We start from the raw sequence: 55,894 nt of genomic DNA on the forward strand, positions 1-55,894 counted from the left end.
TGGAAGAAGCATTCCTCACCGATGCGCCCGGGCAGCGCAACACCGAAAGCGGGCGGTCGCGCACCTCCGGCAGGATCCAGTCCATCGCCGTCCGGTAGAACGCCGCCACGTCGGCCTTGGTCCAGCCGTCGTCGGGATACAGCACCCGGTCGGGATTGGAAACGGCCACCCTGCTTCCGCCCGCCTTGCCTCCGGCCTTCCGCTTCGTGGCGCGCTTGCCGGCCGGGGTGGGCGGCACCGCGTCGGTCGGCATCGGCTTGCCTCCGGCCAGGTCGGCCGCGGATTTGTCCAGTCGCAAGGCCTTCAACGAAGGTTGTCGCAGCAGGCCGCTGGAACTGATGCCGCGCGAGAACACCTCGATCACGAACGCAGGCGGCACCCATCGGGCCCGGGACAGTTCGGGCTGGTGGCCGGGCACATGCACGGTCGGCTCCCCTACCTGCTTGGCCGCGAGCCTGGTGGCCAGCGTGGCCAACTGCGCATCGGTGAACCCGCTGCCGACGCGTCCGGCATAGCGCCAACCGTGCGTGGGATCGGGCGCGGCCAGCAGCAGGGATCCGATCCGGCCGTCGCTGCCGCGCACCGGCAGCTGGCCGACGACGGCGAATTCCTCGCTGGCGACGGCCTTGAGCTTGATCCAGTCGTCCCCACGGCCAGGCCGGTAGGGCTGGTCCGCGCGCTTGGACACGATGCCCTCGAACGATTCCTTGACCGCCAGTTCGAACGCCTCGCACGCCTTTCCCTCGATGTGCGCGCTGAAGGAAACCCCTGCCGGCGCACGGTCGAGCACGCTCTGGAGAAGGGCCTTGCGCTGGCGCAGCGGTGCGGCGGTGATGTCGACATGGTCGATGCGCAGCAGGTCGAAGGCGACATAGGCCAGAGGTGCACTGGCTTCCCCGGACAGCACCTTCTGCAGGAGGTTGAAGTCCTCGATGCGGCCGCCGCCCACGATCACTTCCCCGTCCAGCAGCGCGTCCTCCATTCCGACCGCCTCGATGGCGGACACCACGGACGCCATCCTCGAGGTCCATTCCTGTCCGGTGCGCGACCAGATGCGCACTTCGCCGCCATCGACCGCCACCAGCATCCGGTAGCCGTCCCATTTGATCTCGTGCACCCAGTCGCCACGCATCGGCGCACGCCGCCGCAGCGCCGCCAGCTGTGGCTCGACCGGCCCCGGGGGATCGTCGACCACGACGGCGCCGGACAGTTGCAGGGCCGCCTTGCGCCAGTGCGTGCATCGCCGGCCGCGTGCCACCATCGACGGCCGGCGCGCTGGCGCCTCGTCGAGCAGGTCGTCGGCCTCCACCGGACCGGCATGGCGGTCGTCGTCCTTGAACAGCAGCCAGCGCGACTTGCGGCCCGCTGGCCCGGTGCGGACCAGGTGCCATCCGCCCCGCAACCGGTCTCCGGCCAGATCGAAGCGCAGGTGGCCCTCTGCCAGCTGCTCGACCGCATCGCCATCGGTGCTCCAGGTGCCGCGATCGAAGATCGCGACCTTTCCGGCCCCGTACTCGCCCCGCGGGATCTCGCCCTCGAAGTCGGCGTAGTCGAGCGGATGGTCCTCGACCTCGACCGCCATGCGCCTGACCCTGGGATCCAGGCTGGGCCCCTTGGGCACCGCCCAGCTGCGCAGCAGCCCGTCGACCTCGAGCCGGAAGTCGTAATGGCGGCGACTGGCGTGGTGAAGCTGCACGACGAAGACGCTGCGACCGGTGCGCATTCCCGGGGCCCGCGGCGCAGGCTCGCGCGTCCGGGAGAAATCACGCTTTCTCGAATAGACCTCGAGGCTCATGGCCGTCCCTCTTCCCTGGCGACAGACCGTGCGCAGACCGCCAGCGCAAGACTCCAAGCGCGACGGATTCCCTGCGTCGGAATTCCATCCTACGACCACGAACGTGAATTTTTCCGATGCGCCGCGGGCAGGGCCCGGCTCAGGTGCCTGAACCGTTCCGTGGTGTGTTCACACCCGCCACCGCAGCGGTTCCTAGAATCGGAACTGCAGGGGGCTGCACACATGGAGAGGTCCCGTATGGACACTGCGCCAAGGACATGGCAGCAAAGGCCACCCGCCCTGCAGATGGAGTGGCCTGGCAAAGCCGAGCTGGACACCGCCCACTGGCAGCTGCTGCTGGGCGACGGACCGGTGCTGACCGCCGCCATCCATGACGGGCACGCGATGCGCCCCGGGCTGCGCCGACACCTCGCCGTGCCCGCCGAGGAGCGCCTGCGCGAGGAGGATCCACTCACCGGCCTGCTGGCGGCCACCGGTGACTCGCAGTTGCACGTGCGGACCTCGCGCTTCGAGGTCGATCTCAACCGTCCACGCGAGCGCGCATTCCCCCGCGGGCCCGAGGACACGTGGGGACTGCGGATCTGGCGCGAGTTCCGCCCGAGCAGGAAATCGAAGCCTCGCTGGTGGTTCATGACCGCTTCTACCGGATGATCGAGCAGGTGGTCGCCCGCCAGATCGAAACCTTCGGCATCGCCGTGGTCATCGACATCCACAGCTACAACCACCGTCGTGACGGGGCCGGACAGGCGCCGGCGGATCCCTCCGGCAATCCCGACATCGACGTGGGACTCACCGAACTCGACCGGGTCAGGTTCCGCCCGCTGGCCCAGGCGCTGATGCACCGGCTGCGCGAGGTTCCGGTGCGCGGCAACGCGCCCGATGTACGTGCCAACGTGCGCTATCCCGATGGCGGGCACTTCCCGAAATGGCTGCACGCGCGTTTCGGTTCGCAGGTGTGTGCGATCACTCTGGAGTACAAGAAGATGTTCATGGACGAATGGAGCGCCACCGCGGACATCGTCGCGCTCGAGGCGCTGCGCGCGGGGCTGCTGCATGCGCTTGACGGCATCCGGGAGCACCTCAAGTGAGTCCTCGCGAATCGGCCGTGTCCCGGGTCCTTCCCCCGGTCGCCCGTCACATCGACGCCGAGCTCGCGCGCCTGGAGGATCGGATCGACTGGCTGTGGTCGCTCTCGCCGATCCACAACGATGCGATGTGGCAGGAATTTCGCGACAGCGGCTTCCGTACGCTGCCACCCATGCGGTACGGGGAGAAGCGGACGCGCAGCCTGCCCGGGCTTCGCGAGGAATTGCTGGCCCTGCCCATCGCGGACATCGAGGAGCCGTTGTTCGAAAGCCTGCTCGGTGAAAAGCAGCGCGAGCTCGATCGGCAGATGGAGCTGGTCCGCCTGCGCGACAAGCCGGGCTTCCACCAGGCCAGCATCGACCTGTTCGGTGATGTGCCCGCCCGCCTCAGGCGTGCCGCGCGCGAGGTCATGGCCGCCGCTGCTCCCGGAGGCGCGCTTCCCCGCGATGCCGGTCTCGACGAGGTCGTCGCGGCCGCCGAGGAGGAACTTGACTGGTACCGCGAGCGGTGGAGGGCTTCACATCGGACGTGGTCGTCGCCGACGACCTCAACTCGCTGCTGATGGTTTCGCGTGGCCGCCTGTACATCGCCGAGGACATCCGCGTTGCGCGCAGCCGGGTGGATCCCCTGATCCAGCACGAGATCGGTACCCACGTCGTCACCCACCACAACGGCTCGCAGCAGCCCCTGACCCAGCTGGCCAGCGGACTGGCCCACTACGACGCCCTGCAGGAAGGGCTGGGCGTGCTGGCCGAATACCTGGCCGGCTACCTGCCGGCCGAGCGCATGCGCGTGATCGCCGGACGCGTGATCGCCGCCGACATGATGCTGCACGGTACGACGTTCGCCGATGTCTTCGCCTGCCTGGACGACGAGTACCAGCTCGACACCCACGACGCGTTCGACGTGACGGTGCGCGCGTTCCGTGGCGGGGGACTGACCAAGGATGCCGTGTACCTCGCCGGACTGTCGGACATCCTCGACTACCTCTCCGAGGGCGAGCCGTTCGAGGACCTGTTCATCGGCAAGTTCGCGTTGTCCCAGATGGACACATTGCGGGAACTGGCCGGGCAAGGCTGGGTGCACCCACCGGACGTCATGCCGCGCTACCTGGAGAATCCTGCCGCGATCAAGCGGCTGGAACGCTGCAGGCAGATGCCACTCGACCAGCTGTTCCACCGGGAGCCACACGCATGAAGCTCGGGTTCGTCATCAACGACATCTCCACGGAGAAGGACAACTACACCACCCTGCGCCTCGCCCGCAGGGCGATTCGGGATGGCCACGAGGTGGCGATGATCGGCCTGGACGGTTTCATCTACACCTCCGACGAGTCGATGTGCGGCCTGGCGCACCGACCCAGCCGCGACGAGTACGCCGACGACGCGGAGTTGCTGGCCGACCTCGCCCGTCCCGGCGTGGAGCGCGAGAGCATCGCGGTCGCCGAGCTCGACGTGCTGCTGCTGCGCAGCGACCCGGCCGACGAGATCGGCAAGCGGCCATGGGCGCCGACCAGCGCCCTGCTGTTCGCGCAGCTGGCCGCGCAGCGGCGGGTCATCGTGCTCAACGATCCCATCCATCTCGCGGATGCGTCGAACAAGACCTACTTCCAGGGCTTTCCGGCCGAGGTCCGGCCAGTCACCTGTATTTCCTACGACCCCAAGGCGATCCGCGATTTCGTCGATGCGCATGACGGCAGCTGCGTGATCAAGCCGCTGCAGGGCTCGGGCGGGCGCAACGTGTTCGTCGTTTCACCGGGCGATGCAGCCAACATCAACCAGATCATCGAGGCGGTGACGCGCGACGGCTATGCGATCGCGCAGGAATACCTGCCCGAGGCCCGCGAGGGCGACGTGCGCATGATCACGCTCAACGGCCGGCCGCTGCAGGTCGATGGACGCTATGCATGCTTCCGCCGCCGCGGCAACGGCGGCGATGCCCGCAGCAACATCAGCGCCGGTGGCAGCGTCGAGGTGGCCGAGCCCGACGAGCGCGCGCTGTGGCTGGCCGAGATGGTGGCGCCCAAGCTGATCCGCGACGGCATGTACCTGGCCGGGCTGGACATCGTCGGCGACAAGATGATCGAGATCAACGTCGACACCCCGGGCGGCATCAACATGGCCGAGGACCTGACCGGCATCGACTTCAGCGGCGCCATCATCGCCGACCTGGTGCGCAAGGTGCAGATGCGCGACCACTACAAGGGCACGCTCTCCAACGTCGAACTGGCGTGCCTGTAGTCGCGCTCAGCGCGCGATGAACTGCGTGCGCACCGCCTCGGCCAGCAGCTCCGGTGGCAGCATGCCCTGGTCGAGCAGGAAGTTGTTGTAGGCGCGCCGGTCGAAGTCGTCGCCCAGCGCGAACTCGGCCTCGGTGCGCAGCTCGAGGATGCGCTGGTAGCCATAGAAGTAGCTGCCGGCCTGGCCGGGAGCCCGGAACTGGTAGCGGTCGAGTTCCTGCCGCGCCATGGCCGGGGACAGCACGACCTCCTCGAGCAGGATCCGCTCGGCGGCGTCGCGCTCGATCAGCCCCAGGTTGAGCATCGGATCGAGGATCGCGCGTGCGGCCCGCATCAGCCGGAACTGCAGAGCGATCAACTGTCCCGCCGGCGGCTCGTACGGCACCATCTCGGCTTCGGCGTACAGGGCCCAGCCCTCGACATTGACGCTGTTGCGCGCGAACAGGCTGCGCGCCAGGCTGACGCCGCGCTCGATCATCGAGGTGAACTGAAGTTCGTGGCCGGGCCGCGCCTCGTGTGCCGACAGGGTCCAGGCCGCCGCACGGAAGGTGAAGTCGTCGTAGCTGTCTCCAGGGCCGGCGTCGGCCGACGGATTGCCGAGCGGGAGCACGAACTGTCCCTGCTCGCCGGTGTTGCCGATCAACGGGGCCGGGCGGAAGTGCGGGGCCGGGCTGGCGGCGCTTTCCGCTGCCGTACCCAGGCGCATGACCACCGGGCGTTGCGGGATGTCGACGATGCCTTCGCGCGCATGATGACGTCGATCTCCTCGATGACGCCACGGTAGTAGTCCTCGATCTCGTCCTCGGCCAGCTGTTCGCGCTTGAGTGCACGAATCACGTCGCGATAGTCGCTGGCGTCGAGTCCCTCGGCCTCGGCCACCTGCGGTGCGAGGCGCTGCATCTGCTCGCGGATTTCGAAGAACGACGTTCGCGCGGCAGCCATGAGCTGCTCCGGGGCGATGTCGATGCCGAACTGGCGAAGGTTGTAGGCGTAGAGCTCCTCGGGCAGGCGCCCGTCCTCGCGCGTGCGCGGCAACACCGTCGCGCGCACCCAGTCCAGGTGCTCGGCGACCTGACGGTCGAGTTCGTCGAGCGCATCGGAGGCATCGACGCCTTCGGCTTCGAACAGCTGCCGCAGGCCGGCCACGAAGGTCGGTGCGTTGGCGATGCCCTGCTCGACCTCGCTGCGTGGCGGTCCGATCAGGTTCGACTCGTCCATGCGCGCCTCGAAGCGCGCGCGCGCCTGGGCGAAAATCGACTCGCTCTCTTCGTCGGCCTCGTCGTGCAGCCCGAGGTAGCGCTCCAGCCGTTCCGGCGCAGCAGCGCGGCGCGCTTCCGACAGCCGCCCTGCAACAGCGCCTGCACGCCGCGAAAAACCAACGCCGGCGCATCGACAAAGGGCAGCAGGTGGCGGCCATGGATGTCGATGCCTTCGATCTGGCGCCGCGTGGCGTCGATCATCAGCATCAGGTCCTGGCGCACGTTGGGGTCGCGCTCGTTGAGCAGTTCCGCCTGCAGTTGGCGCATGGCCTCGTTGAGCGCGTCACGCCGGCGCTCGTCGAGCTCCGGACCGAGGTCGGCCACTTCGCGATCGAAACGTGCCATGCCGAGGCTGGTGGCCATTTCCGGCGAGAAGCGCGCCTGCACCTCGATCAACGCGCGGGCATGCTCGTCGCTGCGCTCGACCCATTCGGCGGCGGCAAGCGCACCCGGCGCGAACCAGGCCGCGGCCAGCACGACCCACAAGACCCGCGAGATCATGACGCCCATGTGCGCTCCCCAGAATCCGGTTGGACCCTGAAGCTAACCCCGGGGGCGGGCCGGGACAAGGGCAGGCGCCGTGCCGCTCACGCCGTCGACACGACCAAATGTGAATTGTGGCGTCCCCTTCGATCTTCTACAGTGGAACACTGCCCAGGGATGGGCCGTCTCCGTCCAGACCCAGGTGACCACGTCCACGTGACTGCTCAGGTGATCCTCGCCGACACGCTCAACCGGCCGCTGCGCGACCTGCGCATCTCGGTGATCGACACCTGCAATTTCCGTTGCCCGTACTGCATGCCGGAGTCGGAGTACGCCGACTACAGCTTCCTGCGCTGCGAGGAGCGGCTGTCCTACGATGAAATCGAGCGGCTGGCGCGGGTGTTCGCCCGCCTGGGCGTGAACAAGCTGCGCCTGACCGGAGGCGAGCCGCTGCTGCGCAAGCGGCTGCATGAACTGGTCTCGCGGCTCTCGGCGATCGACGGCATCGAGGACATCGCGCTGACCACCAATGCGATGCTGCTGGCGCCGCAGGCCGAGGACCTGGCCCGGGCCGGCCTGGGTCGCGTCACGGTCAGCCTCGACAGCGTCGATCCCGATGTGTTCCGCGCGATGAGTGGCGGTCGCGGTGACCTCGACCGGGTACTGGCCGGCATCGAGGCCGCGCGAGCCGCCGGCCTGGCGCCGATCAAGCTCAACGTGGTCGTGCAACGCGGGATCAACGACGACGGCGTGGTCGCCCTGCTGGAACGCTTCCGCGGCACCGGCACGATCGTGCGCTTCATCGAGTTCATGGACGTGGGAACGCGCAACGCGTGGAACCGGGAACAGGTGGTGTCCTCGGCCGAGCTGCGCGAGCGCATCGCCCGCCACTGGCCCCTGCGGGCGCTGGACGAAAGCTACCGTGGCGAAACCGCCGAGCGCTACGCCTTCACCGACGGCGCCGGCGAAGTCGGCTTCATCTCCTCGGTGAGCCAGCCCTTCTGCGGGGACTGCACGCGCGCGCGCCTGTCGACCGACGGCCAGCTGTTCACCTGTTTGTTCGCCTCACAGGGCACCGATCTTCGCGGCCCGCTGCGCGATGGTGCCGGCGAAGACGAACTGCTGGAGCTGGTGACCCGCATCTGGCGTGGGCGAAGCGACCGCTACAGCGAGGTCCGCGCCGAGGTCGACGGCCGGCGCGCCCGCAAGCGCATCGAGATGTACCAGATCGGCGGCTGAGCGACCGCTCGCGTGATCAGAGCCCCACGAGCGAACGCCGCAGGCCCCAGGATGTTGTAGAGTGCCGCGCATTCCGGCTGACCCGGAATTCCAAAGGGGAACACACATGCGCATCCTGCACGCCCTGGTGCTGGCCGTGGCCACCACCTTGCCGGGCTCGCTCTGGGCCGGCGACACCCTGCTGATGGCGGACAACTCCATCGATACCGTGGCAGGCGCCCGGATCCACGGCGGCCGCGGCCCCGAGCTTCGCGGCGGCGAGTCCGGCCAATGGAAGCCCAGCGCGGGCACGCGTGGCGGCGCGCTTGCGGCCGGCGTCATTGGTGGATTCCTTGGTGGTGGCATAAGCGATCGCGTGATGCAGCAGGCCCGTGACGCCTCGGTCGCCGATCTGGCCGAGCCGGCCCAGGAGGACAACCGACTGCAGGAGCTCCTGCTTGCCCGCATTTCGAATGCCCTGGAGGCACAGGGTTCCACCGTGTCACAGACGATCACGGCACGCCGGCTCGAGCGGGGCTTCCTGAGCCGGGTATCCCCGAACGAGGACGTGACCCAGGCGCTCCTGGTGATGCAGCGGCACGCGCGACCGCCGGTGGAGATGAGCTGGGATGACCGGCATGTCCTGGTAGGCGCCAACGTCGAGCTGTCTGAGCGCCGGGGCCAGCGCTTCAGCCGCGTCCACTCCGTGCAGGTGCAGTACGTGAGCCCGCCGATGCCGGGCGATGATCCGTTGGCCGCTTGGGCCGCGGACGGACAGCAGGCGTTCTTCGCCACGGTCGAGCGCGGCATCGATGCGGTCATGGCCCTGGCCCTCGACCGCGAACTCGAGGTGCCGCGTGTTGCCAGGAACGAGCGCGCCGAGTTCGAGTTCGCCGGTACGTCGCGCAGTTTCCGCGGCCGCCTTCTGCACCGGGACGGCGCGCTCGCCGTTCTGGCCACGCGCGACGGCCTGATGGTGATCGACACCGGCTCCTACTGAGCCGGACCCACAGGTCCGGCGCATGGGGCGCGCCTAGTCGCGCTCGATGCGCGCGAGGTAGCGGCGGATGCGTTCGGCGTTCGCGCGACATCGCTGCCGCCCAGACGTGACATCGAACGCACGTCGATGCGGCTGCCGGCTCCGTCGGCCCTGACGCGAACCACCACGTCGTCCTTGAAGCCGTACCAGAACGTGGTGTCCGTGGCCTCGATGCGGCCGTCTGCCGCGTTGGCATCGGCGATATCCCAGCCCATCGATCTGGCGGCGGCCAGCGCGCGCTCGAAGGCGTGCGGCGGCGGCGCGTCGAGACGCATCGGCTGCACGTCGGGATAGGCCTCGCGCTGCTGCCGGGCGATGTCCTCGCCGGCGTACTCGGCACCGTTCGGCGCTTCCAGGCGGGCCGGCAGCAGGGCAACGACGCCGGCGGTTCGGTGGTGTCGGTGGTGATGTCGTGGATCGGCGGCACGGAACGCGCCTTCTGCAGCCCCGCCCAAGGCACGTAGGCCACGGACAGGCCCAGCACCAGGGCGACCACGGCTGGCCAGGTGCCCGCGCGGCGCAGCACGGGCACCAGCAACGACAACAGCCCGAGCGTTGCGCCCGCCAGACCGATGAACGCCGCCCAGCGCATCAACGAGAAGCCGGTGCGGAAGCCCCAGAGGTCCAGCCGGGCGCCGGGGCCGGAGACCAGCAACAGCACCAGGGCCACGACGGCCAGTGACAATGCGAGAAACGGGAGGATCCTGGCTTTGCGTCGCATGGGGTTCTCCTGAGGGTGGGCGCATTGAAGCGGCCGCCGGGTGTGTTCGGAGTGAAGCGGGCCTGCGCCTGCGCCATGACCGATGGCAGTGTCGCTCAGTCGCCCCCCTCGGCAAACTCCCGGTGTCGATGGGCACACGCAGGAGGCCGCCCTTGCAAGCCTACCCCGAGCACGACCGCCATCCCTGGCTGAAGCGCTTCATCGAACGCGCCGGCCACCCGCTGTTCCTGCTCGGCGCCCTGGCGCTGTGGTGGGCCATGGGCCGGAGCGAAGTCGCGGCGCTGGTGGCCTCGGCGATCATCCTGGCGCTGATGGAATGGCTGGAACGGGTGGTGCCTGCCAAGCCTTCCTGGCGGCTGTCGGCGCGCCAGCGCCTGGCGCTGGTGGGGTGGTACCTGGCGATCCTGCTGGTGACCGGCGTGGTGCTGGCGAGCTACGGACTGCTGGTCACCCCAGCGCTGGCGGGCCTGCGCGAAGGGCTTGGGGTGACGCTGTGGCCGGCCAGCTGGCCCGTGCTGGTGCAGGTGCTCGCGCTGTATTTCGCCGCGGACTTCATCTACTACTGGATCCATCGCGCGATCCACCGCTTCGGCTGGTTCTGGCGCCTGAGCGGGCATGGCGTGCACCATGCCTTCCACAACCTGCATGCGTTGAACGTCGGCGCGGCCCATCCGCTGGAGACGCTGTTCCTGGCGCTGCCGACGGTGCTGCTGGCCGGACTGTTCGGTGCGCCGGGCGAGGCGGTCGCCGGCGCCGTGGTTCTGCTGGTGGTCAATGGCACGCTCGCGCATGCCAACCTGCGCATGGACACGCCGGTGCTCAACTGGTTCTTCACCTCCAGCAACCAGCACCGTCGCCACCACTCGCAGGTGTACGCACACAGCAACACCAACTTCGCCTGCAACGCGATCGTGTGGGATCGCCTGTTCGGCACCTACAGCGATGGCGATGTCGAGCAGACCGGCATCGGGCCGCGCCAGCCCGGGCTGTGGGAGTTGCTGCGCCTGCCCTGGCGCGAACCCGACGACGCCGACACCGCGGCGTCGCGTCGGCGTCAGCGCAACCCGGCCAGCTGAACGACGGGCCGGGGTTCGGCGGTGTCGGCCGCGCCGCCATACCCGCTCATTTGCAGCCTGACGAGGCCATGGGACCCGGGATGGCGACGTCGAGGTCCACCCGGACCTGCTCCTCCCCACGGCTCCACACCTGTCGCACCCGGTCACCGTCGTCCTGGAGGGCATCCAGGCGGTAGCCGAGGGCCGGCAGGGTCGCGTGGAAATGCGCCAGGGCCGCATCCAGCCCGCCGTGCAGGACGGCCACCGTGCGGTCGGCCGGGCCATCCCGGGATGCGGTGGCCGAGGACGGCAGCGGCACTTCGACCAGCAGCTCCGGAGCCTCACGGGCTGGAAGGACCTGGACGCCGACTCCGAGGCTGGCCGAAGCGCCATGGGCCGGCGCGACGCTCATCAGCACGACGGCGAGGCTGAAGGTGGAAACGAGCATGGACCGGCACATGGGGGGCATCCGGCAGCGGGGAAGGGGGTGCTGCAGCGTCATTGGGCGCCTGGCAGTCACGTAAATCCCTGACGCACCTCATGCTTTTTCTCTTCCCTGTCGACCCATGACAGGAACTGTGACCGGTCGCAGATGGCTTTCGTGACGCACCACGCGTTCAACGCCCGGGTTCCAGCGGCGCGCCAGGTGCCGCGCGTTGTCAGTGGGCATGGCAGCAAGGGACCAAATGCGACACCACCGGAAATGTGCGGCGTGTCACAGAAACGGCCACGACTGCGACGAATTCCCACAGCAAAACGAGAACGGCTTGACAGTTTGGCGGCGCTCGCCAAAGTGGCAATCCGCGACGGCGGGCAACCGCCTTTTGCTCCCGCGCAGTCCACGTGGACCGCACGCCAGCCGTCGGTCCCATTCGATTTTTCAGGAGAATCCACGCAATGAACGCACTTCCCCGCCTCGCCGTGCTGGCCTCGTCCCTGCTCGTCGCGCAGGCCTTCGCCGCCGGTTCGCCGCAGTCCTCGAACTTCGACGTCACCGCCACGGTGCTCGGCAGCTGCGTCATCACCGACACCCAGAACATCGATTTCGGCCAATACGACCCGGCTGACGCCAACCTCACTGCCCACCGAGATGCGGAAGGCAGCGTCACCGTGCGGTGCGTGCGCGGCACGGCGGTAACGGTGTCGCTCGGCCAGGGCAACAACCAGGCCGACGGTTCGAGCTGCGCCACGCCGCTGCGCCAGATGGCCGCCGGGACCGAGCGGCTGGGCTACGGCCTTTACCAGGACGCGACCCGCAACACGCCGTGGGGCTGCGACGCTGCCAACCAGCAGGAATTCACCGCTGCTTCGCCGAGCACGCCGACCGTGTTGACCACCTTCGGCCGCATTCCGGGTGGACAGGACGTTGCCGCCGGCAGCTACACCGACCGCGTGACGGTCGACGTGACGTTCTGAAGCCGATTCCCGGGGCGGCCCCGTGCCGCCCCGGCTCGCGGGAGATGACCGATGACGCGCCGTGCATCCACGCAGGCCCGGCCCGCCACCTTGCTCAACGCCGGCCTGATCGGCAGCCTGGCGCTGCTGCTGGCCGGTGCACCGAGCGTGGAGGCCGCTGAATTCACCGTCAGCCCGACCCGTGTCGACCTCGACGCGGGGCGTCCGACGCAGACCCTGGTGTTCGGCAACCAGAGCGAGGGCACGCTGAGTTTCGAGGTGTCGGTACGCTCCTGGCGCCAGGACGAGACCGGCCAGTGGATCCTGGAGGACAGCGACGAGCTGGTCGTGCATCCGCGGATGCTGCACATCGAACCGGGCCAGCGCGGCAACCTGCGGGTGGGTTTCCTCGACGAGATGCCGCAGAACGAGCGTGCCTACCGCATCGAGGTCAACCAGTTGCCCGACGCCGCGGCGCCGCGCGCCGGTGCGGTGCAGATGCTGACCCGCGTGAGCCTGCCGGTGTTCACCCAATACACGCCCGGCCACCCCGGGCTGCACCTGGTGCAGGCGCGCTGGCAACAGGGCCGCCTGTGGCTGCAGGCCCGAAACGAGGGCTCACGGCACGTCTCGCCGATGCCGGGCACGCTGCGCGTGTTCGACGCGCAGCAGCAGGAGATCGCCCGGACGGACATGACCCTGGGCTATGTGCTGGCGGGGGCGACGATCGAGCTCGAACGCCCGGGGCTGGGTCACGCCTGCCGCGCCGCAGCCCGGATCGAGTTCACCGCCGAAGGTCTTTCCGAACCCCTGCTGGCCGACATCGACGCCACCGCGCGGACATGCGCGGACTGACAACACGTAGCACCCGCAGCCCGGCCTCGACCCGAACCCGCCTGCGTGGCGCGGCGCTGGCGCTTGGCCTGGCGCTGGCCGGACTGTCCCCGGTGCTGGCCCAGCCACCGGAGCTGATGCTGCTGGACCTGTGCATTGACGACCGGTGCCACGGCGTGGCCGCGGTACTTCGCCTCGACGACGGAATCTGGATCGAACGCGGCGCGATGGAACGCGCCGGTCTGGATCAGCCTGCCCTGCGCGAGCGGCTCGTCGACGGACGCACGTATCTGGACCCGGCGAGCCTGCCGGGCGTCCACGTGCGGCTCGACCTGTCGGCGCTGCGGGTGGATCTGGACATCCCACCCGAAGCACGGCCTGGCCAGGCGCTCTCCGCTGCGCGCCCGGAAGCCTCCCCGGACATCACCCACCCCTGGGCGGCCTACCTCAACTACAGCCTTGGGATCGAGGACGGCGGCCGCAGCGACCTGTTCGCCGACGCCAGCCTGGGCCGCGGACCCGTGGCACTGCGCACTACCGCGCTGTGGAACTCCTCGACCGGGTTCAACCGCGGCCTGACCCGGCTGGAGCTGGACCAGCCCACGGCGCTGCGCCGCTGGATCATCGGCGACCAGTTCGCGGGCAGCAGCGATGCACTCGGCGGCGGGGCCCTTGTCGGCGGCGTGGGCGTGCAGCGTGCGTTCGAGCAGGACCCGTTCCTGAACACGTTCCCGCAACCGTTCGTGGCCGGCGTCGTCGACGCGCCCGGCATCGTCGAGATCTATGCCAATGGCCAGTTGCTGGCGCGCCGGGAGATCCAGCCCGGCCCGTTCACGTTCGAGGGGCTGGGCGTACCGCCAGGACGCAGCGACGTGCAGGTGGTGCTGCGCGATCCGTTCGGCGGGCGGCGCGAGATCGGCGGAATGACCTATTACGGCAGCTCCACGCTGTTGCGCGAGGGTCTGAGCGACTACGCGATCAGGGCGGGCCTGCCGCGCGACGCGAGCCTCGGCGGCAGCTACGGCTCCGACCCACTGATGCAGGCCTATTACCGGCGCGGGCTCAGCGACCATTTCACCCTCGGCGGACGCGTCGAGGCCGACGCACTGGTGGCCAACGCAGGCCTGGATGCCGGCCTGCGCACGGGTCTGGGGGAGTTCGGCCTGACCCTTGCCTCGAGCCGCCACGACGAGGCCGGCACTGGGCAGGCCTTCGCTCTGCGCCACGTCTGGAGCACCCGCACCTGGAGCCTGTCGAGCGGTTGGCGGCGCTTCGACCCGACCTACCGCACCGTGGGCGCCCCGGGTTTCGACGGGGTGGCACGCGTACTCGAGGACAGCTTCGTCACCGGCTCCTGGTCGCCGGAGGGCCGCTGGTCGCTTCGCGCCAACATGGGGACGCGGCGCCTGGAGCAGCATCGCGAGCGCAACGCCGGAATCGGCCTGGGATTGCAGTTGCCGGCCCGGGCCCGCCTGCTGGCGAACATCGAGCGTCGCCTCGGGCCCGGCGGCCACGACACCGTGGGCTTCCTGAGCGTGATCGTCGCCCTCGACACCCCGCGCGAGTCGGGCTGGGCTCCGCACAGTGCCTCGGCCGGCCTGGGCTGGAGCGACAACGGCGATTCGGTCGACCTGCGCACGGGCGTGCGCGCTCGCGCCCGCCGGCCACCGGCTGGGGGTACGACGTCGACCTGGGCCACGGCGAGGAGGGCACGCGGGGTTTCGGCCAGCTCGAATACCAGGGCCGGCATGCCCGCTATGCCCTGCAGGCCCAGCGCGTGGGTGGGTTCGAGCGCGTGCGCGCACAGGCGAGTGGCTCGGTGGTGGGCATCGGCGGCCGCGTCTTCGTCGCGCCGCCGCTGGATGCCGGCTTCGCCCTGGTGCGCCTGCCCGGCGTCGAGGGCGTCCCCGTGGAGCGCGAGGGTCTGGAGGTCGTGCGCACCGATGCGCGGGGCGACGCGCTGGTGCGCGGCCTGTTGCCCTGGTATCCGGTCCGCGTAGGCTTCGACGCGACCCGCCTGCCGATCGGCTACCGCTACGACACGGCGCTCAAGCGGGTGGTCGTCGCGCCGGGCACCGGTGCCATCGCCACGTTCGACGTGACCGCCCTGCAATCGCTTCGCGGACGCGTGCTGCTGGGGCACGGCCGGGAGCCGGCGGGCCTCGGCACGCTGGTGGTGCTCGACGATTCCGGCGCCGAGCTGGCCCGCTCGTCGCTGGGCAGCCACGGCGACTTCTGGTTCGACCACCTCGCCCCGGGCGCCTATGATGGCGTCGTACTGCACGACGGGCGCGAGTACCGTTGCCGTCTCGCCTTGCAGGGCCCGGCACGCGCCGGCATCGCCCATGCGGGCGAGGTCCATTGTCCGGGGGATTCCGATGGAAACTAGGTGGATGCGCTCGCTGGCCAGCGTGGCCTGTGCCGCCGGCCTGCTCGGCGCCAGCGGGTCGGCTTGGGCCCAATGCACCGTCTCCTCGCAACCGATCGCGTTCGGTGTCTACGATCCGCTGCAGGCCGCCCCCGCGATCGCCATGGGCAGTGTCTCCGTGGACTGTGGCTCCGGCGGCGGTCGGCCGTGGCTGCGCGTCGAACTCGACACGGGCAGTTCCGGCACCTATGCCTCGCGCACGCTGCGCAACGGCGGCGACGTGCTGCTGTACAACCTGTTCATCGATCCCACCCACACCATGGTCTGGGGCAATGGCAGCGGCGGCAGCCAGGCGGTGGAGTTCCAGCGCGGACCACCGGGGCAGGGACCGGACTTCCGCCCCATTTACGCGCGCCTGCCGGCCGGACAAAACGCCGCCGCAGGCACCTATTCCGACACGATCGTCGTCACGCTGATCTTCTGACGCGCCTGCCGGATTCGCCCTACCGGTTGTAGACCACCTCGCCGAGGCCATCGAGCCGGTAGCCGCCGAGGTGACGGGCCTGGGCCGCAAAATCCTCGTGGCGGAAAAAGTCGAGCAGCGTGCGCAACGGGGCCTCGAACGCATCACGCCGCGACAGCGCCAGGTCCAGGCGTTCCTCGTGCAGGGGCACGAAGCCCAGCCCGAAACGCCGCGCCACCGCCTCAATGCCCAATCCGGCGTCGGCGGCACCTTGCAACACGGCCAGCGCGAGGTCTTCTTCGCTGCGCGCGGGTTCGGGCAGGGCCTTGAGCGCACGCGTGTCCATGTCGGCCTCGGCCAGCAGGTGCTCCAGCAGTGCACGCGATCCGGCATCGGCCTGGCGCAGCACCACGCGCAGGCCGGGACGGGCGAGGTCGGTGATGCCGCCGAGGCGTTCCGGGTTCCCGGGGGCGGTGACCAACCCCTGGCGGCGCTGCACGAAGCGCAGCAACAGCAGGTCGGGCGGCCCGGGCAGTCCGCGCACCGCCTCGCGGTTGTGGCGGCTTCCGTCGGGATCGGGCAGGTGCAGCGCGGCCAGCATCGCGCGGCCGTCGGCCAGCCGGCGCAGGCCGTCGAAGCTGCCGCCGGCATCGACGGACAGACCACAGCCCGAGGCCGTGACAGCCCACGACAACAACGGATCGTGGCTGCCGGCCAGCACCGCCGGCACCGCCGACGGCGCCTGGAACTCGCCCTCGATGCCAGCCAGCACCCAAGCGTCCACCAGCCGGCGCGGGAACAGCCACTTGCCGGCCACCCGTGAGCACGGGATCCGCCGCGTGCGCACCAGCTCGTAGACGCTGCGCTCCTTCAGGCGCAGGCGTTCCGCAATCTCGGCGGTAGTGAAGTACTCCGGCTCCATGCGCGAATTCCTGCATATCCATGCAATTTTCGCAATACCAAACGACCAGGGGCGAAGCGGGCCGGGCCACCGATACTGGCTTCCTTGCCCACGGGTTGCCGATGAACGATTTCTCCGAGGCCTTTTCCGTCGCGCTGGCGCTGCTGTTCGGACTCGACCCGGTGCTGTGGCAGATCGTGTCGATGTCCCTTCGTGTGGCCGGCACTGCGGTCGTCGTGGCCGCGGTGATCGGTTTGCCGCTGGGCGCGGTGCTGGCGCGCTACCCCTTCCCCGGTCGCGGAGTGATCGTCAGCGGCTGCAATGCGCTGATGGGCCTGCCTCCGGTGGTGGCCGGCCTGGTGGTGTACCTGCTGCTGTCGCGCTCCGGGCCGCTGGGCCAGTACGGGCTGCTGTTCACGCCGACCGCAATGGTGGTCGTGCAGACGCTGCTGGTGCTGCCGATCGTCGTGGCCCTGTCGCGTCAGGTGATCGCTGGGCTGTGGCAGGAGTACGCCGAGCTGCTGACCTCGCTGGGTGCGGGCCCGTGGCGCAGCCTGTGGGCGCTGATCGTCGACGCGCGCCTGGGCCTGGTGACGGTGCTGCTGGCCGGTTTCGGACGGGCCATGGCCGAGGTCGGGGCGGTGATGATCGTCGGCGGCAACATCGCCGGCCACACGCGCACGATGACCACGGCGATCGCGCTGGAGACCAGCCGTGGCGACCTGCCCCTGGCGCTGGGCCTGGGCATCGTTCTGTTGCTGCTGGTGTTGCTGGTGAACCTGGCCGCAACCTGGCTGGGCGAGCGTAGCCGCCGAGCGCTGGGAGAACGTGCATGAGTGCCCCGCTACTGCTGGATGGTGTCGGGTTCGCGGCCGAGGGCCAGCGGTTGCTGGGGCCCCTCGACCTGAAGATGGAGGCGGGGACGCGGCTGGTCGTGCTGGGGCCCAACGGCGCCGGCAAGAGCCTGATGCTGCGCATCGCCCACGGGCTCCTGCGTCCCACGCAGGGACAGGTACGAAGCGCCGGCCAGCAACGCCAGGCGATGGTGTTCCAGAACGCTATGCCGATGCGTCGCCAGGCAGTCGCCGACATCGAATTCGCTCTGGCCTGCCGTGGCGTGCCCCGGACGCATCGTCGCGGGCTGGCGATGGCGGCGCTGGCCACCTTCGGGCTGACGGACCTAGCCGCACGGCCGGCGCGGGTGCTGTCGGGTGGCGAACGCCAGCGTCTGGCCCTGGCCCGGGCCTGGGCGCTGGAACCCGCGCTGGTGTTCCTCGACGAGCCAACCGCGGCACTCGATCCGCGCGCCACGCGCGAGGTCGAAGACGCGATTGAGCGCTTCCACGCCGCCGGTACGGCAATCGTCATGAGCACCCACGACCTGGGGCAAGCGCGACGACTGGCCGACGAGGTGGTGTTCCTGCATCGCGGGCGGCTGTGCGAGCACACGCCAGCATCCACTTTCTTCGACACCCCCCGGAGCGTCGAGGCCGGCGCCTTCCTGAAAGGAGAACTGCTGTGGTGACCCAGCTCTTGAAGTGCGTGACGCTGTCATTGGTGCTGGTGGCCGGCATCGTGTCGGCACAGGAGCGTACGATCACGCTCGCCTCGACCACCTCCACAGAGCAGTCCGGTTTCTTCGCGCAGGTGCTGCCGAAGTTCAAGGCCCAAACCGGCATCGAGGTGCGGGTGATCGCAGTGGGCACCGGCCAGGCCTTCGACATCGCCCGGCGTGGCGACGCCGATGCGCTGCTGGTGCACGACCGCCGCGGCGAGGACGCGTTCGTCGAGGAAGGCTTCGGGCTGGAGCGGCGCGACGTCATGTACAACGACTTCGTCATCGTCGGACCGTCCACCGACCCGGCGGGCGTGGCCGCTACCGGCACGGTGGTCGAAGCGTTCGCGCGCATTGCCCGGAGCGAGTCGATCTTCACCTCGCGCGGCGACGACAGCGGCACGCATCGCGCCGAACTTCGGCACTGGCGCGAGGCCGGCGTCGAAGTGGGCCGTACAAGGTGGTACCGCGAACTGGGTGCCGGCATGGGTCCCACGCTAAACACCAGCGCCGACCTGGGCGCCTACACGCTCAGCGACCGCGCCAGCTGGGCCAGCTTCCGCAACCGCCGCGGCCTCGTCGTGCTGCTGCAGGGCGACCCCGCCCTGCTCAACCCGTATGGCTCGCTGCTGGTCGATCCCGCGCGCCACCCGCACCTCAAGCACCGACTCGCACGGACCTGGCACGATTGGCTCGTGTCGGAGGCCGGCCAACGGGCGATCGCCGCGTTCAGGATCGACGACGAGCGGGTTTTCCTTCCGGCTGCCGCAGTGGCCACGCACGACTGAGCCGGGCCGGTGCCCGCGCGCTTCATGCCATCATCGCCCCGGACAAGGCAGCGAGGACACATCGCAATGCACCGAGCTCACCGATTCGCCGCCCTGCTGGTGGTCGCGTCCATCCTGGCGCCGGCACCGTTGCAGGCCGCGCGTGACGTGCCGGTGGTCGCAGCAGCCTCGGACCTCCAGTTCGCGCTCGAGGTGGTGGCAGAGGCGTTCACCGCCGAAACCGGCCAGCAGGTTCGGCTGAGCTTCGGGTCGACCGGCAACCTGGCCCGACAGATCCGTGCAGGTGCGCCCTTCGAGGTGTTCCTCTCGGCCGACGAGCAGTTCGTGCTCGACCTGCATCGCGACGGACACACCCTCGACGCGGGTCGGCTGTATGCCGTCGGCCGGCTGGTGATCGTGCGCAGCGGAGACTCGAAACTGATCGCAGATGGCAGTCTGGCGGACCTGGCCGAAGCGCTGGCGGATGGCCGGGTGTCGCGCTTCGCAATCGCCAATCCCGAGCACGCACCGTATGGAATGCGCGCTCGCGAGGCCTTGCAGCAGGCGGGACTATGGGAGGCCATCCAGCCGAGGCTGGTGCTGGGGGAAAACGTCAGCCAGGCGGCGCAGTTCGCGGTTTCCGGCAACGCCGATGGCGGCCTGGTGGCGTGGTCGCTGACCTTTGCGCCCGGCTTCATGGATCGAGCCGACGTGGCGCTGGTGCCGGAGTCGATGCATGCCCCGCTTCGCCAGCGCATGGTGCGCGTCAAGCATGCCGGCGCCGTGGCCGACGCGTTCTATGAGTTCGTCGCAGGCGCTGCGGCGCGCGACATCTTGGCGCGCTACGGTTTCGTGGTGCCAGGGGACGAGTGAGGTGGACTGGCAGGCGCTGTGGTTGTCGCTGCGGCTGGCCGGATGGACCGTGGTGCTCCTGTTGCCCGTGTCGGTGCTGTTCGGACGATTCTTGGCCTGGCACGAATTCCGTGGCAAGGGCCTGGTCGAGGCGCTGGTCATGCTGCCGCTGGTGCTGCCGCCGACCGTGATCGGCTTCTACCTGCTGGGCGGATTCGGGGCCGGTTCGCTGTTGGGCGACCTGTGGCAGGCGTGGTTCGGCCACGGCCTGGTCTTCAGCTTCCATGGCCTGCTGATCGCCTCGGTGCTGGTCAACCTGCCTTTCGCGGTGCAGCCAGCGCAGCGCGCGTTCGAAGCAATCCCGCGTCAGGTGCGCGAGGCTTCGCGCTGCTGCGGCATGGGGCCCTGGCAGGCGCTGTGGCGGGTCGACCTGCCGCTGGCTTGGCCGGGGGTGCTGACCGCAATGGTGCTGAGCTTCGCGCACACGCTGGGCGAGTTCGGCGTGGTGTTGATGGTGGGCGGCTCGATACCGGGCGAGACGCGCACGATCGCGATCGCCATCTACGACCGGGTGCAGGCGTTCGACACTGCATCGGCCGGCACGATGTCGGCGGTGCTGTTGATGATCTCGCTGGTGGCGATCGCGCTGACGTTCGCGATGTCGCGCCGGCTCGGCAGGCGGCTGGACTGATGCTGCGCGTGCACCTGCAATCGCGCGGGCCGATCCCGCTGGCGGTCGGGTTCGACGTGGCGCCGGGGGAGTTGCTGGCACTGGTCGGACCGTCGGGCTCGGGCAAGTCGACGATCCTGCGCTGCATCGCCGGCCTGTGGGCTGCGGCCTCGGGGCGCATCGAGGTAGGCGGTGAGTGCTGGCTCGACAGTGCCCGGGGCATCGGCGTGGTCGCGCACCAGCGCCGTGTGGGCATGGTGTTCCAGTCCTATGCCCTGTTCCCGCACCTGAGTGCCACCGGCAACGTGCGCGCGGCGATGACGCACGTGCCGCGCGCAGACCGCGCCGCGCGCGCCGAGGCGTTGCTGTCGATGGTGAACCTCTCGGGCCTGGGCGGGCGCCGCCCGGCTGAGCTTTCAGGAGGCCAGCAGCAGCGGGTGGCGCTGGCCCGGGCGCTGGCGCGTGAACCCCGGGCCCTGCTGCTCGACGAGCCGTTCTCGGCGGTCGACCGCGCCACGCGCGAGCGCCTGTACCGCGAGATCGCCGAATTGCGCCGCCGCCTGACGATGCCGGCGGTGTTGGTGACCCACGACATGGACGAAGCCGCACGGCTGGCCGACCGCATGCTGGTGGTGCACCACGGCGAGGGCCTCCAGCTGGGGACACCGCTTGAGGTGACGACTCGGCCCGATTCGCCGGTGGTCGCGCGTCTGGTGGGGCTGCGCAACGTGTTCGAGGGTCGTGTCGCGCAAGCCGGGGTACTCGACTGGCAGGGCCTGCGGCTGGAGGCGGACACCACCGGGTTCGCGTCCGGTGACGGGGTGCATTGGGTGCTGCCCGACGGCTTCGCGGTACTGCACCGGCGCGACCGGCCCTCGCGCGGGGAGCATGAGAACCCATTGCCCGGCCGCATCGGCGAATGCCTGGTCATGGGACAGACCGCGCACCTGACGCTGCGTCCTGACCACGCGCCCGGACAGTCTCTGCACTTCTCGCTGCCGCTGCATGTCGTGCAGCGCAACGGCATTGAGGTCGGCGCGCAGGTGAGCGTCTCGATGCTGGTGGAAGGCATCCACTGCATGCGCGGGTCGCGTTCGCAGTGACGACCCGGATGCGGCGAAAGTCGGCTTGCCCGCGCGCGCGGCGGATGGAAGCATGGCGTGATGACTCCTGACTCAGCATCCCTCACCGGCCTGATCCTGGCCGGCGGCCGTGGCAGCCGCATGGGCGGTGTCGACAAGGGCCTGGTCGAGTTCCAGGGCGAGCCGCTGGTGGTGCAGATAGCACGCAGGCTTGCGCCCCAGGTGGGTACGCTGAAGATCAACGCGAACCGCAACCTCGAGCGCTATGCGGCGCTCGGGTTCGAGGTGGTGGCGGATCGTTTCCCCGACTTCGCCGGGCCGCTGGCGGGCATGGCGTCGGGACTGCATGGCCTGCAGACGCCGTGGTTGTTGAGCGTGCCCTGCGACTCCCCCTTCGTGCCGCCCGATTACGCCGCACGGATGCTGGCCGCCGTTAACGCGGCAGATGCGGAGGTCGGCATGGCGGTGTGCGACGGCCGCCAGCCGGTGTTCGCGCTGGTCTCACGCCACCTGGGCGAAGACCTCGAACGGGCCCTGGCCGATGGCGAACGCAAGATCGACCGCTGGTTCGCCCGCCACCGGCTCGTCGAGGTCGATTTCAGCGACCGGCCCGACGCCTTCCTCAACCTCAACCGCCCCGAGGACCATGCGGCGCTGGCCGCCGCCGGAGCACAGGACCGATGAGCGAGCCCATCGACGCGATCGAACGCGACCCCCGCGCGCCCTGGCTGCTGTCGGGGCCGGGTGCGGTCGATGCGCTGGCCGGCCACATCGCCTCGAGTACGGCGCAGTCCCCCGACACTGCGGTGTTCGCGTTCCGGATCGGCCGCCATGCCCGTGGAACCGACCCGGACCGCCTCGCTTACCGCCTGCTGGCCTGGTTGCGCGAGGTGGCGGGACACCGCGAGCCCCTGCCGACCGCGCCCGAGGCGATCGCCGAACGCCTGCCGAACTGGCTGGCGCGGGCCGCCTCGGCACGCCCACTGCTGGTGGCGGTCGCCGACGTGGGGCGCCTGGGCCGGCGCGGGGACACGCGCTTCCCGCGCTGGATGCTGGACTGGCGGCCACCACGCGCCAGCATCGTCCTGGCCGATGCGGCGGCGGACGTGGCCGGAGACTGGGCAGCGGCCTCGGGACGGGTGCTGGATGCCGGACCGGCTGCGGCCTGCGCGTGGCCCGAGCCGCCTGCGACCTTGGACGCCGAGGCACAGTCGATCCTGGACGAGGCCTGGCGCCGCGCCGACGCCGGCGAGCGCGAGGGCCTGCGCGACTGGCTGTGCCAGCCGCGGCACGTGGCGGCACTCAATGAACCCGCCGCGCGCTACGACCTGCACCGCTGGCTCAGGGAGCTGGCACCCGCGCTGGGCGGCGGAGCCGGCGTCCTGGCCCCGCTGCGCGAACGCATCGCGGCGATTGATGGTGTCCAGGCTCGCACCGCGGCATTGCTGGAGATGGCGAACCTTCTCGGCGCGGTCGACGGCGAGGCCGACCCGGAGCCGTTGCTGCGCGAAGCAGTGGCCCTGGACGCGGGAGCGCCGGCCGCCGTGCTTGCGCTGGCCACCCGCCTCAATGCCGTCGGCCGCCACGACGAGGCGATCGAGCTCGGCGAGCCCGCGCTGCAGGCATGGCCGGCGGATGCCGACGCCAGCGCGCAGGCCCGTCACCAGCGCGCGATCGCGGCGGAATCGCTGGGCGACCTGGCCACGGCCGAACGCCTGTACCAGCAGTCGCTGAAGCTTCTCGAGGATGCCGCCGGGCCGCAGGCCGCCGGGCTCCTGCCGCACCTGGCCAATCTGGCCGGCGTGCTCCAGGCACGGCAGGACCCGCAGGCCGCCCGACCCTGGCGCGAACGTGCCGCCGACATCGCCCGGCGCGTGCATGGCGATGCCGATCCGCGAACCGCTTCGGCGCTTGATGCGCTGGCCGGACTGCATTACGCGCTTGGCGATCCGGCCGCAGCGGCGAAACATTACCGCGAAGCCTTGCGCGTGGTCGAAGCGGCCTTCGGCCCGCAGCATCCGGCCACGGCCGCGGCCTTGCACAACCTCGGCACCACGCTGGATGCGCTCTCGGACTACAGCGAAGCCGAGGCGATGCACCGCCGGGCGCTGGCGATCCGCGAGGCGCGCCTGGGCCGGATCCACGAGGACACCGCCGCCAGCCGCCACAACCTGGCCTCGGTGCTGGACGAGCGGGGCCGCAAGGACGAGGCCGAGACGATGTACCGCGAGGCGATCGAGGACTGGCGCCAGCTGGTCGGTGACGACCACCCGGCCACCGCGACGAGCCGCAACAACCTGGCCGACCTGCTGGCCGAGCGCGGCGACCCCGCGGCAGCGGAGCCGCTGTACCGGGCCAACCTGCGCAGCTTCAGCCAGCGCTATGGCGACGAGCACCCGCACACCCTGATCACTTGCACCGAGCTCGGCGCGACCCTGTGCATGATCGGCCAGGCCACCGAGGGCGAGGCGCTGCTGCGTGGCGCGATCGACGCCAGTGCGCGGATCCTGGGCGAGACCAGCCTCGGCCACGTCGATGCCCTGTGCAAGCTGGCCGTGGCCCTACACCGGCGCGGGCGCACCGGCGAGGCCCGTGCCCTGCTGGATGCCGCGATCAGCCGCCTGGAGCCGAAGCTGGGGGTCATCTCGCCCCGCATGCTGCGCCTGCAGCGGCACCGCGAAGCGCTCGACCGCGAATCCGACCCGCAGGTGCACTGAGGCGACGTCCCGCGTCATCGCTACGGCGCGCGCGCTCCCACCAACACACCCCTGCAAGCGAACCGCCGCCGGATTTTCGGGATGCGGCTGACGCTTTTATGCGGTTTCCGGGAAATAAGCTGAATGCTTGCTGACTGAAAAGCCGGATTTACAGGCGGCATGCTTGCGTTCTTGCTCTGGTGTTGTAGTCTACCAGCACACCACCTCACGGAGACACACATGAACACCTTCCTCGCCAACCGCACCGCCACCCCGAACAACCAGACCCTGAACAGCCTGGTCCTGGCTTCCCTCTCCACCCAGCGCTATCGCAACCGCGAGTTCGGCATCGGCTACGGCCGCAGCCAGGGTTACGCCCGCAGCCACAGCCTGTGGTCGACCAGCGCCAAGCGCAGCCGCTACTGCTGAAGATGATGCTCCGGGGGTGTGTGACCGGGCCCGAGCGGCCCGGTCGCCTCCAGGCCCCGGTCAGCGCCCGCAGACCCAGACCCGCGGATCAGCCGGGTCCCTGAGCCGGGCCAGAACCACCCGATCGAACCGATCGCTCCGCGACAGCGCTTCCTGCGCAATCGCCATCGCCGACCCCAGGGTCGCCTCGTCGTCGACCATGTTCAGCAGCGGCACCACGCGCAGTCCCGCCGTTCCGTGCAGGCTGCCCTCGTCGTGTGCGAGCAGCGCCGAGAACGCCTGTTCGGTGATCGCCTCGTCCAGCCCGAGCCCGGTCAGGGCCGCAACCCGCTCCGGTCGGTGCGCGGACTTGTCGTCCAGCGGCCGCCCCAGCGCCCGCAGCGACAGCACCGGCACCACCAGGTCGCAGTCCGGCACCAGCGCGGGCTCGCCTTCCGCCGGCGCCTTGATCCAGCGCATCCGCGCACCATCGGCCTTCACCAGGGTCAGCGCGAAGCCATGCTGCTCGTGCAGCCCGGGCACGCTGCGCGGGTCGATGCCCTCGTGCCTGCCGGGTTTGTGCTGCGGGCCGGCATAGAACACGCGCGCGCCGCGGCCGTGCGCCAGGGCCTGGCGCAACGCGTCGCCCTCGGCGGCGAGAGTGTCATCGAACAGCCCCTGCGGTGGCGGCGTGCATCGTGCCGTGGCGGTCATCGCCAGCCGGCCGCGGGCCGGGTCATGGGTCGCCGCCAGCGCATGCAGCAGCGACTTCTTGCCGCCGGCGCCGACCGCGCAGACGATCCCGCCCTCGATGCCCAGGGCCTGGAACAGCTTCATCGCGCCGCCTCCCCGACAGGGCAGGCCGACACCGCGAGCACCCGCGGCAGGAACAAGGCCAGCGCCTGCCAGTGGTCGCCGGCGTCGCGGCTGGCATAGAGCTGGCCACCGGAAGTGCCGAGGTAGAAGCCCGGGGCCTCGCCGATGCCGTCGCAGGCCAGCGCTTCGCGCAACACGGTGACGTGGCAAAGGGCCTGGGGCAGCCCCTCGCCGAGGGCTTCCCAGTGTCCACCGGCATCGCGGCTGCGGTACACGCGAAGGCGACCATCGCAGACCGTGCGCAAATCCTGGCTTTCGATCGGCACCACGTAGACGCTGTCGGGGTCGGCCGGTTCGCCGCTGAGCGCGTAACCGAAGCCACTGGGCAGGCCGGCGCTGATGTCGGTCCAGTGCGCTCCGCCGTCGTCGCTGCGGTACACGCCGGAATAGCACTGCCGGTAGAGCCTGTCGGGCCGCGCCGGATGGCGCCACAACCGGTGGATGTTGTGGCCGGCGACGTGCTCGCCCGGCGGCCGGTTCGGTGCGGCCACGCCCTGGTTCAAGGGCCACCACTGCGTGCCGTCGTCGTCGCTGGCGTAGGCGCCGCCGGCCGACACCGCCGCGTACAGGCGGCCGGGAAGGTCGGGGTCGCACTGCACGCTGTGCACCGAGAAACCGCCGCGGGCCGGTTCCCACAGGCTTCGTGTCGGATGCTCGTTCAGGCCTTCCACGGCCTGCCAGCTGCGGCCCAGGTCGTCGCTGACGAACAGTCCGGCCGGATCGACGCCGGCGTAGAGGCGGTCGGGCTTCGATGCCGGGCCCGGGGCGATCGACCAGACGCGTTTGAGGCGCCGGCCATGGCGGGTGTCGGCGTGCCGTGGCACGTCCGGCAACGGCGACCAGCTGCGCCCGGCGTCGGTGCTCGCATGCACGTGGCTTCCCCAGACCGGGTGGTCGGTCACGGCGAAGCCGCGCGCCGGGTCGCGGGGGTCGAGCCATGCCTGCAGCACTTCGTGGCCCTGCAGGGCGAAGCCGGTGTGCTCCCAGTGCCGGCGGTCGTCGCGGCTCTCGAAGCGGAACAGGCCCTTGGCGGTGGCGGCCAGCAGGACGGTGGTGGGAGGACTCATGGCACCCGGCGTGGGAGGGACCGCCTGAGCGTAGTGCATCCGTCGCGAGAGGTGTCTTCACACGGTCACGCGGGGGCCACCGATTCGACGAAAGGATGAGCCCCGGCGGGATGATCACACCGGGGCAACGGGTGCCCTGCGATATCATCAGGACATGTCCACGCCACGCCTCGACGTCCACCACACCGCGTGTTCCGGGACCGCCCGGGAGGCCCCTCGATGCCGTCGGTGAACGTGCGCATCCCGCCGGCCCTGCGTGCCTTCACTGGGGGCCTGGACGAGCTGTCGGTGCAGGCTGACACGGTGACCGAACTGGTGGGCGCACTGGACCGGCGCCACCCCGGCCTGGCCGCACGCCTGCTGAGTCCGGAGGGTGGCCTGAGGCCCTACGTGAACGTTTTCATCGACCAGGACAACGTGCGCCAGCGCGAGGGTCTGTCCGCGCGCCTGCACGAAGGCGCCGTGGTTTCGATCCTGCCGGCCGTGGCGGGCGGCTGACGTGGCCGCTCCCGTGGACATTCCCGAGATCACGCCTGCGCAGGCGCTGGAGCGCGTGCGCGCCGGCGCCGTGCTGGTGGACGTGCGCGAGGACGGCGAGCGCGCCGGCGGCATGGCCGAGGGCGCACTGGGCGTGGCCCGCGCTGCGTTGGAGGCGCAGCCCGTCCAGTGGTTACCCGATCGCGATGCCGAGGTGTTGCTGCTGTGCGCGGCGGGCCGGCGCTCGATGCTGGCCGCCCAGGCGCTGGCGGCACAGGGCTATTCACGACTGGCCTCGGTGGCCGGCGGCACCAGCCGCTGGCGCGAGGAGGGCCTGCCGATGTCCGCGCCGACGGAGGGCCCGGACTTCCTGGAACGCTATTCGCGCCACCTGCTGCTGCCGGAGGTGGGCCTGGAGGGCCAGCGCCGGCTGGCGCGGGCGCGGGTGCTCATGGTCGGTGCCGGCGGCCTCGGCTCGCCGATCGCGCTGTATCTCGCCGCAGCCGGCGTGGGCCACATCCGCCTGGTCGACGACGACGTGGTCGACCGCAGCAACCTGCAGCGCCAGGTGCTGCACCGCGAGGCCGGGATCGGACGGCCGAAGGTGGCGTCCGGTGCCGAGGCGATGTCCGCCCTGAACCCGAACGTCACCGTCGAACCGGTCCGTGCGCGCTTGTCGGCGGCCAACGTCGAGGACCTGCTGCGCGGGCACGACCTGGTCATCGACGGCTCGGACAATTTCGCCACCCGCTACCTGGTCAACGACGCCTGCGTGAACCTGGGACTGCCGATGGTCTATGGCGCGGTGCACCGTTTCGAGGGCCAGGCCAGCGTGTTCTGGCCGGCCCAGCCCGGCGGCGGTGGATGCTGCTATCGCTGCCTGTTCCCGGAGCCACCGCCCCCGGAGTTCGCACCGAACTGTTCCGAGGCCGGGGTGATCGGCGTGCTGCCGGGCGTGGTCGGCCTGCTGCAGGCCACCGAGGCGGTGAAGCTGATCCTGGGCGTGGGCCAGAGCCTGTCGGGGCGGCTGCTGCAATTCGATGCCTTGCGCATGCGCTTCGACGAACTGCGCCTGGTGCGCGACCCGGATTGCCCGGCCTGCGGCGAGCGTCCGCGCCTGAAGGGTTACGAGGACCTGCCTGCCGGTTGCGCGCTGGGCTGACCGGCGCGAGCCGACGGCTGCCGGGGCCGCCGCCGGGGGCTGAACCAAGACGAGGAGCCTGCCGATGCGCCGCCGTCAATTCGTCACCGCCTGCTCCGTCGGCGCCTGCGCGCTGGGACTGGGGCTGCCGGGCTGCCGGCATGACGCCGGACCATTGCAGCCGCAGCGCTTCGCGCGCGCCCGGCTGGTCGACCCGGAAGGCGAGCCCCTGCGTGCCGGCACGCTGGAGGTCGGCGTGAACTACGTCTTCCACTACCCCTACGTGTCCACACCGGCGTTCCTGTTCCGGCTGGCCGGCCCGGTGGCGCCCAACGGCGGGCTCAGCGATCGCGAGGGTCGCAGCTATAGCGGCGTCCCCGGAGTCGGCCCCGACGGCAGCGTCGTCGCCTACTGCGCGATCTGCGTGCACAAGCTGTCCCATCCCAGCCCGCAGCTCACCTACATCAGCCTGCGCGAACGGCTGCCGGGCGAACACGGCGTATCGCCCCACGTGATCAGCTGCTGTGCCCAGAACAGCCGATTCGACCCCTACGACGGGGCGCGGGTCATCGACGGACCGGCCGACCAGCCACTCGCCTCGATCCTGGTCGAGCACGATCCCGCCAGCGACCAGCTGCATGCCACCGGCCTGGTCGGTGGCGTGGTGTTCAAGCGCTACTTCGAGACCTTTGCGCGCCGCCTGCAGGTCGAGCATGGCGATGACGAGAGGGCGCTGGCGGAGGCCGGCGGCGACGTGGTGGCACACCGGCTCGAGGCATTTTCGGGGAACGTGCTGCGCTGCTGAGCGCGCGGCGCTCAGCCGGCACAGGCGGCGGCATGCGCGCGCACGCCGCTGGCGGCCTCCCCGAGGTGGGCGGGCAATCGATCGTCGAGGAAACCGGACCACGAGGTGGCGACCCGGCACAGCCCCTCGTGCCCGGCGCGTGCGTCGATGCCGCGCCACAGCGACAGGAACAGCGGACTGAGCGGGGAGGCGGTGCGCATGACGTCCATCGCCTCGGCGAGCATGTCCTGGTCCTCCCAGTTGATCGCGACCATGGCCTTGATCCAGTTGGCGTCCATGTCGCGCGGTGCCGCCTCCAGCACGCCCTGCGCGCGCACCATGGCCTGGTAGGGATCGGCCTGAAGCACCGCATCCCAGGCGAGCAGGGTCTGGTAGCCGACGAGCGCGTCGAGCTCGCGCTGGCTGGCCGGTGCGGCGGCCAGTGCCCGGTTGGCGTAACCGCCCTCGCGCAGGAACGCGAACGAGCGGGCCACGCCCAGGGCCCGCTGCAGGTCCCAGTTGCGTGCTTCGAGCAGGCGCAGGAGTTCGTCGCAGGCGGCGCTGCAACTGCCATCGTATTCGCGCCCGATACGGTTGCTGATCACCGCATGGCGTACGTTGACGTCATCGGGCTGCTCGCGGCCCCCGACGCGGAAGTCGGCCAGCGCCATCTCCTCGCCACGAAGCTGGGCCAGCTCCCAGTGGGCAAGCAGGTAGCTGCCGGAGCCGAGCACCCCCTCGTCGCGGGTAAGCGCCAACATCGCTTCGAGCTCGTCGCCGTGTCCCAGTTCGCCGGTGGCGCGGGCGTAGGCCGACAGCCAGGCGCGGTCGTTGGCGATACGCTCCTCGCCCAGCGGCTCGATGAGCGCAAGCAGTTCCGGCCACTGTGCGCTGCGGGCCGCCAGGGCCGCCCGGTAGGCCAGCAGCAGGCCCTCGGGCGGGCGCCGGGCCGGGGGCAGGCCGGCCATCTCCTCCAGCAGCGCCCGGCCACGCACCAGGTTGCCCGAGCCCAGCTCCGTCTCCAGCGTCAGCACGGCGATGACCAACGGCGATGCCGCATCGCGATGCAGCCCATCGATCATCTCGCGCGCGTCCGGGATCCGCCCGGTCCAGGCCAGGTGCAGGCCGCGGCCGAGCAGGTCCGGCGGGGTGCTGGCATCGACCTCGATGCTGCACTCCTCGGGCAGGGTATCGACCCAGTAGCGCTCGGCGCACTCGAGCATCGCCAGGCGGATCGACTCCCATGGCCGTTGGGTGGGGTCGGCCCGACCCGCCGGCTCGACCGGCGACGGCCGTGTCGCGCAGGCGGCCAGCAGCACGGCGGCCAGCACGAGGGCAAGTGGTGCTTTGAAGTCAGGCATCGGGCATCCCGGCAGGCAGGTGGGCGTTCACCGCTCGCCTGATTCAAGCAGGTCGGGAACGGCATGTGAACCCGTCCGGGCGTCGTCGTCCGCCCCTGACTCGACCGCGCGGGCGATGTCCGCAGCCGTCAGGCCCTGGTCGTTGTGGCGGCCCGGGTCGCGCCCAGCGCCAGCAGCAGGGATTGCGTGTCGGTGTCGCCGTTGTCGGCCGCGCGCATCATCGGCGTCCAGCCGTAGACATCGGCCAGGTCGGGATCGGCGCCGGCTGCCATCAGGCGCCCGATCACCTGCCGGTGGCCCTTCGCGGTGGCCAGCATCAAGGCGGTCCAGCCATTGCCGGCCTGGCGGTCGACGTCCGCGCCCGCATCCAGCAGCACCGCCACCACGCCGTCGTGCCCGCCGGTCGCGGCATACATCAGCGCAGTGCCGCCGCGGCCGTTGTCCTGGTCCACCCCGGCACCCTCGCGCAGCAGCCGCTCGACCAGCGCCGGGTCGCCGGATTGTGCCGCCAGCATCAGCGCGGTCTTGCCACGGTGCTCGCCCGCGTCGACCCGCGCGTGCACCGAGGCGCCACGATCCAGCAGCGCGTGCGCCTGGACCGAGTCGCCGGCAAGCAGCGCGCGAAGCAGGTTCTCGTCCGCCGGTCGGGCGGCAAGCCAGGAGATCGCGGCCAGCCCGAGCACGATGCCCAGCACGCCGAGCAGGGCGCCGGGATGGAACCGCCCCGGGCGCGGGCGGGGGCTCATCGTTCCCCGAGGCGCGGCAACAGGCTGACGAAATTGCACGGCTTGTGGCGCAGGTCCAGCTGTGGGCGCAGGATCTGGTCCCAACCCAGCTTGCAGGCGCCGGGCGACCCCGGCAGCGCGAACAGCAGGGTGCGGTTGGCCAGGCCGGCGATCGCCCGCGACTGGATGGTCGAGCTCTTGATGTCGGCGAACGAGAGCATGCGGAACAGCTCGCCGAAGCCCTCGATGGTCGTGTCGAACAGCGGCCGCAGCGCCTCGGGCGTGGTGTCGCGACCGGTGATGCCGGTACCACCCGTGGTCAGCACCACCTGCACCGCCTCGTCGGCGATCCACTGCGAGACCACCGCACGCACGGCGTAGATGTCGTCGGGCACGATCGCCTTGGCCGCCAACCGGTGCCCGTCCTCCTGCAGCCGCGACACCAGCAGCTGGCCGGACTTGTCGTCGGCCTCGGTGCGCGTGTCCGAGACGGTCAGCACCGCGATGTCGAGTGACTTGAAGGTGGCCTCAGTCATGGGTTGGATCCTCCGCGTTGGCATCATCGGCAACGATACGGAAAACCGGCGTGGAATCGTGCTGCCAGGCCTGGCCCGGGTCGATGCTGCGGTAGGACTCGCTGATCTCGCCCAGCACGACCTCGCGCTCGAGCGCGATGAAGTGCCCCGGGTCGCGGTCGCACAAGCCGGCGGCGAACTCGGCCTCGGCACGCGCGGTGGGCAACGCAGCCACCAGGCTGGGGGCCCCGTAGTGGTCGACCATGTACTGGGCGAGGCGCTCGATGAGCTGCTTGTACTCCAGGTCGGTGATGTCGCCGACCGCCGCCAGCGTGCAATGCCCGAAGTCCACCGTGCCGAGGAAACCGGAGCGGAACGCATTGAGGCGCCTGCCGCGGAAGCCGGCCGGGTCCTCGTCGCTGAAGGCCCACAGGAAACTCCCCGCCACCACCGGCTCGCCGGCCTTCGCACTGGCCAGGAACACCTGGTCGTCGCTGTCGTCGAGGCGCACCGCGCGCAGGAACTTCATCGTGTCCGGAATCCTTGGAAAGTTCGACGCCCCGTTGCGGGCCGTCGGGTTGCACTCGGGGTAGCCGCCTCAGCGGATGTCGGGTTCGGGCTGCCCCGGGGGTGGCGTCGGTGCGCGCGGCGGTGGCGGCACGCTGCCCTCGCGCTGCAGGTCTTCCAGCCACAGGTCATGGTGCTGGCGCGCCCAGTTCACATCGACCTCGCCGGTGGTCATGCCCTCCAGCGCGCCCTCGGTGCCCAAGGTGCCGATGTAGATATGGCCCATCGCGAAGCAGATCCACGCCACCGCGGCGACTGCGTGGAACAGGTGGGCGGCGGACATGGTCGAGCGCGACTGCCCGAACTGCGGGAAGTCGAGCACGAAGCCGCTGACGATGACGACCAGGCCGAGGAAGAAGACGCCGCCCCAGAACCAGATCTTCTCGCCGCCATTGAGGAAGCCGGCAGGCGGATGGTCGTCGCCGACGATGCCGCCGCCCCGCTTGAACCACTCCAGGTCGTGGCGGCGCGGAATGTTGAGCGCCATGAACTTCACGATCATCACCAGCACGCCGATCGAGAACACCGGGCCGACGTAGTTGTGCACGTTCATCGCGATGTTGGCCCAGGCCGCGTTTCCGGCGAGGCCGAACAGCGGGATGAGGACGGTGCGGCCGAACAACAGCGACAGGCCGGTGATGGCCAGGATGATGAACGTGATCGCGGTGAACCAATGCAGCGTGCGGTCGAACAGGCTCCAGCGCTTGATCGTCACGCCGGCACGCCCACCCTCGATGGGCACGCGGCCCTTGATCAGGAAGAAGGCGAGGATGGCCAGCGGCACCAGCACGAGGAACCAGCCCCCGATGTTGTGCACCGGGCCCATGCGCAGCTGCCGCCAGTTCTGGCCGGAATTGTTGATCAGCGTGTTGACCGTGTACGGACCACTGGCCGCGACGTAGCCCGCGCCATCGGCGCGCGCGTGGCGCCAGGTTTCCGAGCGCGGGTTCGGCCCGGCCGGGTCCCAGGCGCGCGGCGCCGGCTCGGCTTCGACCGGCGGCGCGGCCGGATCGATCGGCGGAGGCGCCTCGGCCGGCGGCGCGGGCTGCTGGACCGGCTGCTGGGCGTGGGCGGCACCGGTGGTGAAGTGCACGACATAGGCCGTGGCCGGCAACAGCATCGCCAGCGCCAGCACCAGCACGATCGACCAGCCCATCGACCGGCGCCGGCGCATCAGCCGGGTGGCGGCATCATTTCCGGTGTCCATCGGAACTCCCCCTATCGGTCGCTATGGGCCAGGATCGCCCGCTCACGCAGCTTCTCCGCGCGCGCATTGGCCGCTTCCTCCCCGGCTTCCGGGTCGCTGGGACCCTTGTAGACCCCGGGCTCGTGCAACGTGGTGTCGCCGCAGGCCGCCAGGCCGAGGACGGCAAGGACGGTGGCCACGGCCAGCACATGGCGGATCTTCATGTTCGACTCCTCCCGTGTTCGAAACCGGGACCCGCCGGACGGCGGGCCCCGCCGTGGATCAACCGACGCCGGCGCCGTAGGCCGACTCCCATCCCCAGGTCTGCGGCCGGCCACCGCGGCGCAACAGGCGCTTGCGGTAGATGTCGGCGATGACGTCGCCGTCGCCGGCCACCAGCGCCTTGGTCGAGCACATCTCCGCACACAGCGGCAACTTGCCGTCGGCGATGCGGTTGGTGCCGTACTTGGTCAGTTCGGCCTCGGAATGCGTCGCCTCCGGGCCGCCGGCGCAGTAGGTGCACTTGTCCATCTTGCCGCGCACCCCGAAGGCCGCCTGCTTCGGGTACTGCGGTGCACCGAACGGACAGGCGTAGAAGCAGTAGCCGCAACCGATGCACAGGTCCTTGTCGTGCAGCACGATGCCGTCGGCGGTGGTGTAGAAGCAGTCCACCGGGCACACCGCCGCGCAGGGCGCGTCGGTGCAATGCATGCAGGCCACCGAGATCGACTTCTCGCCCGGGACACCGTCGTCGAGCACGATGACCCGGCGGCGGTTCACGCCCCAGGGCACCTCGTGCTCGTTCTTGCAGGCGGTGACGCAGGCGTTGCACTCGATGCAGCGTTCGGCGTCACAAAGGAATTTCATGCGTGCCATGGTCTATCTCCTCGTGAGCCTCAGGCCGCCACCACGCGGCAAAGCGTGGTCTTGGTTTCCTGCATCATCGTGACCGCGTCGTAGCCGTAGGTGGTCGCGGTATTGGTCGATTCGCCCCGGGTGTACGGTGCGGAGCCTTCGGGGTACTTCGGCAGCAGGTCCTCGCCCTGGAAGTGGCCGCCGAAGTGGAACGGCGTGAACACCGTGCCCGCGGCAACGCGCTGGGTGACCTGCGCCTTGATGCGGATGCGGCCGCCCTCGGGGCCCTCCAGCCACACGTCCTGGCCGTCGCGGATGCCGGCATTGTTCGCATCCGTCGGGTTGATCTCGACGAACATGTGCTGCTGCAGCTCGGCCAGCCACGGATTGGAACGCGTCTCCTCGCCGGCACCTTCGTACTCGACCAGGCGCCCGGAGGTGTGCACCAGCGGGAAGTCGCCCGAGTAGTCGGTGGCCTGCACCGACGCCCAGCGCGTGGGCAGCCGGAAGAACGCCTTGCGGTCCTCGTAGGTCGGGTAGTCGCCGACCAGGTCGTAGCGCGGCGTGTACAGCGGCTCGCGGTGCAGCGGCACCGGATCCGGGAAGTTCCACACGAACGCGCGCGCCTTGGCATTGCCGAAGGGCATGCAGCCGTGCGCCATCGCGACGCGGATGATGCCGCCGGAATTGTCGGTAGTCCACGCCTTGCCCTCGGCCGCGGACTGCTCCTCCGCGGTCAGCTCGTCCCACCAGCCCAGCTGCTTGAGCAGTTCGGAATTGAACTGCGGATAGCCGTCCTCGATTTCGGAGCCGAGCGGGTAGGAGCCCTCGGCGAGGATGTTCTCGCCCTCGTACTCGGTGCCGAAGTTCGCGCGGAAGCAACCACCGCCTTCCAGGACGTGCTTGGAGGTGTCGTAGAGCACGTGGGTGCCGGGATGCTTCATTTCCGGCGTGCCGTAGCATGGCCACGGCAGGCCGTAGGTCTCGCCGTCGAGCGGCCCGCCGGATGCCTTGAGCGTGCGCACGTCGAAGTGGCCCTGGTGGGCCATGTGTTCCTTCAGGCGCTCCGGCGACTGGCCGGTGTAGCCGATCGACCAGGCACCGCGGTTGATCTCGCGCAGCACGTCCTCGACCACCGGCTCGGTGCCACGCACCTCGATGTTCTTGAACATCTCATCGGCGAAACCGAGCTTGCGCGCAAGCAGGTAGGCGATCTCGTGGTCGGGCTTGTGCTCGAACAGCGGCTCGATCACCTTCTCGCGCCATTGCAGCGAGCGGTTCGACGCCGTGGCCGAGCCCGAGGTCTCGAACTGCGTGGCCGCCGGCAACAGGTAGGTGTTGTCGGGGCGGTCGTGCAGCACCGCGGACACGGTCGGGTAGGGGTCGATGACGACCAGCAGGTCGAGTTTCTCGAACGCGGCCTTCATCTCCGGGCCGCGGGTCTGGCTGTTCGGGCCATGGCCCCAGAACATCACCGCACGCAGCGGGCTGGACTGGGTGATGTTGGCGCCGTCCTCGAGCACGCCGTCGATCCAGCGCGACACGGTGATGCCGGGCATGTTCATCGGCTTGATCATCGTGCCGCGGCCATCGTCGTACTCGCGCTGGTCGAAGCGTGCCGCCAGCCAGTCGTAGTCGACGTCCCAGACACTGGTCCAGTGGCGCCAACCGGCTTCGGCGATCGGGTAGTAGCCGGGCAGGTTGTCCGGGTTCGGGCCCACGTCGGTGGCGCCCTGCACGTTGTCGTGGCCGCGGAAGATGTTGGCGCCACCGCCGCTCACGCCGATGTTGCCCAGCGCCAGCTGCAGGATGTTGTAGGCACGCACGTAGTTCGAGCCGATCGTGTGCTGGGTGCCGCCCATGCACCACACGAAGGTGCCGGGCCGGTTCTCGGCCATGATCCGCGCCACCTCTAGCAGCTGCCCGCCGGGCACGCCGGTCACGCGCTCGACCTCGTCGGGCGTCCACTTCGCCACTTCCGGGCGAACGCGGTCGAAACCGAACACGCGCTGGGCCAGGTACTCGCGGTCTTCCCAGCCGTTCTCGAGCACGTGCCACAGGATGCCGAAGATCAGCGCGACGTCGGTGCCCGAGCGCATGCGCACGTAATAGTCGGCGTGCGCGGCGGTGCGCGTGAAGCGCGGGTCCATGACCACCATCTTCGCGCCCTGCTCCTTGGAGCGCAGGATCATCTGCATCGCCACCGGGTGCGCCTCGGCGGCGTTGGAGCCGCACATGATGATGCACTTGGAGTTGAGGATGTCGTTGTAGGAGTTCGTCTGCGCGCCGTAGCCCCAGGTGTTGGCGACGCCGGCCACCGTGGTGGAGTGGCAGATGCGCGCCTGGTGGTCGCAGTTGTTCGAGCCCCAGAAGGCGGCGAACTTGCGCTGCAGGTAGGCGCCCTCGTTGCTGGCCTTGGACGATCCGGCGAACCAGACCGCGTCCTGGCCGGACTCGCCGCGGATGCGCAGCAGCTGGTCGCCGATCTCGTCGATCGCCTGCTCCCAGCTGATGCGCTGCCACTCCCCGGCAACCTTCTTGAGCGGGTACTTGGTGCGCTTGGTGCTCATGCCGTGGTTGCGCAGCGCGGCGCCCTTTGCGCAATGCGAGCCGAGGTTGATCGGGCTGTCGAAGTTCGGCTCCTGGCCGACCCAGACACCGTTCTGCACCTCGGCGATGACGCCGCAGCCGACCGAGCAGTGGGTGCAGACCGTCTTGACCCGGGTGATCTCGCTGTTGCGATCGATCGGGGTGCGCGTGTCGGCCGCGTTCGCGCGCCGCACCAGCGTCGTGGGCAGCAGGCCCAGCGCAACCGCGCCGCCGGCCGCCAGGCCCGATCCCTGCAGGAAGCGTCGCCGGCTGATGCTGCGCCCGAGCAAGCCTCCCGCCACCGCCGCATCGACGGCACCATTCTTCTTGACCAGTTTCATTGCTGTCCCTCCTCAGCCGCTGCTCACCGGACTGCCCCGGACATCCAGGGGTGCAGGGCCGGAACCCTTCGAACCTTCGACGGCCGCCATCCCGCGGCCGGTCGGTCTCACGCGTCGCCTAGAAGTCGGCCATGCGGTAATAGTGTTTGACGTGCTCGCTTTCCCGGTACCCCGCCTCACCCTCCGGCATCGCCGGGGCAGGCGCCACCGGATCGCCGGCGGCATGGGCGGAGGCGACCACCAGGCCCGCACCGGCCGCGCCGACGAGGCTGACGCTGCGGCGCAGGAACTCGCGCCTCGGCAGGCCATCGGGGTTGTGCTCTTGCTTGCTCATGTCGTCCACCTCCGGTGTTGTCTCGTCGCTGCTCACGCGAGCATCGACAGGTACTGCCCGTCCAAGGCGATGAAGGCCGCCCCGACCGCCGCCACCGAGCGGTAGGCATTGGCGGATTTGGCCTTGTCCAGGTCCTCGAAGAATCTCGGCAGCCATCCCTGCACGTGCGCGGCGAAGAACTCGCGCTGTCCCTCGATGCTCATCCGCGGGTCCTCGGCCAACAGCGCCATGACCTCGCAGATCGCGGCAACGTGGTCCTCCGGCTCGCCGGCACCGGGCTGGCGCTCGATGCCCAGCATCTTCAGCGCGCCGCGCAGCTTCGCCAGCGGCTTGTCCATGACCCGTCCGGCCAGGTACCACGAGCCGTACGGCATCAACTCACCCTCGCCCACGCCGATGAACAGCGCGTTGTATTCGCGCTCCCACTGGCGCGCCGGATGCTCGCCGGCGGCATCGCGCAGCTGTGCCCAGGCGCGCTCGATCGCTCGGCCCTGGTCGCCCGGCTGCACCTGGGTCGCGAGCTGGTTCAACAATTCCTGCGGCGGGGGACCCGACAGCAGGAAACCCAGCAGCCGGTAGGTCGACGCTCGCAGCTGGTCGGGTTCATGCACCGGGGCCACGCCCGGCGCTTCGGCGTTGGCGGCCTGGTTGCTCATGTCGTCCCCGTGTCGCGGAATTTCGCGATGTCCGCACGCATCATGTCCTTTACCCGGCAGTCGCCACACATCTGCATGCGGGCCCGGGTGGCCTCGTCGGCCCACAGCGGATGGCCCTGCAGGCGCTGCGCCATCTTCTCCATGACGCTGGGCGTGGCGAAGGGCTCGCCGCAGGCCACGCAGCAGAACGGCTCTTCCTCGTTCAGCACGCGCGGCTGGCGCCGCACCTCGAAGTCGTAGACGAAGCGCGGTGCCAGCGTGATGGCCTGCTCGGGGCAGGCCCGCTCGCACAGGCCGCACTGCAGGCAGAGGTCTTCGGTGAAGTCCAGCCGCGGCGTCTCGCCGCCGTCGGTCAGCGCGTGGCTGGGACACACCGACACGCAGCCCATGCACAGCGTGCAGGCCGCGGTGTCGACCCGCACTTCGCCGAACGGTGCGCCAGCCGGCAGCGCGACGGCCGCCTGCGGCGCCGGCGCGGTGCGGTGGAGGTGGGCCAGGGCCAGGCGCAGCGTCGCGCGCTTGTCATTGTGGGTATCGAAACCGGCGGGCGGCGCATGGCCGACCTGCGCGGGCTCCGGCGTGCACCAGTCCGCCAAGGAGGCCGCGTCGACGGTGCCGATGCGTCCCGGCGCGTGGCCCATGCCGGTCATCAGCGACTCGGCGATGCGCAGTTGCAGCGCCAGCGTGGACGCCTCGTGATCGGCCCGCGCCGTGCCGAGCAGCAGCCCGACGCGGTCGGCCCCATAGGCCATCGCGCTCAGCCACACATCCAGCCCTGCCGCGGTGATCTCCTCGACCTGCAGGGGCAGCACATCGCCTGGCAGCTGCGCTGCGTGTGCGCGCAGCAGGTCGTGTCCGCCTTCGGCGTCGTGCAACAGGACCCGGGGCGCCTGTCCCCCTGCTTCGCGGTAGGCCACCAGCATCGCCTTGAGCGCCTGCAGAAGGTCGCGCGGGGGCGGATAGGCATAGCTGATCGCGCCGGACGGACATACCGTGGTGCAGCCGCCATCGCCCTGGCACAGGTAGGGGTCGACCTCGATCAGGTCGCCCAGCGATCGGATCGCGCCGGTCGAACAGGCATCCAGGCAGCGGGTGCAGCCGCGTAGCCCGCTGCGTCCATGGGCACAGATGGCGGGGTCGTAGTTGAAGAACCGCGGCTTCTCGAACTCGCCGACCAGGTCGGGGATCTCCGCCAGTGCCGAGCGAAGCGCATCGGTGTCGCGCCCGACCCGGAAATAGCCCAGAGGCGGTCGCACCTGGGCCAGGGCAGGCGTGCGCCCGAGGTCGAGGACCAGGTCGAAGCGGGGCTTGGGCGAGACATACAGCGCGGCGAGGTCGATCGTTTCCCCGCCGGCCCCCTTCGCCTCGGCGATGAACTCGCCAAGGTGTCCGCGCAGGCCGGCCAGGGGTGCGCGGACAAGCACCGGGTCCTCGCTTTCGCGCGCACCGTCAGGCAGGGGCTCCTCGCCGGGTTCGGCCAGGACGACGCGGCGCATCGAGGCAGGCAGTTGCAGCGCCGCCGACCAGGCCGCATCGAGCGGGCCGATCACCAGCACGCAGCCGCGCGACTGGTAGGACACCAGCGAGGTCGGCTCGGACTGCATCGTGGACAGCGCCGCCAAGGCCGCGGCACGCGCGCCCGACTGCCCGGCTGCGACGGTGTCGTCGGACCAGGCCCAGTCGCTGTAGACCGGTGCATCGATGTCGGTGGCTGGCGTGCTCATTGCTACCGTTTCTGGCGTGTCTCCCGATTACAGTCCCGGGGCATGACACTTGCAAGCCGAGGGTGGCCCGGCCCCCGTGATCGACATGCAAAGGCCACGCCCGCAGCGATGTGAAGGGCCTGCGCTCAGCCGCGCTGCGGCTTGTCCACAGCGGGCCGTGGCGCATCGGATGGCGCCGCTCCGGCGTCGCTTAATACTTTGGTCGAAGGCTCTCCGCCTTCACGCTGCACCGTGCCTTCGACGCGCGGTTCCGGCGCCCCGGGTGCCGCCGCGGCGGCTGCCCCGGTGCCGCTCGCCGCGCCGGATCCGGCCTCGGCTTCCAGCGCCTTGCGCGCCAGCCGCTCGGCCTGCACCGCGATCTGCCGCTTCATGTCGTGCGGCACGATCGCGCCCATCGGCGTGAAGTTGTTGTAGTTCTCGGCGTACTCCGCGCACAGGCACACGACGTTGAACTTGGGTTGGTGGAAGAGTTTGCGCAGGGCCTGGCGGCGCAGCTCGGGCGAGATGTTGCGGCCCAGGAACGCACGCACGTCGCTGTCCGGGCCGATGCTGTCGATCGCGGGCAGGTCGGCATCGACCAGTTCGTCGATCGGTCGGCCGCTGTTGGGATCGATGCGCGACGGCGGGGGCGCTTCTTCTGCCGCCGGGGCCGCCGATGCCGCGCTTTGGGTGGAGTTCGCGGCGCCGGATGCAGCTGCCGCACTTGCATCGGCTTCCTCGGATTCACGACCGGCGGACTCGGGCCCGTCCGGCTGATCGACCCGCCGACGCAGCAGGCGCGTCAACAGGGGCTCGCCCCCGGGCAACGTGGGATCGGACTCACGCGCCATCGCGTGGCCCCCGGCGTCGGCGACCCTTGCGCTCGGGTGGCCGGTAGTGTTCCTGGGTGAAGGCGGCCACGCGCATGCCGATGTCGGGAGGCATCGGCAGCTGCAGCACGTGTTCGTCGGCACCGCGCAGGTCGGTGGAGTCCAGCGCCTGCGCCTCGTCCAGGCTGGCCGTCACCTGCAGCGGCTCCAGGCCGGTGTCGGCGTGGTAGCGCGCGACGACGAACAGCAGCGGTTGGGCGTTGTTGAGGTTGAGCACGTAGTCGGGGCTGCGCAGCGGGTCCAGGCGCAGAACGAAGCCGCGCCACAGCACGTGGCGCCCGGCGGAATCCTCGCGCAGCACCTGCATCGAGCGTTTCGCCGCCGCGAACGCCGCACCGGCAAGCACGCCATCCACGCGCCAGTGTTCGAAACGATCGCCGGGCGCGCGGACATGCATCGCCAGCGCGACCGGCAGGCCGTCGCCACCGCGGTTGATGCGACCGGGAAAGGCGGTGCTCACCGGCTCACTCGATCCGCAGCTCGCCGTCGACGCGGTGCGTCAGGTCGAGGCCCTCGACCTGCAGCGTCATGCGCGCCTTGAGCACGCTGCCGGGGGCGATCGTGCCCGCCGCCTCCGCTGCCTGCACCGCCTGCTCGATCTCGCGCTGGGAGGTGACGCCCACCTGCTTGAGGAACTTGCGGATCTGCATGTTCAGTGCATCGGCATCCATCGTCGACTCCCTGCTGGCTGACGGGGCACGGGCGCGACGCGGTACTCGCGTTCACCCGGGTGTTGCTTCATCTTAACCCCCACATCAATGGCACCGGAGTGAAGGACGTGGCACGACAGACCCCCGCGCCGGAAGGCGTGTCCGGCATGGACGACTGCAGCGACGGGCACGCCGGACAGGCGCTTCCCGTGGCGGCAGCGCGTGAACGCCTGTCGGCGCTGGTGGCGCCGGTAACCGACACCGAGGTGGTTGCGCTGGCGCAGCTTCCCGGCCGGGTGCTGGCGGAGGCGGTGAGCTCGCCGATCGCCGTGCCTGGCGCGGACAACTCGGCGATGGACGGCTACGCATTGCGTGCCGACGACCTGGCCGAGGACGTCCGGCTGGAGGTCATCGCGACGATCTATGCCGGCCATCCTTTCCAGGGCCAGGTGGGCCCACGGCAGGCGGTGCGCATCTTCACCGGCGCTCCGGTGCCCGAGGGTGCCGACACCGTGGTGATGCAGGAGCACGTGGCCGTCGACCCGGATGGCCGGATCGGCTTCACCCGCCTGCCGCGCCCGGGCGACAACATCCGGCCGGCCGGCGAGGACATCCCGCTGGGTGCCGAGGTGATGGGGCCGGGCACCTTGCTGCGGGCCGCGGAGATCGGCGTTCTGGCCTCGATCGGCCATGACCGCGCGCTCGTGTACCGCCGCCCGCGCGTGGCGGTGCTGGCCACCGGGGACGAGCTGGTCCCGCCTGGCCAGCCGCTGGCGCCGGGCCAGATCCATGACTCCAACTCCGCCACGCTGGGCGCGATGCTGTGGCGGCTCGGCGTGGAGGTGGTCGACCTCGGGCGTGCCGGCGATGACCCGCAGACGCTGGAGCGGCTGTTCCGCGACGCCGCCGCGCGCTGCGATGCGATCGTCACGTCCGGTGGCGTGTCGGTCGGCGACGCCGACCATGTCATGCCGACGCTCAAGCGGATCGGTGAACTGCACCTGTGGAAGATCGCGATGCGCCCGGGCCGTCCACTGGCGTTCGGCCGCATCGACCGATGCTGGTTCTTCGGCCTGCCCGGCAATCCGGTCTCCGTCATGGCGACCTTCCACCAGATCGTGCAGCCGGCGCTGCAGCGGATGATGGGCATGGCGCCGCGCCCTCCGCTGACCCTGCGCGCCACGTTGCAGGGCGGCCTGCGCAAGAAGCCGGGGCGCACCGAGTTCTCGCGCGGCATCCTCGGGCACGGCGAGGATGGCCGGCTGGTGGTCGCCAGCGCCGGCCGCCAGGGTTCGGGAATACTCAGTTCAATGATCCGCGCCAACTGCTTCATCGTCGTGCCGCAGGATTCGGGATCCCTCGAGGACGGCGCGGAGGTCGACGTGCAGCCGTTCGACGGTTTCGTCTGGTAGCTGCCGGACCGGGTCAGCGCGTGGACGACCCGGCGCAGCCGAACTCGATCTCGTGGCGGGTGCCGTCGGCACCGGTTCGAAAGGTGTAGGCGCCGCCCAGTGCCAGCACGCGGGTGCGGATCCCGCCCAGCCCCAGGCCTTCGCCTGCGCCCTGCGCCGGGATTCCGACGCCGTCGTCGCTGAGCACCAGCAGCACCTTGAAGTTGCCCCGCACCTCGCTGCGCCCGACCCACAGGCGCAATTCGAAGGCCCTGGCATTGGCATGGCGGACACAGTTGGTGACCGCCTCCTGGGCGATGCGGTAGATCGCCGTCGTCGCGTCCTCGTCGAGCGCATCGACATCGCCGATCAACGAGGTCTCCAGGCGCACGCCGGCATCGGCCAGCAGGTCGCGCAGCGGGCCCTCGGACAAGGCGCGTTGCAGGCCATAGGCGTCCAGCACCGCCGGTCGCAGCTGGCGCAGGACCCGGCGCAGGCTTTCATGGATCTGCTGCGCCTGCAGCCGAAGCGAGCCCAGCAGCGCCTCGACCTCGGGCTCGCGGCCACGCCGCTGCGCCAGGCTCAGCCGCGTCGCCAGCGCGGTGACCGCCTGGCCCAGCTCGTCGTGCAGTTCGGCCGCCAGCTCGCGCTGCCCCTGCTCCTGCAGGCGGCTGAGCCGCCGCGCCATGTCGCGCATCTCGCTGGTCATCGCGCCAAGCGCCTGGTTGGAGTCGACCAGCGCGCGATTGCGCTCGGCCAGCAGCGCATGGCTCTGGCGAAGTGCCGTGATCGCCGCCCCCAGCACCAGCGCACACACCGCCGTGGCCGCCAGGCCGATCTGCAGCGGCGTCTGGATCACGGCGCTGGGATGCAGGTGGAACGCGAACTCCAGCAGCACGCCCATGCCGGCCACGCCGCAGGCGGCACCCACCCAGCCGTGGCGGAAGGCCAGGAACAGTAGCGGGGCGAAGCTGAGCAGGTAGCCGAAGACCACGTCGTCCTCGTGGCTGAGCAGCAGCACCGCGGCCAGGATGGCGGTCGGCACCAGGCTCAGCACCGCATCGCGGCCCAGCAGTTTCCAGCGGATGCGCTCCAACGTGCCCAGCGCCGCGAGCACTATCAGCGGCGCCAGCATCAGCTGGCCGGCGAAATCGCCGAACAGGTGGCCCAGCGCGCTCGCCAGGCCCGGGTTCTGGTAGGCGACCGGGCCGTGGAAGGTGGAGATCAGCGGCGCCACCAGGATCGCACCGACCAGGCCGGCTCCCAGCAGGCGCGCCATCGCCAGCGGCGAGTCCGGCGGGCCCGGCGGGTTGCCCGGGCGCAGCAGCAGGACCGCCGCGGCGTACAGCGGCCAGGGCAGGAACACCAGGGCGACCATCGTCCAGGCGTCGACCACTTCCAGGGTCAGCAGGTTGATGATCGCGATCGCGGCGAAGTCGCCCAGCGCCAGCCACACCCAGTGCCGCCGCGGCGTGATCCAGAGTGCGGCCAGGCGCAGCCCGGCGGGCAGGAACCAGACCTCGCGCGCGAACTGGAACAGGGCCACCCAGGCCAGCACGTAGGCGACGACCCACAACGCGAACTTGACCTTTTGCCCGCGTGCCGTCATTGCTGTGCCCCCATGAGCCCCCACCCGACCCCGCCCGGTATCCATGTCGCGATCTGCGACGACCATCCCATCGTACGTGAAGGCTTCCGCCAGCTGATCGAGTCCGACGGCACGATGATCGTGGACCGCGAGTTCGGCACCGCGGCCGAAACCCTGGCCGAGGGGGCGCTCAACGGGATCGATGTGCTGGTGCTGGACCTGTCGCTGCCCGACGGCGAGGGCCTGGAGGTGCTCGACGCGGTGGTGCGCTCCCACACCGCGCTCAAGGTCGTGGTGCTGAGCATGCATGACGGCCCGTCCTTCGCCCGCGATGCACTGGCACGCGGTGCCAGTGGTTTCGTCTCCAAGGGGGCCGGGGCCGAGGAACTGCCGGCGGCACTGGCCGCGGCCTGCCGCTGGGAGGTCTACCTCAGCGCCGGCCTGGCCGAGCGCCTCGAGGACGACGCGGTCGACGACTCGGCCTTGCCGGGGCTGACCGCCCGCGAACACACGGTGTTCGTACGCCTCGCCCATGGCGACACGCCGGCCGACATCGCCCGTGCGCTGGGCATCACGACGAAGACCGTCTACGTGCACCGCCTGAGCGTGATGCAGAAGCTGGGCGCGCGTGGCCCGCTGGACCTGCACCAGATCGCCCGCCGTCACGGCCTGATCGGCTGAGCCCACGGGCGCAGGCACGCGGGCAGCCCCACCGGGGGCGGCGGCGTGTCATCGCGTGTCGTGCGGGGTTGATCGGAGGAGGGCGTGGCGGAGGAGGGCGTGGGTGCCAGCCGTCCCTGGCGGGCAAAGAAAAGCGCCATCCTTGGCGCGTGGGGCCTGAGCCCTGATCCTTGCGACGCTGGCGGGGTCCACGCTCCCTTCCACCGTCGAAGCGAAGTCTAGGGAGTCCATCCGGGCATTGGTATTGGACAAATTCCTAGATCAACCTGAACGAACCGGCGACCCCGCCGATCGACCGCCAGCGGGCGCGTGTGTTCACTCGACCGGCCCGGGGTGGCTATAATCGCGCTCTTTGATCAATGTCCGGGCCGTGCGCCCGGCCCAAGGTGGCTTCCGTGCGCAACACCGACATGCACTTCCTGAAGAATTTCACGATGGTCATCATCGCGCTGGCCATCGTGGCCGCGCTGCTGATCGTCACCGCGCTGATCATCCACGCCAACCGCGCCACCGAGCCCAGTCCGGTGGCCGAACAGCGCGTGATCGAGCGCATCCGCCCGGTGGGCGGCGTGTACGCCGGCGAGACCGGCGCCGCGGCGATGGCGGCGGCAGCCGACGAGGCGCGTGCGGCCGCCGCCACCCAGGTGGCCTACGGCGGCACCACCGACGGCGAAGTGATCTACCAGCAGCTGTGCGGCGCCTGCCACACCTCCGGCGCCGGTGGCGCCCCGCGGATGGTGCGCGCGGAGTGGACCGCCCGGATCGCCCAGGGCATGGAGACGCTGGTACGTCATTCCATCGAGGGCTTCCAGGGCGAGCAGGGCATCATGCCGCCGCGCGGCGGGAACCCGTCGCTCACCGACGAGCAGGTGGAAGTCACCGTGGTCTGGATGGTCGACAACCTGCAGTAAGCTGCGGGCTTCCCCGGCCTGTTTGCGACGCCGCCCTTCGGGGCGGCGTCTTCGTTTCCGGAGCATTAAATGACGCTTCCACCGCGCGTGGCCCTGGCTGCTTCCCTCGCGTCGACGCTGGTGCTCGCACTGGCGGCGTGCACGGCCCCCGAGCGCGAGGCACGGGTGCTGCTCATCGGCGAGGTGCAGGGCAGCGCTGAAACCAGCCCCCACCTGGGCGCGGAAGTGCGCGTCGAGGGTGTGGTGACCGCGACCTTCCTGGAGGGGCTGGACGGCTTCTTCATGCAGTCCGCGCCGGACGAGGACGACGGCGACCCGGCGACGTCCAACGGCCTGTTCGTCGTCCGGGGCCTCGCCGACCTGTCGCACGTGCAGCCGGGCCAACGGGTGCAGGTGCAGGGCGAGGTGCTCGAACTGGGCCGCGACGGCGAGACCCTCACCGCGATCCGTGCCGATGGGCTGGGCGACCTCGGTCGGGCGAGCGTGGTCCCGGCCCTTGTCCAGGCACCGCCGACGGATCCGGGCGACTGGGCCCGGCTGGAAGGCATGCTGGTGCGCATCGAAGCACCCCTGACGGTCAGCGGGAACGGCGGCCTGTTGCGCTTCGGGGAACTGGTCGCCAGCTTCGACGGCCGCCTTTACCAGCCGACCGAACTGCATCCACCCGGCCCCGCGGCCGAGGAGGAAGCACGACGCAATGCCAGGGTGCGACTGCTGCTCGACGACGGCAGCGATGCCGAGTGGCCGGGCGCGATCGCCTACCTGCCGGACCCGCCGGATCACTCCGCGCCGCTGCGCGTGGGTTCGATGCTGGGGCCGGTGACCGGCGTGGTGGACCGGCGTCGCGGGCACTACCGCCTGATCCCGACGCAGCCGCTGGAGATCGCCGAACAGGCCGGGCGGCCGGTCCCGCCCCGGATCGAGGGGGGCCTGCAGCTGGCCGCGCTGAACCTGGAGAACCTGTTCAATGGCGACGGCCGTGGGGGTGGCTTCCCGACCGAACGCGGCGCCCCCACGCCGGAGCTGTTCGCGATCCAGCAGGCGAAGCTCGTGGCGACGCTGCAGGCACTGGACGTGGACATCGTCGCGCTCAGCGAGATCGAGAACGACGGCCGCGGGGACGACACCGCACTGGCGGGCTTCGTGGACGCGCTCAATGCGGCCGGCCCGGTGCGCGACTGGTCCCACGTCGACTACGGTCCGGGCCCCGGCAACGATGCCATCCGGGTGGGACTCATCTACCGCAGCTCACGGGTGCGTCCGCACGGCGCACCGCTCAGCAGTGCCGCGCCGGTCTTCGCCTGGGGCAGCCGGCCACCGCTGGGCCAGGCCTTCCAGACCAGCGAGGGGAGCAGCTGGCTGGTCATCTCCAACCATTTCAAGTCCAAGGGCGGATGCCCCGACGCAGCCCACCCCCAGGCCCGTCCGGGAGACGCCGACCAGGCCGATGGCCAGGCCTGCTGGAACGCGCACCGGGTCGCAGCAGCGGAGGCGCTGGCGGACTGGATCGACAGCGATCCTGCAGGTATCGGTAGCGAAAATACGATCATCCTCGGCGATTTGAACAGTTACGGACAAGAGGATCCGCTTCGCGCGCTGCAGGCGCGGGGGTGGCAGGACGCCTTGCTCGCCGCCGGCATGGAGCGTCCCTACAGTTATGTGTTCAACGGCCTGTCCGGGCGGCTGGACCATGCGCTGGTGCACGAAAGCCGGCTCGACCGGGTGCGCGATGCCGCGATATGGCACGCGAACGCCGACGAACATGCGGGCTTCGGCTACGAAAGCGACGACTCCAGACGGGCCTGGCGCAGTTCCGACCACGACCCGCTGCTGCTCGGAATCGACCCCTGAGCGGCCCGGTGTACCGGACCGTATGCTCGGGTACACTGGCCGACCTGAAGCGATGACCCAGCCTATGAGCGAGCACCACGACCGCTTTCCCAACGAGGCCGGCACCTTCTTCATCGATGGCCCGGCCGGGCGCATCGAGGTGGCCGTCGACCTGCCCGAGCCCGAGTGCGCATTGGACGTGGTGGCGATCATCTGCCACCCGCTGCCGGTCGAAGGCGGCACGATGCACAACAAGGTGGTCACGATCACCGAACGAGCGCTGCGCGAGCTGGGTGCCAAGACGGTGCGCTTCAACTTCCGTGGTGTCGGCGAGTCCGAGGGCGAGTTCGACGAGGGCCGCGGCGAAACGCTGGACCTGCTGGCCGTGGCCGAGTGGGTGCAGAAGGTGTTGCCCAACCACGCGCTGTGGTTGGCCGGCTTCAGCTTCGGCGCCTACATCAGCCTGCTCGGCGCGCGCCACCTGCCGGTCAGGCAGATGATCTCGATCGCGCCGCCGGCCGGGCGCTGGGACTTCTCCGCCGTGCTGGTGCCCGAGTGCCCGTGGCTGGTCATCCAGGGCGAGGACGACGACATCGTGGACCCGAACGAGGTCTACCGCTGGATCGACGACCTGGCGGAAAAGCCCCAGCTGGTGAAGATGCCGGAGACCGGCCACTTCTTCCATCGCCGGCTGATGGACCTGCGCGGTGCGATAAAGAACGGCGTGCGCAAGAACCTGCCGGCCCCCTCCGACGCCGACTGAGCATGGGTGGCCGCGAGCACGCCGCCGTGGCCGGTGACGCCGCGACGCCCCCGTCGCAGACCTACGCGGCCGGCGTGGACGACGGCCGCTGGACCCGGGACCCGGCCCAACGCCCGGTGCTCGACGCCCTCGACCGCATCCATGCCGAGCTGGCCCGGGCCCGGCGCCGCGGCCCGCTGCGCCGGCTGACCGCGAAGTTCCGCCCGCCCGACGCGGTGCGCGGGCTGTACCTGTGGGGCGGGGTCGGTCGGGGCAAGACCTTCCTGGTCGACCTGCTGTTCGCGCAGGCGCCGGTGCGGCGTCGCTGGCGCATCCATTTCCACCGCTTCATGCAGCACGTGCACGCGCAGCTGGCGGCAGCCGGCGAACGCAGCGACCCGCTCGACGGCGTGGCCGCGGAGATCGCCGCGCGGGCCAGGCTGCTGGTGCTGGACGAGTTCTTCGTCAGCGACATCGGCGACGCGATGATCCTCGGGCGCCTGCTCGAGGGCCTGTTCGAGCGCGGCGTCACGCTGGTGACCACCTCCAACATCGAGCCGGCCGGACTGTACCGCGACGGCCTCCAGCGAGCGCGCTTCCTGCCGGCCATCGCCTTGATCGAACAGCACTGCGAGGTGCTGGAGCTGGTCAGCCCCCGCGACTACCGGCTGCGCCAGCTCACCGCCGGCGGGGTCTACCACCAGCCCCTCGACTCCGAAGCCGAAGCGGCACTGGCCGCGGCCTGGACCCGGCTGACCGCGGAGGCGCCCCTGCTGGAGGGTCCGCTCGAGGTCAACGGCCGGGTGCTAGAACCCAGGGCGATGGCCGAAGGCGTGGTCTGGTTCGAGTTCGCCGAGCTGTGCGACGGTCCGCGCGCGGTGGCCGACTACATCGAGATCGCGCGCGACTTCCACACCGTCCTGCTGTCGGGCGTGCCGGACTTCGACGAACGCAACGAGAACGCGGCGCGGCGCTTCGTTCACCTGGTCGACGAACTCTACGACCGCCAGGTGAACCTGGTGCTGTCCGCCGACGCCGACGCGGTGTCGCTGTACAACGGCCAGCGCCTGCACAAGGAGTTCGAGCGTACCGGTTCGCGCCTGGTCGAGATGCAGTCGGCCCAGTACCTGGCGCTCGAGCACCGTCCCTGAGACTGGGCGGGGCCGGCGAAGTTGAATCGCCGCTGAGCTGAAACCCGCCTGAAACGGCGTTTTCCCGGTGCTTTCACATGCCGGGCGTCTACTCTCTCCACGGCCGCAACGCCCCCGCGTCTGCGTTCTCCCCTGCACCACCCGAGAGTGACACGGAATGTCCAACGCACTGACCGACCGGCTGCGCAGCAGCCTGCGCACCCACCTGATGTCCGCCAACCCCGACCTGGCCGTGCTGGCCCGCACGCTGGGGGCCGAGATCCGCGCCGATGCCGATGGCCTGGCCCGGGCCTACGCACGCTGCAGCAATCGCCAGGCGCGCTGGCGCCTTTACGGCCGCGATCGCTTCGGCGCCACGGCCGAGCTGCACTGCCTTCCGGGCGGCGCCTGGACCGAACTGCACGACCACGGCGCCCTGTGGGGCGTGGACGTCCTGGTCGAGGGCGCGCTGGAAGTGGAGTCGTGGACGCTGGGTCCCGACGGCCCGCTGGCTGGCAGCAATCGACGCACCTGGCTGGGCCCGGGCGATGCGCTGTGGTTCGAGCGCGAGGACGCCTATGCCCACCGCTGCCGCAACCTGAGCGCCACGCAGCCGGCGCTGACGCTCAACGTGCTGGGCGGCGAACTGGAGCAGGTACGCCATTTCATGCGCTCCCCGCGCCGCTGGGTGACCAGCCACCGGGCCCCGCCGCCGCTGGAACCGATGCCGGCCGAGTTCGCCGCCTGACGCTACATCTCGCGTTGACGCGATCGATCGACCCCACTATCTTGTGTCCGTCGGTCCCGCTGGCGTGCGCCAGTGGATTAAAAGGGAAGTCGGTGCGGCCCCCGGGCCAATGCCGACGCTGCCCCGCAGCGGTAGGTGGAAACGAACGCCGAACACGGCACTGGGGCCCTGCCCCGGGAAGCCCGGCAAGTAGGTGGAGCAGGCCCCGGCCCGCCCATGTCCATGAGCCCGAAGACCTGCCGACAGCCGCGTGAAGCACACACGCGCGGTACCGGCTACAGGGCTTCCGCGGGGAAGCGGCCGGACGATGCGACGGGCCAGGCGCCCGTGGCCGTGTCGTCCCGTCGCCACACGTGAAGGCCCGGCGCCCGAGGGGGTGCCGCCGCAGGCGTGAGGCCCTCCCGGCATCCGGGAGCGGCGCGTGGCCTGTCGTGGCATCGGCTCGATCCGCGGTCCTGCGAGGGACGGGCCGCGACCCGTGCATCGCATGGAGCCGCACATGACCACATCCGACACGACCCTCGCCGAAGCCGACGCCGGCACCCGCTTTGTCCCGATCCAGAACACCCCGGCCACGCCGGGTGTCGAGCCCGACGCGCCAGCCCTCACGCTGACCCCGCCGCACCATGCCGGCGGCATGAGCGTCACCAAGCGCCACGGCGGCCGCGAGCCGGTCGACCTCGGCAAGATCGTGCGAGCGATCACCCGCGCCGCCGATGGGCTGCACGCGGTCGACCCGATGCGCGTGGCCACGCGCACCATTTCCGGCCTCTATGACGGCGCCACCACCGCCGAACTCGACGAGCTGTCGATCCGCACCGCCGCGCTGCTGACCGCCGAGGAGCCCGAGTACGGCCGGCTGGCGGCACGCCTGCTGGCGCAGGTGATCGCCAAGGAGGTCGGCGGCCAGGAGATCCACGCGTTCTCGCAGTCGGTGGCCCGCGGCCACGAGCTGGGCCTGATCAACGACCGCCTGCTGGAATTCACCCAGACCCATGCGCGCAAGCTCAACGACGCGCTCGACACCGGCCTGGACCGCCGCTTCGACTACTTCGGCCTGCGCACGCTCTACGACCGCTACCTGGTGCGCCACCCGAAGACGCGCAAGGTCATCGAGTCGCCGCAGATGTTCTTCCTGCGCATCGCCAGCGCGCTGAGCGAGACCATCGACGACACGCTGGCGCTGTACCGGCGCATGGCCGAGCTGGACTACCTGCCCAGCTCGCCGACGCTGTTCAACGCCGGCACCACGCACGAACAGCTCTCCAGCTGCTTCCTGCTCGACTCGCCCGAGGATTCGCTGGAGTCGATCTACGCGCGCTACATGGACGTGGCCAAGCTGAGCAAGTTCAGCGGCGGCATCGGCCTGAGCTACACCCGCATCCGCTCGCGCGGTTCGCTGATCCGCTCCACCAACGGGCTGTCCAATGGCATCGTGCCGTGGCTCAAGACGCTCGACGCCTCGGTGGCGGCGGTCAACCAGGGCGGCAAGCGCAAGGGCGCGGCCTGCGTGTACCTGGAGCCCTGGCACGCCGATGTCGAGCAGTTCCTGGAGCTTCGCGACAACACCGGCGACGAGGCGCGGCGCACGCACAACCTGAACCTGGCGAACTGGATCCCGGACGAGTTCATGCGCCGGGTCGAGGCGGACGGCGAGTGGTCGCTGTTCGACCCGCACGACGTGCCGCAGCTGACCGACCTGTGGGGCGAGGCCTTCGAGCGCGCCTACGCCCAGGCCGAGGCCGCGGGGCTGGCGAAGAAGACGCTGCGCGCGCGCGAGCTGTACGCGCGGATGATGCGGACGCTGGCGCAGACCGGCAACGGCTGGATGAACTTCAAGGACAAGTCCAACCGCGCCTGCAACCAGACGGCCAAGCCGGGCAACGTCGTGCACCTGTCGAACCTGTGCACCGAGATCCTGGAAGTCACCTCGCAGTCGGAGACCGCGGTGTGCAACCTGGGCTCGATCAACCTGGGGCAGCACGTCGCGCGCGACGAGCAGGGCCGCCCCTGGTTCGACTACGGCAAGCTGGCCGAAACCGTGCGCCTGGCGGTTCGCCAGCTCGACCGCGTCATCGACCTGAACTTCTACCCGATCCAGACCGCGCGCGCGGCGAACCTGCGCTGGCGCCCGGTCGGGCTGGGCGCGATGGGCCTGCAGGACGTGTTCTTCAAGCTGCGCCTGCCGTTCGACTCCGCACCGGCGCGCGAGTTGTCGCGCCGCATTGCCGAAGAGATCTACTTCCACGCGCTGAATGCGTCGCTGGAGTTGGCGCTCGAGCACGGCCCGCACCCGGGCTTTCCCGACACCCGCCTGCATGACGGCGAATTCCAGTTCGAGGCCTGGGGCGTGGCACCCACCGACCCGGAGCGCTGGCAGCGCCTGCGCGAGCGCATCCAGGGCCACGGCGTGCGCAACTCGCTGCTGGTGGCGATCGCCCCGACCGCGACAATTGCCTCGATCGCCGGCTGCTACGAGTGCATCGAGCCGCAGGTGAGCAATCTGTTCAAGCGCGAGACGCTGTCGGGCGACTTCCTGGTGGTGAACCGCCATCTGGTCGAGGAGCTCAAGCAGCTGGGCCACTGGACCCCGCAGATGCGCGACCGCATCAAGCTCGCGGAGGGTTCGATCCAGGGCATCGAGGAGATCCCGGAAGCGCTCCGCCGGGTCTACCGCACCGTCTGGGAACTGCCGATGCGCGCGCTGATCGACATGGCCGCCGATCGCGGTGCGTTCATCGACCAGAGCCAGTCGCTGAACCTGTTCATCGAGAACCCGAACATCGGCCAGTTGAGTTCGATGTACATGCACGCCTGGAAGCGGGGCCTCAAGACCACCTACTACCTGCGCTCGCGGCCGGCGACGAAGATCAACAAGACCACGGTGGGCGACACCACGGCCGCGAACGCGGCGTTGATGTGTTCGCTGGAGAACCCCGAATCCTGCGAGGCCTGCCAGTGAGCACCCCAAGACTGCTGGACCCGGGCTTCGAGCTGACGCTGCGGCCGATGCGCTATCCGAAGTTCTACGAGATGTACCGCGATGCGATCCGCAACACCTGGACGGTGGAGGAGGTGGACTTCTCGCTCGACGTCAACGACCTCACGAACAAGGTGGGCGACGCCGAGCGCCACCTGATCGAACGCCTGGTGGCGTTCTTCGCCACCGGCGACTCGATCGTCTCCAACAACCTGGTGCTCAACCTCTACCAGCACATCAACTCGCCCGAGGCGCGCATGTACCTCTCGCGCCAGCTGTACGAGGAAGCGCTGCACGTGCAGTTCTACCTGACCCTGCTCGACAGCTACCTGCCCGATCCCGAGGCGCGCACCAAGGCATTCGCCGCAGTCGAGAACATTCCCTCGATCCGGCGCAAGGCCGGGTTCTGCTTCAAGTGGATCGATTCGATCCAGGGCCTGCAGCGCATCGAAACGCCGCAACAGCGGCGGCAGTTCCTGCTCAACCTGGTCTGCTTCGCCGCCTGCATCGAGGGCCTGTTCTTCTTCGCCGCCTTCGCCTACGTGTATTACCTGCGCTCGCGCGGGCTGCTGCCGGGCCTGGCCTCGGGCACCAACTGGGTGTTCCGCGACGAATCGATGCACATGAACTTCGCCTTCGAGGTCATCGACACGGTGCGCAAGGAGCAGCCGGAGCTGTTCGACGCCGGCCTGGAGCGCGACATCCGCGCGATGCTGGCCGAGGCGATCGAGTGCGAGGTGGCGTTCGCGCAGGACGTGCTGTCGGGTGGCGTGGCCGGGCTGTCGATCAAGGACATGCGCCAGTACCTGGAGTACTGCGCCGACCAGCGCCTGTCGCGGCTGGGCTACGCGAAAGCCTACGAGGTCGGCAACCCGTTCGGCTTCATGGACCTGCAGGACGTGCAGGAGCTGACCAACTTCTTCGAGCGGCGCGTGTCGGCCTACCAGGTCGGCGTGAGCGGCGAGGTGGCGTTCGACGAAGCGTTCTGAGCGGGCAGGGACATGCGGCGGCGCTTCAACCGCGTCGCCGCATGCCGCATGATGGCTTCGACATCGACCAACCGGAGTCCGTCATGCGCCTGCTCCCGCTCGCCGCCGTATTGCTGTGCGTGTCCCTGCCCACCACCGCACAGGACGCCGGCGCACTCGACGTCGACGCGTTGGCCGGCCCGGTCGACGCGCGCGTGGTGGAATGGCGCCGCGACATCCACCAGCATCCGGAACTGGGCAACCGCGAGTTCCGCACCGCCGGCCTGGTGGCCGAGCACCTCGAGGCACTGGGCCTGGAGGTGCGCACCGGCATCGCCCACACCGGCGTGGTCGGCATCCTGCGCGGTGGCGCCGGCGAGGGCCCGAAGATCGCACTGCGCGCGGACATGGACGCGCTTCCGGTCACCGAGCGCACCGGCCTGCCGTTCGCCTCGACGGTCACCACCGAGTACCGCGGCCAGACCACCGGCGTCATGCATGCCTGCGGCCATGACGCCCACACCGCGATCCTGATGGGCGTGGCCGAAGCGCTGGCCGGGGTGCGCGAGCAGCTGGCGGGCGAGGTGATGTTCATCTTCCAGCCCGCCGAGGAAGGTCCGCCCGAGGGCGAGGAGGGCGGGGCCTCGCTGATGCTCGATGAAGGCCTGTTCGCCGACTTCCAGCCCGAGGCGGTACTGGGCCTGCACGTGATCGCCGGCATCGCGTCGGACACGATCGCCACCCGCCCGGGGCCGTTCATGGCCGCGTCCGACCGCTTCTCGATCACCGTGAAGGGGCGGCAGGCGCACGGCTCGCGCCCGTGGTCGGGCGTGGACCCGATCGTCGCCGCCGCCGACATCGTCATGACCGCGCAGACCCTGGTCAGCCGCCAGGCCGAACTGACCCGCGCCCCGGTCGTGCTGACCTTCGGCGCGTTCAACGGCGGCATCCGCAACAACATCATCCCCGACGAGGTCGAGCTGATCGGCACGATCCGCAGCTTCGAGCCGGACATGCGCGAGAAGCTGTTCGAGGGCCTGCGCCGGGTGGCCGAGAACGTCGCCGCCGCACACGGCGCGACCGTCGAGCACGCGATCCCGGCCGAGGCCGGAAACCCGGTGGTGCGCAACGACGAGGACCTGCTGTCCCGGGTCAAGCCCAGCCTGGAGCGCGTTGCCGGTGCCGGCAAGGTCATCGAGATCGATCCGATCACCGGCGCCGAGGACTTCGCCGAGTTCGGCGCGCATGCGCCGGCGCTGTTCTTCTTCGTCGGGGCCACGCCGCCCGGTGCGGACATGGCGGCGGTGGCCAGCAACCACTCC

General features: G+C 70.2%; 55 protein-coding genes, 3 pseudogenes and 1 riboswitch (2 of these 59 only partly in view). Of the genes and pseudogenes, 35 read left to right on the top strand and 23 right to left on the bottom strand.

The genetic code is table 11. From position 1 onward, the window contains the following. Window positions 1-1,795: pseudogene (ligD, locus tag FU658_RS16045) on the bottom strand (DNA ligase D); it reaches 711 nt to the left of the window's first position. Window positions 1,796-2,032: 237 nt separating this feature from the next. Here ligD and FU658_RS08855 point away from each other — a divergent pair. Genes FU658_RS08855 through FU658_RS08875 form a run of 5 tightly spaced genes read left to right on the top strand, consistent with a single transcriptional unit; the run spans window position 2,033 to window position 5,121 of the window. Then, window positions 2,033-2,446: an N-formylglutamate amidohydrolase gene (locus tag FU658_RS08855; protein WP_187266020.1), complete on the top strand. Its 414-nt coding sequence runs from the start codon at window positions 2,033-2,035 to the stop codon at window positions 2,444-2,446. Next, a complete protein-coding gene (locus FU658_RS08860; protein WP_222708392.1) occupies window positions 2,419-2,883 on the top strand; it encodes an N-formylglutamate amidohydrolase in 465 nt (154 codons plus the stop codon). Before FU658_RS08855 ends, FU658_RS08860 begins: the two co-directional genes overlap by 28 nt. Next, window positions 2,880-3,443 carry a tyrosine/phenylalanine carboxypeptidase domain-containing protein gene (locus tag FU658_RS08865; RefSeq protein WP_147891751.1) on the top strand — a complete coding sequence of 188 codons (564 nt, stop codon included), beginning with the start codon at window positions 2,880-2,882 and terminating at the stop codon, window positions 3,441-3,443. The genes FU658_RS08860 and FU658_RS08865 overlap by 4 nt, the downstream gene beginning before the upstream one ends. After that, window positions 3,389-4,078, top strand: a complete 690-nt coding sequence (locus FU658_RS08870; RefSeq protein ID WP_187266022.1) for a tyrosine/phenylalanine carboxypeptidase domain-containing protein — start codon at window positions 3,389-3,391, stop codon at window positions 4,076-4,078. Before FU658_RS08865 ends, FU658_RS08870 begins: the two co-directional genes overlap by 55 nt. Continuing rightward, window positions 4,075-5,121: an ATP-grasp domain-containing protein gene (locus FU658_RS08875; protein WP_147891753.1), complete on the top strand. Its 1,047-nt coding sequence runs from the start codon at window positions 4,075-4,077 to the stop codon at window positions 5,119-5,121. Before FU658_RS08870 ends, FU658_RS08875 begins: the two co-directional genes overlap by 4 nt. 6 nt (window positions 5,122-5,127) lie before the next feature. Here FU658_RS08875 and FU658_RS16050 read toward each other — a convergent pair. Next, window positions 5,128-6,425 (bottom strand): annotated as a pseudogene (locus FU658_RS16050) (DUF885 domain-containing protein). Then, on the bottom strand, window positions 6,320-6,889 hold the full coding sequence (locus FU658_RS15260) for a DUF885 domain-containing protein (RefSeq protein WP_255505503.1): 570 nt from the start codon (window positions 6,887-6,889) through the stop codon (window positions 6,320-6,322). The pseudogene FU658_RS16050 and the gene FU658_RS15260 overlap by 106 nt, the downstream one beginning before the upstream one ends. A 150-nt stretch (window positions 6,890-7,039) precedes the next feature. Between FU658_RS15260 and moaA the strand changes: the two genes are divergently transcribed. Together moaA and FU658_RS08890 are read left to right on the top strand one after the other, a co-directional pair. Next, window positions 7,040-8,101: a GTP 3',8-cyclase MoaA gene (moaA, locus tag FU658_RS08885; protein ID WP_147891754.1), complete on the top strand. Its 1,062-nt coding sequence runs from the start codon at window positions 7,040-7,042 to the stop codon at window positions 8,099-8,101. A 106-nt stretch (window positions 8,102-8,207) separates the two neighbouring features. Beyond that, the gene (locus tag FU658_RS08890; RefSeq protein ID WP_147891755.1) at window positions 8,208-9,080 is read left to right on the top strand and encodes a hypothetical protein; all 873 of its coding nucleotides are present in this window, start codon (window positions 8,208-8,210) and stop codon (window positions 9,078-9,080) included. Here FU658_RS08890 and FU658_RS14755 read toward each other — a convergent pair. Further along, window positions 9,074-9,574 carry a DUF1499 domain-containing protein gene (locus FU658_RS14755; RefSeq protein ID WP_222708393.1) on the bottom strand — a complete coding sequence of 167 codons (501 nt, stop codon included), beginning with the start codon at window positions 9,572-9,574 and terminating at the stop codon, window positions 9,074-9,076. The genes FU658_RS08890 and FU658_RS14755 overlap by 7 nt on opposite strands. Before the next feature lie 418 nt (window positions 9,575-9,992). Here FU658_RS14755 and FU658_RS08900 point away from each other — a divergent pair, with 418 nt between their 5' ends. Further along, the gene (locus FU658_RS08900) at window positions 9,993-10,916 is read left to right on the top strand and encodes a sterol desaturase family protein (RefSeq protein WP_187266023.1); all 924 of its coding nucleotides are present in this window, start codon (window positions 9,993-9,995) and stop codon (window positions 10,914-10,916) included. Between the two features lie 46 nt (window positions 10,917-10,962). Here the strand turns inward: FU658_RS08900 and FU658_RS08905 are convergent, their stop codons facing one another. Continuing rightward, on the bottom strand, window positions 10,963-11,343 hold the full coding sequence (locus FU658_RS08905) for a hypothetical protein (protein WP_147891757.1): 381 nt from the start codon (window positions 11,341-11,343) through the stop codon (window positions 10,963-10,965). A 449-nt stretch (window positions 11,344-11,792) separates the two neighbouring features. Here FU658_RS08905 and FU658_RS08910 point away from each other — a divergent pair, with 449 nt between their 5' ends. From FU658_RS08910 to FU658_RS08930, 5 genes and pseudogenes are all read left to right on the top strand, one after another. Then, the gene (locus tag FU658_RS08910; RefSeq protein WP_147891758.1) at window positions 11,793-12,311 is read left to right on the top strand and encodes a Csu type fimbrial protein; all 519 of its coding nucleotides are present in this window, start codon (window positions 11,793-11,795) and stop codon (window positions 12,309-12,311) included. Window positions 12,312-12,362: 51 nt separating this feature from the next. Then, window positions 12,363-13,145, top strand: coding sequence for a fimbrial biogenesis chaperone (locus FU658_RS08915; RefSeq protein WP_147891759.1), 783 nt, complete (start codon window positions 12,363-12,365; stop codon window positions 13,143-13,145). Window positions 13,146-13,351: 206 nt separating this feature from the next. After that, a pseudogene (locus tag FU658_RS15265) lies at window positions 13,352-14,308 on the top strand (fimbria/pilus outer membrane usher protein); the annotation flags it as partial. Between the two features lie 77 nt (window positions 14,309-14,385). Further along, a complete protein-coding gene (locus FU658_RS15270) occupies window positions 14,386-15,513 on the top strand; it encodes a fimbria/pilus outer membrane usher protein (protein WP_255505513.1) in 1,128 nt (375 codons plus the stop codon). Window positions 15,514-15,517: 4 nt separating this feature from the next. After that, the gene (locus FU658_RS08930) at window positions 15,518-15,976 is read left to right on the top strand and encodes a Csu type fimbrial protein (RefSeq protein ID WP_187266024.1); all 459 of its coding nucleotides are present in this window, start codon (window positions 15,518-15,520) and stop codon (window positions 15,974-15,976) included. A 19-nt stretch (window positions 15,977-15,995) separates the two neighbouring features. Here FU658_RS08930 and FU658_RS08935 read toward each other — a convergent pair whose 3' ends face one another. Beyond that, complete coding sequence (locus FU658_RS08935) at window positions 15,996-16,877, bottom strand: helix-turn-helix transcriptional regulator (protein WP_147891762.1); 882 nt, start codon at window positions 16,875-16,877, stop codon at window positions 15,996-15,998. Window positions 16,878-16,978: 101 nt separating this feature from the next. On the opposite strand from FU658_RS08935, the gene FU658_RS08940 reads away from it, so the two are divergent. The 9 genes from FU658_RS08940 (at window position 16,979) to FU658_RS08980 (ending at window position 24,907) form a co-directional block, all read left to right on the top strand. Further along, window positions 16,979-17,692: an ABC transporter permease gene (locus FU658_RS08940; RefSeq protein ID WP_147891763.1), complete on the top strand. Its 714-nt coding sequence runs from the start codon at window positions 16,979-16,981 to the stop codon at window positions 17,690-17,692. Further along, window positions 17,689-18,381 (top strand): energy-coupling factor ABC transporter ATP-binding protein, encoded by a 693-nt coding sequence (locus FU658_RS08945; RefSeq protein WP_147891764.1) that lies wholly within the window; start codon window positions 17,689-17,691, stop codon window positions 18,379-18,381. Before FU658_RS08940 ends, FU658_RS08945 begins: the two co-directional genes overlap by 4 nt. Beyond that, window positions 18,378-19,199 (top strand): ABC transporter substrate-binding protein, encoded by an 822-nt coding sequence (locus FU658_RS08950; protein WP_147891765.1) that lies wholly within the window; start codon window positions 18,378-18,380, stop codon window positions 19,197-19,199. Before FU658_RS08945 ends, FU658_RS08950 begins: the two co-directional genes overlap by 4 nt. A gap of 66 nt (window positions 19,200-19,265) precedes the next feature. Then, entirely contained in the window at window positions 19,266-20,051 is a 786-nt protein-coding gene (gene modA / locus FU658_RS08955; RefSeq protein ID WP_222708394.1) for a molybdate ABC transporter substrate-binding protein, read from the top strand. A gap of 1 nt (window position 20,052) precedes the next feature. Continuing rightward, entirely contained in the window at window positions 20,053-20,721 is a 669-nt protein-coding gene (modB, locus tag FU658_RS08960) for a molybdate ABC transporter permease subunit (RefSeq protein ID WP_147891766.1), read from the top strand. Next, window positions 20,721-21,803, top strand: coding sequence for an ABC transporter ATP-binding protein (locus FU658_RS08965; RefSeq protein WP_147891767.1), 1,083 nt, complete (start codon window positions 20,721-20,723; stop codon window positions 21,801-21,803). Before modB ends, FU658_RS08965 begins: the two co-directional genes overlap by 1 nt. Before the next feature lie 60 nt (window positions 21,804-21,863). Then, window positions 21,864-22,466, top strand: a complete 603-nt coding sequence (mobA, locus tag FU658_RS08970; RefSeq protein WP_147891768.1) for a molybdenum cofactor guanylyltransferase MobA — start codon at window positions 21,864-21,866, stop codon at window positions 22,464-22,466. Beyond that, a complete protein-coding gene (locus FU658_RS08975) occupies window positions 22,463-24,499 on the top strand; it encodes a tetratricopeptide repeat protein (RefSeq protein WP_147891769.1) in 2,037 nt (678 codons plus the stop codon). Before mobA ends, FU658_RS08975 begins: the two co-directional genes overlap by 4 nt. Before the next feature lie 219 nt (window positions 24,500-24,718). Then, window positions 24,719-24,907 carry a hypothetical protein gene (locus FU658_RS08980; RefSeq protein WP_147891770.1) on the top strand — a complete coding sequence of 63 codons (189 nt, stop codon included), beginning with the start codon at window positions 24,719-24,721 and terminating at the stop codon, window positions 24,905-24,907. A 60-nt stretch (window positions 24,908-24,967) separates the two neighbouring features. On the opposite strand, the gene yqeC is transcribed toward FU658_RS08980, so the two are convergent. Together yqeC and FU658_RS14440 are read right to left on the bottom strand one after the other, a co-directional pair. Beyond that, entirely contained in the window at window positions 24,968-25,723 is a 756-nt protein-coding gene (gene yqeC, locus FU658_RS14435; RefSeq protein ID WP_187266025.1) for a selenium cofactor biosynthesis protein YqeC, read from the bottom strand. Then, window positions 25,720-26,829: a WD40/YVTN/BNR-like repeat-containing protein gene (locus FU658_RS14440; RefSeq protein ID WP_187266026.1), complete on the bottom strand. Its 1,110-nt coding sequence runs from the start codon at window positions 26,827-26,829 to the stop codon at window positions 25,720-25,722. Before FU658_RS14440 ends, yqeC begins: the two co-directional genes overlap by 4 nt. 219 nt (window positions 26,830-27,048) lie before the next feature. Here FU658_RS14440 and FU658_RS08990 point away from each other — a divergent pair, with 219 nt between their 5' ends. From FU658_RS08990 to FU658_RS09000, 3 genes are all read left to right on the top strand, one after another. Then, window positions 27,049-27,327, top strand: a complete 279-nt coding sequence (locus FU658_RS08990) for a MoaD/ThiS family protein (protein ID WP_147891771.1) — start codon at window positions 27,049-27,051, stop codon at window positions 27,325-27,327. A gap of 13 nt (window positions 27,328-27,340) precedes the next feature. Further along, window positions 27,341-28,468, top strand: a complete 1,128-nt coding sequence (gene moeB, locus FU658_RS08995; RefSeq protein WP_147891808.1) for a molybdopterin-synthase adenylyltransferase MoeB — start codon at window positions 27,341-27,343, stop codon at window positions 28,466-28,468. 64 nt (window positions 28,469-28,532) lie between these two features. Continuing rightward, on the top strand, window positions 28,533-29,252 hold the full coding sequence (locus FU658_RS09000) for a twin-arginine translocation signal domain-containing protein (RefSeq protein WP_147891772.1): 720 nt from the start codon (window positions 28,533-28,535) through the stop codon (window positions 29,250-29,252). Between the two features lie 11 nt (window positions 29,253-29,263). On the opposite strand, the gene FU658_RS09005 is transcribed toward FU658_RS09000, so the two are convergent. The 14 genes from FU658_RS09005 to FU658_RS09070 form a co-directional block, all read right to left on the bottom strand. Continuing rightward, entirely contained in the window at window positions 29,264-30,592 is a 1,329-nt protein-coding gene (locus tag FU658_RS09005; RefSeq protein WP_147891773.1) for a hypothetical protein, read from the bottom strand. A 128-nt stretch (window positions 30,593-30,720) separates the two neighbouring features. Then, window positions 30,721-31,338 carry an ankyrin repeat domain-containing protein gene (locus FU658_RS09010; RefSeq protein WP_147891774.1) on the bottom strand — a complete coding sequence of 206 codons (618 nt, stop codon included), beginning with the start codon at window positions 31,336-31,338 and terminating at the stop codon, window positions 30,721-30,723. Next, window positions 31,335-31,853, bottom strand: a complete 519-nt coding sequence (gene moaB / locus FU658_RS09015) for a molybdenum cofactor biosynthesis protein B (RefSeq protein WP_147891775.1) — start codon at window positions 31,851-31,853, stop codon at window positions 31,335-31,337. Before moaB ends, FU658_RS09010 begins: the two co-directional genes overlap by 4 nt. Further along, window positions 31,846-32,361 carry a DUF6505 family protein gene (locus FU658_RS09020; RefSeq protein ID WP_147891776.1) on the bottom strand — a complete coding sequence of 172 codons (516 nt, stop codon included), beginning with the start codon at window positions 32,359-32,361 and terminating at the stop codon, window positions 31,846-31,848. Before FU658_RS09020 ends, moaB begins: the two co-directional genes overlap by 8 nt. Before the next feature lie 69 nt (window positions 32,362-32,430). Further along, window positions 32,431-33,606, bottom strand: coding sequence for a formate dehydrogenase subunit gamma (locus FU658_RS09025; protein ID WP_147891777.1), 1,176 nt, complete (start codon window positions 33,604-33,606; stop codon window positions 32,431-32,433). An 11-nt stretch (window positions 33,607-33,617) separates the two neighbouring features. After that, complete coding sequence (locus FU658_RS09030; RefSeq protein ID WP_147891778.1) at window positions 33,618-33,809, bottom strand: hypothetical protein; 192 nt, start codon at window positions 33,807-33,809, stop codon at window positions 33,618-33,620. 58 nt (window positions 33,810-33,867) lie between these two features. Beyond that, the gene (fdh3B, locus tag FU658_RS09035; RefSeq protein WP_147891779.1) at window positions 33,868-34,461 is read right to left on the bottom strand and encodes a formate dehydrogenase FDH3 subunit beta; all 594 of its coding nucleotides are present in this window, start codon (window positions 34,459-34,461) and stop codon (window positions 33,868-33,870) included. A 20-nt stretch (window positions 34,462-34,481) separates the two neighbouring features. After that, complete coding sequence (locus FU658_RS09040) at window positions 34,482-37,370, bottom strand: formate dehydrogenase subunit alpha (RefSeq protein ID WP_147891780.1); 2,889 nt, start codon at window positions 37,368-37,370, stop codon at window positions 34,482-34,484. Window positions 37,371-37,488: 118 nt separating this feature from the next. Next, window positions 37,489-37,704, bottom strand: a complete 216-nt coding sequence (locus FU658_RS09045) for a hypothetical protein (RefSeq protein WP_222708395.1) — start codon at window positions 37,702-37,704, stop codon at window positions 37,489-37,491. A 32-nt stretch (window positions 37,705-37,736) separates the two neighbouring features. Then, window positions 37,737-38,360 carry a TorD/DmsD family molecular chaperone gene (locus FU658_RS09050; protein WP_147891781.1) on the bottom strand — a complete coding sequence of 208 codons (624 nt, stop codon included), beginning with the start codon at window positions 38,358-38,360 and terminating at the stop codon, window positions 37,737-37,739. Next, window positions 38,357-40,084, bottom strand: a complete 1,728-nt coding sequence (locus FU658_RS09055) for a 4Fe-4S binding protein (protein WP_147891782.1) — start codon at window positions 40,082-40,084, stop codon at window positions 38,357-38,359. Before FU658_RS09055 ends, FU658_RS09050 begins: the two co-directional genes overlap by 4 nt. 125 nt (window positions 40,085-40,209) lie before the next feature. Continuing rightward, entirely contained in the window at window positions 40,210-40,869 is a 660-nt protein-coding gene (locus FU658_RS09060) for a DUF3306 domain-containing protein (RefSeq protein WP_187266027.1), read from the bottom strand. Window positions 40,870-40,903: 34 nt separating this feature from the next. Beyond that, window positions 40,904-41,413, bottom strand: a complete 510-nt coding sequence (locus FU658_RS09065; RefSeq protein WP_147891784.1) for a DUF3305 domain-containing protein — start codon at window positions 41,411-41,413, stop codon at window positions 40,904-40,906. Window positions 41,414-41,417: 4 nt separating this feature from the next. Then, window positions 41,418-41,624, bottom strand: coding sequence for a DUF6494 family protein (locus FU658_RS09070; RefSeq protein WP_147891785.1), 207 nt, complete (start codon window positions 41,622-41,624; stop codon window positions 41,418-41,420). Window positions 41,625-41,731: 107 nt separating this feature from the next. Between FU658_RS09070 and moeA the strand changes: the two genes are divergently transcribed. Continuing rightward, the gene (gene moeA / locus FU658_RS09075) at window positions 41,732-43,015 is read left to right on the top strand and encodes a molybdopterin molybdotransferase MoeA (protein ID WP_222708396.1); all 1,284 of its coding nucleotides are present in this window, start codon (window positions 41,732-41,734) and stop codon (window positions 43,013-43,015) included. A 13-nt stretch (window positions 43,016-43,028) separates the two neighbouring features. Here moeA and FU658_RS09080 read toward each other — a convergent pair whose 3' ends face one another. Further along, window positions 43,029-44,603 (bottom strand): MASE1 domain-containing protein, encoded by a 1,575-nt coding sequence (locus FU658_RS09080; protein ID WP_187266028.1) that lies wholly within the window; start codon window positions 44,601-44,603, stop codon window positions 43,029-43,031. Window positions 44,604-44,615: 12 nt separating this feature from the next. On the opposite strand from FU658_RS09080, the gene FU658_RS09085 reads away from it, so the two are divergent. The 9 genes from FU658_RS09085 to FU658_RS09125 form a co-directional block, all read left to right on the top strand. After that, the gene (locus FU658_RS09085) at window positions 44,616-45,263 is read left to right on the top strand and encodes a response regulator transcription factor (protein WP_147891787.1); all 648 of its coding nucleotides are present in this window, start codon (window positions 44,616-44,618) and stop codon (window positions 45,261-45,263) included. Window positions 45,264-45,658: 395 nt separating this feature from the next. Continuing rightward, window positions 45,659-46,174 (top strand): c-type cytochrome, encoded by a 516-nt coding sequence (locus FU658_RS09090; RefSeq protein ID WP_147891788.1) that lies wholly within the window; start codon window positions 45,659-45,661, stop codon window positions 46,172-46,174. Between the two features lie 69 nt (window positions 46,175-46,243). After that, on the top strand, window positions 46,244-48,025 hold the full coding sequence (locus tag FU658_RS09095; protein ID WP_147891789.1) for an ExeM/NucH family extracellular endonuclease: 1,782 nt from the start codon (window positions 46,244-46,246) through the stop codon (window positions 48,023-48,025). 64 nt (window positions 48,026-48,089) lie between these two features. Then, window positions 48,090-48,767: an alpha/beta hydrolase gene (locus tag FU658_RS09100; RefSeq protein WP_147891790.1), complete on the top strand. Its 678-nt coding sequence runs from the start codon at window positions 48,090-48,092 to the stop codon at window positions 48,765-48,767. Window positions 48,768-48,769: 2 nt separating this feature from the next. Continuing rightward, the gene (gene zapE, locus FU658_RS09105; RefSeq protein WP_147891791.1) at window positions 48,770-49,897 is read left to right on the top strand and encodes a cell division protein ZapE; all 1,128 of its coding nucleotides are present in this window, start codon (window positions 48,770-48,772) and stop codon (window positions 49,895-49,897) included. Window positions 49,898-50,054: 157 nt separating this feature from the next. Then, a complete protein-coding gene (locus FU658_RS09110; RefSeq protein ID WP_147891792.1) occupies window positions 50,055-50,624 on the top strand; it encodes a cupin domain-containing protein in 570 nt (189 codons plus the stop codon). Window positions 50,625-50,658: 34 nt separating this feature from the next. Continuing rightward, window positions 50,659-50,882, top strand: a riboswitch (cobalamin riboswitch). A 379-nt stretch (window positions 50,883-51,261) separates the two neighbouring features. Beyond that, window positions 51,262-53,586 (top strand): ribonucleoside-diphosphate reductase subunit alpha, encoded by a 2,325-nt coding sequence (locus tag FU658_RS09115; protein WP_147891811.1) that lies wholly within the window; start codon window positions 51,262-51,264, stop codon window positions 53,584-53,586. Window positions 53,587-53,633: 47 nt separating this feature from the next. Continuing rightward, window positions 53,634-54,593 (top strand): ribonucleotide-diphosphate reductase subunit beta, encoded by a 960-nt coding sequence (locus tag FU658_RS09120; RefSeq protein WP_147891812.1) that lies wholly within the window; start codon window positions 53,634-53,636, stop codon window positions 54,591-54,593. A gap of 83 nt (window positions 54,594-54,676) precedes the next feature. After that, window positions 54,677-55,894, top strand: the 5' portion of a protein-coding gene (locus FU658_RS09125; protein WP_147891793.1) for an amidohydrolase. It continues 96 nt past the right edge of the window; 1,218 of the gene's 1,314 nt are visible here — the first part of the coding sequence; it begins with the start codon at window positions 54,677-54,679; the stop codon falls past the right edge of the window.

This window comes from Alkalisalibacterium limincola (genome assembly GCF_008017755.1).
Taxonomy (GTDB): Bacteria; Pseudomonadota; Gammaproteobacteria; order Xanthomonadales; family Xanthomonadaceae; genus Alkalisalibacterium; species Alkalisalibacterium limincola.

Bases quoted from the DNA above. Each gene is read 5' to 3' on its own strand.
- FU658_RS08855 (WP_187266020.1), top strand. From the start codon at position 2,033: ATGGACACTGCGCCAAGGACATGGCAGCAAAGGCCACCCGCCCTGCAG.
- FU658_RS08875 (WP_147891753.1), top strand. From the start codon at position 4,075: ATGAAGCTCGGGTTCGTCATCAACGACATCTCCACGGAGAAGGACAAC.
- FU658_RS15260 (WP_255505503.1), bottom strand. From the start codon at position 6,889: ATGGGCGTCATGATCTCGCGGGTCTTGTGGGTCGTGCTGGCCGCGGCC.
- moaA (WP_147891754.1), top strand. From the start codon at position 7,040: ATGGGCCGTCTCCGTCCAGACCCAGGTGACCACGTCCACGTGACTGCT.
- FU658_RS08890 (WP_147891755.1), top strand. From the start codon at position 8,208: ATGCGCATCCTGCACGCCCTGGTGCTGGCCGTGGCCACCACCTTGCCG.
- FU658_RS08905 (WP_147891757.1), bottom strand. From the start codon at position 11,343: ATGCTCGTTTCCACCTTCAGCCTCGCCGTCGTGCTGATGAGCGTCGCG.
- FU658_RS08910 (WP_147891758.1), top strand. From the start codon at position 11,793: ATGAACGCACTTCCCCGCCTCGCCGTGCTGGCCTCGTCCCTGCTCGTC.
- FU658_RS08915 (WP_147891759.1), top strand. From the start codon at position 12,363: ATGACGCGCCGTGCATCCACGCAGGCCCGGCCCGCCACCTTGCTCAAC.
- FU658_RS08930 (WP_187266024.1), top strand. From the start codon at position 15,518: ATGCGCTCGCTGGCCAGCGTGGCCTGTGCCGCCGGCCTGCTCGGCGCC.
- FU658_RS08935 (WP_147891762.1), bottom strand. From the start codon at position 16,877: ATGGAGCCGGAGTACTTCACTACCGCCGAGATTGCGGAACGCCTGCGC.
- FU658_RS08940 (WP_147891763.1), top strand. From the start codon at position 16,979: ATGAACGATTTCTCCGAGGCCTTTTCCGTCGCGCTGGCGCTGCTGTTC.
- FU658_RS08945 (WP_147891764.1), top strand. From the start codon at position 17,689: ATGAGTGCCCCGCTACTGCTGGATGGTGTCGGGTTCGCGGCCGAGGGC.
- modA (WP_222708394.1), top strand. From the start codon at position 19,266: ATGCACCGAGCTCACCGATTCGCCGCCCTGCTGGTGGTCGCGTCCATC.
- FU658_RS08965 (WP_147891767.1), top strand. From the start codon at position 20,721: ATGCTGCGCGTGCACCTGCAATCGCGCGGGCCGATCCCGCTGGCGGTC.
- mobA (WP_147891768.1), top strand. From the start codon at position 21,864: ATGACTCCTGACTCAGCATCCCTCACCGGCCTGATCCTGGCCGGCGGC.
- FU658_RS08975 (WP_147891769.1), top strand. From the start codon at position 22,463: ATGAGCGAGCCCATCGACGCGATCGAACGCGACCCCCGCGCGCCCTGG.
- FU658_RS08980 (WP_147891770.1), top strand. From the start codon at position 24,719: ATGAACACCTTCCTCGCCAACCGCACCGCCACCCCGAACAACCAGACC.
- yqeC (WP_187266025.1), bottom strand. From the start codon at position 25,723: ATGAAGCTGTTCCAGGCCCTGGGCATCGAGGGCGGGATCGTCTGCGCG.
- FU658_RS14440 (WP_187266026.1), bottom strand. From the start codon at position 26,829: ATGAGTCCTCCCACCACCGTCCTGCTGGCCGCCACCGCCAAGGGCCTG.
- FU658_RS08990 (WP_147891771.1), top strand. From the start codon at position 27,049: ATGCCGTCGGTGAACGTGCGCATCCCGCCGGCCCTGCGTGCCTTCACT.
- FU658_RS09000 (WP_147891772.1), top strand. From the start codon at position 28,533: ATGCGCCGCCGTCAATTCGTCACCGCCTGCTCCGTCGGCGCCTGCGCG.
- FU658_RS09005 (WP_147891773.1), bottom strand. From the start codon at position 30,592: ATGCCTGACTTCAAAGCACCACTTGCCCTCGTGCTGGCCGCCGTGCTG.
- FU658_RS09010 (WP_147891774.1), bottom strand. From the start codon at position 31,338: ATGAGCCCCCGCCCGCGCCCGGGGCGGTTCCATCCCGGCGCCCTGCTC.
- moaB (WP_147891775.1), bottom strand. From the start codon at position 31,853: ATGACTGAGGCCACCTTCAAGTCACTCGACATCGCGGTGCTGACCGTC.
- FU658_RS09020 (WP_147891776.1), bottom strand. From the start codon at position 32,361: ATGAAGTTCCTGCGCGCGGTGCGCCTCGACGACAGCGACGACCAGGTG.
- FU658_RS09025 (WP_147891777.1), bottom strand. From the start codon at position 33,606: ATGGACACCGGAAATGATGCCGCCACCCGGCTGATGCGCCGGCGCCGG.
- FU658_RS09030 (WP_147891778.1), bottom strand. From the start codon at position 33,809: ATGAAGATCCGCCATGTGCTGGCCGTGGCCACCGTCCTTGCCGTCCTC.
- fdh3B (WP_147891779.1), bottom strand. From the start codon at position 34,461: ATGGCACGCATGAAATTCCTTTGTGACGCCGAACGCTGCATCGAGTGC.
- FU658_RS09040 (WP_147891780.1), bottom strand. From the start codon at position 37,370: ATGAAACTGGTCAAGAAGAATGGTGCCGTCGATGCGGCGGTGGCGGGA.
- FU658_RS09045 (WP_222708395.1), bottom strand. From the start codon at position 37,704: ATGAGCAAGCAAGAGCACAACCCCGATGGCCTGCCGAGGCGCGAGTTC.
- FU658_RS09050 (WP_147891781.1), bottom strand. From the start codon at position 38,360: ATGAGCAACCAGGCCGCCAACGCCGAAGCGCCGGGCGTGGCCCCGGTG.
- FU658_RS09055 (WP_147891782.1), bottom strand. From the start codon at position 40,084: ATGAGCACGCCAGCCACCGACATCGATGCACCGGTCTACAGCGACTGG.
- FU658_RS09070 (WP_147891785.1), bottom strand. From the start codon at position 41,624: ATGGATGCCGATGCACTGAACATGCAGATCCGCAAGTTCCTCAAGCAG.
- FU658_RS09080 (WP_187266028.1), bottom strand. From the start codon at position 44,603: ATGACGGCACGCGGGCAAAAGGTCAAGTTCGCGTTGTGGGTCGTCGCC.
- FU658_RS09085 (WP_147891787.1), top strand. From the start codon at position 44,616: ATGAGCCCCCACCCGACCCCGCCCGGTATCCATGTCGCGATCTGCGAC.
- FU658_RS09095 (WP_147891789.1), top strand. From the start codon at position 46,244: ATGACGCTTCCACCGCGCGTGGCCCTGGCTGCTTCCCTCGCGTCGACG.
- FU658_RS09100 (WP_147891790.1), top strand. From the start codon at position 48,090: ATGAGCGAGCACCACGACCGCTTTCCCAACGAGGCCGGCACCTTCTTC.
- zapE (WP_147891791.1), top strand. From the start codon at position 48,770: ATGGGTGGCCGCGAGCACGCCGCCGTGGCCGGTGACGCCGCGACGCCC.
- FU658_RS09110 (WP_147891792.1), top strand. From the start codon at position 50,055: ATGTCCAACGCACTGACCGACCGGCTGCGCAGCAGCCTGCGCACCCAC.
- FU658_RS09115 (WP_147891811.1), top strand. From the start codon at position 51,262: ATGAGCGTCACCAAGCGCCACGGCGGCCGCGAGCCGGTCGACCTCGGC.
- FU658_RS09120 (WP_147891812.1), top strand. From the start codon at position 53,634: ATGCGCTATCCGAAGTTCTACGAGATGTACCGCGATGCGATCCGCAAC.